Here is a 57671-nt window from a genome sequence, read left to right on the forward strand (position 1 = left end):
AGCGTGAGGGAAACGCCCGGTTACATTCCGAACCCGGAAGCTAAGCCTTACAGCGCCGATGGTACTGCAGGGGGGACCCTGTGGGAGAGTAGGACACCGCCGAACTCCCTTTAGAGCTCTGGCTCTTGGGCAACAAGCCCAAGAGCCAGAGCTTTTTTGCGTTGAGGTAGGGTCAGGGGGAAAAGTTGGCTCGTTTACCACCACAGGAGGCCCCCGGGTGGAGGTCCAGGAGACGCGTGTCCAGACGGACCGTGTCCTCACCATCCCGAACATCCTCAGCATGGCGCGTCTCGTCGGCGTACCCGTCTTCCTGTGGTTGATCCTCAGGCCCGAGTTCGGCGGGCCCAAGAGCGACGGCTGGGCCCTGCTGGTCCTGCTCTTCAGCGGTGTCAGCGACTACCTGGACGGCAAGCTCGCCCGGCGCTGGAACCAGATCAGCAACCTCGGCCGGCTGCTGGACCCCGCCGCGGACCGGCTCTACGTGCTGTCGACGCTGCTCGGGCTCACGTGGCGCGAGATCCTGCCGCTCTGGCTGACGGGCGTGCTGCTGCTGCGTGAGCTGGTTCTGCTGGTGATGGTGGGGATTCTGCGCCGGCACGGCTATCCGCCACCCCAGGTGAACTTCCTGGGCAAGGCCGCCACCTTCAATCTGATGTACGCGTTCCCGCTGCTCTTGCTCAGTGACGGAAGCGGCTGGATCTCGTCACTCGCTGCTATTTTCGGATGGGCGTTCGCCGGATGGGGTACAACGCTGTACTGGTGGGCAGGAGTGCTCTACGTGGTGCAGGTCCGTCGCCTGGTTCGTGCGGACACCACAGCCGACTGAGCCTCGGCGATTGTCCGGACGTAGTGGCCCCTCGATTGCTCTCGATGGCCCGCGGCGGAAAAGTGCGGGACAATCTGGACGGGTGAAGTCGGCTAGACCGTCATCTCTTAGAGGAGGACGCTTCCGACATGAAGGCCGTCGTGATGGCCGGTGGTGAAGGCACACGCCTTCGCCCCATGACCTCCAGCATGCCCAAGCCACTCCTTCCGGTCGTCAACCGACCGATCATGGAGCATGTGCTACGGCTGCTCAAAAGGCATGGGCTCACCGAGACCGTCGTCACTGTGCAGTTCCTGGCATCGCTGGTCAAGAACTACTTCGGGGACGGCGAGGAGCTCGGTATGGAGCTCACCTATGCCAACGAGGAGAAGCCACTCGGTACCGCCGGAAGCGTCAAGAACGCCGAAGAGGCGTTGAAGGACGATGCTTTCCTCGTCATCTCCGGCGATGCGCTGACCGACTTCGACCTCACCGAACTGATCAACTTCCACAAGGCAAAGGGCGCACTCGTCACGGTCTGTCTGACGCGTGTGCCCAATCCGCTGGAATTCGGTATCACCATCGTCGACGAAGAGGGCAAGGTCGAGCGCTTCCTCGAGAAGCCGACCTGGGGTCAGGTCTTCTCGGACACGGTGAACACGGGCATCTATGTCATGGAGCCCGAGGTATTCGACTACGTCGAGGCCGATGTTCCCGTCGACTGGTCCGGCGATGTCTTCCCGCAGCTGATGAAGGAAGGCAAGCCCATCTACGGCTATATCGCCGAGGGCTACTGGGAGGACGTCGGTACCCACGAGTCGTACGTGAAGGCGCAGGCCGACGTCCTGGAGGGCAAGGTCGACGTCGACATCGACGGCTTCGAGATATCCCCGGGCGTATGGGTGGCCGAGGGGGCCGAGGTGCATGCGGACGCCGATCTGCGTGGGCCGCTGTACATCGGTGACTACGCCAAGGTCGAGGCCGGCGCGGAACTTCGTGAGCACACCGTCGTCGGATCCAACGTCGTCGTGAAAAGCGGGGCCTTCCTGCACCGGGCGGTCGTCCACGACAACGTGTACGTCGGCCAGCACAGCAATCTGCGGGGCTGCGTCGTCGGGAAGAACACCGACATCATGCGGGCCGCGCGGATCGAGGACGGGGCGGTCATCGGCGACGAGTGCCTGATCGGTGAAGAATCGATCGTTCAGGGCAATGTCCGGGTCTATCCCTTCAAGACCATCGAGGCCGGCGCCTTCGTCAACACGTCGGTGATCTGGGAGTCCCGGGGGCAGGCCCATCTGTTCGGCGCCCGGGGCGTCTCCGGGATCCTGAACGTCGAGATCACACCGGAACTGGCCGTACGGCTGGCCGGCGCGTATGCCACCACCCTGAAGAAGGGGTCCACCGTCACGACGGCCCGCGACCACTCCCGTGGTGCCCGTGCGCTCAAGCGGGCGGTGATCTCCGCGCTCCAGGCCAGCGCCATCGACGTACGCGACCTGGAGAACGTGCCGTTGCCCGTGGCGCGCCAGCAGACCGGGCGGGGCAGTGCCGGCGGGATCATGATCCGGACCTCGCCCGGGGTCCCGGACTCCGTCGACATCATGTTCTTCGACGGGCAGGGCGCCGACCTCTCGCAGGCCAGCCAGCGCAAGCTGGACCGGATCTTCGCGCGGCAGGAGTACCGGCGCGCGTTCCCCGGCGAGATCGGCGACCTCTACTTCCCGGCCAGCGTCTTCGACTCGTACACCGGTTCGCTGCTGCGGAACGTCGACACGACCGGGGTCGCCGAATCGGGCCTCAAGGTCGTCGTGGACGCCTCCAACGGCAGCGCCGGGCTCGTGCTGCCGAGCCTGCTCGGCAAGCTCGGGGTGGACTCGCTGACCATCAACCCGGGGCTGAACGAGGCGAGGCCCACGGAGACCGCCGACCAGCGGCGGGCCGGGCTGGTACGGCTCGGCGAGATCGTGGCGTCGTCCGGTGCCGCGTTCGGTGTGCGGTTCGACCCGGTCGGTGAGCGGCTGTCCCTGGTGGACGAGAAGGGCCGCATCATCGAGGACGACCGTGCGCTCCTCGTGATGCTCGACCTGGTCGCGGCCGAGCGGCGCAGCGGCCGGGTGGCGCTGCCGGTCACCACGACCCGGATCGCCGAGCAGGTGGCGGCGTACCACGGCACGCAGGTCGAGTGGACGACCACCTCTCCCGACGACCTCACGCGCGTGGGGCGCGAGGAGGGCACCATCTTCGGCGGGGACGGCAAGGGCGGGTTCATCGTTCCGGAGTTCAGCAGCGTCTACGACGGTACGGCCGCGTTCGTACGCTTGATCGGTCTGGTGGCGCGGACGCAGCTCACGCTCAGCCAGATCGACGCCCGGATCCCGAAAGCGCACGTCCTCAAGCGAGACCTGGCCACGCCGTGGGCTGTCAAGGGCCTGGTCATGCGGCGTGTCGTCGAGGCGGCCGGTGACCGGTTCGTGGACACGACCGACGGGGTGCGGGTCGTCGAGACCGACGGGCGCTGGGTGATGGTGCTGCCCGACCCGGCCGAGGCGGTCACCCATCTGTGGGCCGAGGGGCCCGACGACGCGTCCGCGCAGGCTCTGTTGGACGAGTGGTCGGCGACGGTGGACAGCGCCGGACGGTAAAACCGCTGCACGCGTGCGTGCCGGACAGGTGTCCCCACGGGGGCCGGTCCGGCACGCCGGTGGGGCCGTTCGGAGGTACTGCTCGCGACGTGCGACGATGTGCGGCATGCCGCAGCAACCCCCCGTTCGGAGCAGCGCCGCCCGGCCGTCGCGTCCGGACGCCTCCATGTCGTTGATCACCAACGTCATGGACCACAGCCTCGACGACGGGTATGCCGAGGCGGCTGCCCGGAAGCGGGCCCAGGGGGAGAGCGGCGGCATGCCGAAGACCCTCCGGGCCCGGGTGGGCCTCGCCGGCGGTCTGGTGCTGGCGGCGCTGGTGGTGACCGTGGGAGCGGCTCAGGCGCGTGTGACGGCTCCTGTGGTGGCCAAGGAGCGCCAGGAGCTCATCGACAGGATCGACCGGGAGACCACGGCCGCGGACAAGCTGGAGACCAGCGTCGACAAGCTCCGGGACGACGTCAGCGCCCGCCAGCGCGCCGCGCTCAAGGAGAGCGGCGGCAGCGGGCAGGCGGACCTGGTGGACGTCCTGTCGGGCGCCACGGCGGTGCACGGCCCCGGCGTGAAGCTGGTGGTGAACGACGCCAAGGAGGCGTCCTCGGGCGGCGACGCCGGCAATCCCCGGGAGACCTCGGGGTTCTCCGACACCGGCCGGGTGCGGGACCATGACATGCAGCGCGTCGTGAACGGGCTGTGGGCCTCGGGCGCCGAGGCGGTCTCGATCAACGGGCAGCGGCTGACCGCGCTGTCGGCGATCAGGGCCGCGGGGGACGCGATACTTGTCGACAACAGGCCGCTGGTACCGCCGTACACGGTGCTGGCGGTGGGGGACGGGGAGAAGCTCGGCTCCAGGTTCCAGGACAGTCCCGACGGGCTGTATCTGCATGCCCTGGAGGAGAACTTCGACATCCGGGCGACCATCTCCACGGAGAGTGACGTCCGGTTGCCCGCCGCGCCCAGCGTGATCGTACGTACAGCACAGCCGTACACCGAGAAGACGGAGAAGGGCACATCGTGATCGCCGTACTTGGCCTCGTCGTGGGCGTCGTGGCCGGACTGTTGGTCCGGCCTGAGGTTCCGGCGGTCGTCGAGCCGTATCTGCCGATCGCCGTCGTCGCGGCGCTCGACGCCGTCTTCGGTGGTCTGCGGGCCATGCTGGACGGGATCTTCGACGACAAGGTCTTCGTGGTGTCGTTCCTGTCCAACGTGGTGGTGGCCGCGCTGATCGTCTTCCTTGGCGACAAGTTGGGCGTGGGCTCGCAGCTGTCCACGGGGGTCGTGGTGGTCCTCGGTATCCGCATCTTCTCCAACGCCGCCGCGATCCGGCGCCACGTCTTCCGGGCGTGAGCGGCATGGGCGAGCACGAGAAGGAGCCGGAGCACCGGCTGCGCAGAGAGCTTCCCGCCGAGGTGCCCGCGACGGCGCCGGAGGCCGGGTCCGGCGCCGGCCCGACGCCGGAGGCCGGGCTGACCGGCCGGGAGAGGCTGGTCCAGGGGCTGTGGCCGCCTCGCGTGAGCCGTGCCCAACTGATCGTCGCCGTGCTGTTGTTCGGGCTCGGATTCGGGCTCGCCGTGCAGGTGGCGTCGAACAGTGACAGCGACAGCGCGCTGCGCGGGGCCCGACAGGAAGATCTTGTTCGTATCCTCGATGAACTGGACGACCGTACTCAGCGTCTTGAGGACGAGAAGACAGGACTCGAGAAGCAGAGCCAGGAGTTGCAGAGCAGCTCCGACCAGGCGGCGGAGGCCCGCAAGCAGACGGCCGAGAAGGAGCGGCAACTCGGTATTCTCGCGGGCACCGTGGCCGCGCAGGGTCCTGGCATCACGATGACGGTCGACGACCCGAAGGGGACGGTGCAGGCGGACATGCTGCTCGACGCGATCCAGGAACTGCGTGCGGCAGGTGCGGAGGCGATCCAGGTCGACGGGGTCCGGGTGATCGCCAGCACCTACCTCACCGACTCCGGGAAGAGCGTGAGCGTCGACGGGAACAAGATCACCCAGCCCTTCGTTTTCAAGGTGATCGGCAAGCCGCAGGACCTCGAACCGGCTCTCAACATCCCCGGAGGCGTGGTGCAGACCCTCGAGAAGGAACAGGCGACTGTGACCGTCGAGCGATCCACCAAGATCGTCGTGGATGCCTTGCGACCGGCGAAGCAGCCTGACTACGCTCGGTCGTCCTCACAGTGAACCGGCGGTGCATGGGGGACGTCGGGCGAGGGCATGAGGATGCGGGGGGTCGGCGCACCGGGGAACCGGAGCGTGGTGGAAACTGTCTGGTGGATACGGACGTTGTGTGGTTGTCCGGGTCGGCCGGTTTATTCAGTCAGGGTTCGTCCTGCCCCACGGGCGGGTCTGTTTCGGTCAAGGGGAATCGCCCGTGAAGTTGTTTGCGAAGTTGTTCGGCAAGAGCGCGCGAGAGGGTAGCGACAACGCGACCGCGCGCCATCGGGCACAGCCCGACGCGGAGGGCCAGCGCCCGCTGTTCCGGGACCAGGTGGCTGGTCCGGGGGGTGACATTTCGGGAGGTCAGGGCGCGCCGTCAGTTGACCCGTCCCAGTCCGGCGGCATAGGTTTCGGGCAACCGTCAACCTCAGGTGCGGGTGGAGGGTTCACCTCCGGCCCGTACGCGTCCAACGCCCCGGCGGGGCAGCCGCGGCAGGAGGATCCGTCCATGTCGGCCCTGGTTTGTACGAGGTGCGGTAACCGCAACGCGGAGAACGCCCGCTTCTGTTCCAACTGCGGAGCCCCGCTGCGCGCGGGCGCCGTACCCGAGCGTGCGTCGGAGACGACGTCCACGATCTCGATCTCCGGCCTGGAGGCGTACGACGCCGAGGTCACCGGCCAGACCCAGATGCCGTCGCTCTCTCCCGAGGCGCAGGCCGCGGTCGACGCGCTGCCGCTCGGCTCCGCGTTGCTGGTGGTGCGCCGGGGTCCGAACTCGGGCAGCCGGTTCCTGCTGGACAGCGAGCTGACCACGGCCGGCCGGCACCCGCAGAGCGACATCTTCCTCGACGACGTGACGGTCTCGCGCCGGCACGTGGAGTTCCGCCGCCAGCCGGACGGCTCGTTCACGGTGGCCGACGTCGGCAGCCTCAACGGCACGTACGTCAACCGGGAGCGCATCGACCAGGTCGCTCTGTCGAACGGTGACGAGGTCCAGATCGGCAAGTACCGGCTGGTCTTCTACGCGAGCCGGCAGGGCATCTGACCCTCCGGAGCTCGCCTGGAGGACCCCAGGGAAGAAGGTCCATGCTGCACACACCGAGCGGCGGTACCGGTCACGGCACCGCCGCCACGGAAACCGGGCTGATGAGCATCGGCACGGTGCTGAACGTGCTGCGCGACGAGTTCCCCGAAGTCACCATCTCCAAGATCCGTTTTCTGGAGTCGGAGGGGCTCATCGAGCCGCGCCGCACCCCTTCCGGGTACCGGAAGTTCAGCGCCGGGGACGTGGAGCGTCTGGGACACGTCCTGCGGATGCAGCGGGACCACTATCTGCCGCTCAAGGTCATCCGGGAGTACCTGGAGGCGATGGAGCGGGGGGAAGCCGTGCAGCTGCCCGTCCTCGGCCGGCAGCGGGACGGCGAGGCCCTGCCGCTGGCTCCCGAGGCACCCACGGTGGCGCGGATCGGCCGGGACGAGCTGCTCGCGGCGGCGGACATCGACGAGAGCCGCCTCGCGGAGTGGGAGTCGTACGGGCTCATCGCTCCGCTGGAGGACGGCGTGTACGACGCCGAGACGGTCACCGTGGCCTCGCTCGTGGCCGAGCTGGGCCGGTTCGGGATCGAGCCGCGCCATCTGCGGGCGATGAAGGCCGCCGCCGACCGGGAGGCCGGCCTGGTGGACCAGGTGGTGGCTCCGCTCAAGCGCCACCGCAACCCGCAGACCAGGGCCCATGCGGAGGCCCGTACGAAGGAGCTGGCGGCGCTCACGGTGAAGCTGCACGCCGCGCTGATGCAGACGGCGCTGGGGGTGCGGCTGCCGTGAGTACCACGACAGGACCCGGACGGAGGCCGGATCGGGCGCGCGTTCCGGGCCCGACTACCCAAACGTCCCGGGCACGGCCTAGGGTTGCTGTGTGAACGAGCTCGATGTCGTAGGTGTCCGGGTGGAAATGCCCTCCAACCAACCGATCGTGCTCCTGCGCGAAGTGGGAGGCGACCGCTACCTCCCCATCTGGATCGGGCCGGGGGAGGCGACCGCGATCGCTTTCGCCCAGCAGGGCATGGCGCCCGCCAGGCCGCTGACGCACGACCTGTTCAAGGACGTGCTGGAGGCCGTCGGCCAGGAGCTCACCGAAGTGCGCATCACGGACCTGCGTGAGGGCGTCTTCTACGCGGAGCTGGTCTTCGCCAGCGGGGTCGAGGTGAGCGCCCGTCCGTCCGACGCCATAGCGCTGGCGCTGCGCACCGGAACGCCGATCTACGGCAGTGACACGGTGCTGGACGACGCGGGCATCGCGATCCCGGACGAGCAGGAGGACGAGGTGGAGAAGTTCCGCGAGTTCCTCGACCAGATCTCGCCCGAGGACTTCGGCACCAGCAGCCAGTGACGGGCCGGTTCGTGACACAAGGTCCGTGACGGGCCGGTTCGGGGCCGGTCGCAGCCGAAACTCATGGGCAATTGCCAGCGGCCATTGAGAGCGTCCTACGGCCTCCCGCCAGAGCATTCGGCTAGCCTTTCCCCGCGGTGGGGCACGGGAAACCACTCCTAGGGTGATTATCACTCGGCGTGCCGAGTGTGGCGATCGTTGACGCACCCCTGGTGACTGCCTACCGTCGAGAAGGCAGGTCAAGGACGGAGGTCGGCGTGAGAAGCAGCGGCGACGGTATGGCTGGGGGTGCCCCCGGACGCGGTTTCGGGGAGAGCGGTCCGTCCCCGCTTCACAGCAGCACCGCCGGTCACGCCCCACAGCGGCCGACCGCGGTGCAGAGCGGCGGAGGGGCGGCGTCCATGGCCACCGAGGAGATCGGCTACCGCGGGCCCACGGCCTGTGCGGCGGCCGGCATCACCTACCGGCAGCTCGACTACTGGGCCCGCACCGGCCTGGTCGAGCCCAGCGTGCGGCCCGCCTACGGGTCGGGCACCCAGCGTCTGTACAGCTTCCGGGACGTCGTCGTCCTGAAGATCGTCAAGCGGTTCCTGGACACCGGGGTCTCCCTCCAGAACATCCGCAGCGCCGTCCAGCACCTGAGGGAACGCGGTTTCTGCGACCTGGAGCGGATGACGCTGATGAGCGACGGTGCGACGGTCTACGAGTGCACCTCGCCCGACGAGGTGCACGCCCTGCTCCAGGGCGGTCAGGGCATCTTCGGGATCGCGGTCGGCGTGGTGTGGCGGGACGTGGAGAGCGCTCTCTCCCAGCTGCACGGTGAGCGCGTCGACACCGGGGAGACGCTCGTCGGCCACAACCCGGCCGACGAACTCGCCCGGCGGCGCAACCGGGCGGTCTGAGAGCAGGCGGTCCGAGAGTCACATGTGATGCCCCGGCACGGGAGACCGTGCCGGGGCATTGTCAGTGGCGTGGTGCAGCATCGGAGGTGTGAGAAACGCGCCCACGATCCTGCATCTCGACATGGATGCCTTCTTCGCCTCGGTGGAGCAGGCGTCCAAGCCGAGCCTGCGCGGGAAGGCCGTGGTCGTGGGCGGGCTCGGACCGCGCGGTGTGGTGGCCACCGCGTCGTACGAGGCCCGGGTGTTCGGGGTGCACTCCGCGATGCCGATGGGGCAGGCACGGCGGCTGGCGCCGAACGCCGCGTACCTGGTGCCGCGCTTCGGGCTGTACCGGTCGATCAGCGAGCAGGTGATGGGGCTGCTGCGCGGACTCTCGCCGCTGGTGGAGCCGCTCAGCCTGGACGAGGCGTTCGTGGATCTGGAGGCCGGTGAGGTGGCCCGGGACGCCGTGTCGGCGCGGCTGGTGGGGGAGAGGCTGCGCGCGGACATACGGACCGTCACCGGGCTCTCCGGGTCGGTCGGGCTCGCCGCCTCCAAGATGCTCGCGAAGATCGCCTCCGAGCAGGCCAAGCCCGACGGGCTGGTGCTGATCGAGCCGGGCACGGAGCGGGCGATGCTGGGGCCGATGACGGTGCGGACCCTGCCGGGGGTGGGGCCGGCGACGGGGGACCACCTGCGGCGGGCCGGGATCACCACGGTCGACGAGATCGCCGAGGCGGGGGAGGACGAGCTGGTACGGCTGCTGGGCAAGGCCCACGGGCACGCGCTGTACGCGATGGCGCTCGCACACGACGAGCGGCCCGTGGTGGCCGAGCGGGAGACGAAGTCGGTGTCGGTCGAGGACACCTACGACGTGGACATCCACGACCGGCTGCGGGTGGGGCTGGAGGTGCAGCGGCTGGCCGACCGGTGCGTGCGGCGGCTGCGCGGCGCCGGGCTCTCCGGGCGGACCATCGTGCTGAAGGTACGGCGGTACGACTTCTCGACGCTCACCCGGTCCGAGACGCTCAGGGGGCCGACCGACGACCCGGCGGTGGTGCGGGAGGCGGCGGCGCGGCTGCTGGACTCGGTGGACACGACGGGGGGTGTGCGGTTGCTGGGGGTGGGGGTGTCGGGGCTGGCCGACTACACGCAGGAGGACCTGTTCGCGCAGGCGGCGGCCGGGGCGGGGGCGGGGCAAGGGGCGGCGGAGTTCGCGGCGGAGGAGGCCGCCGTGGAGCCCGCTGCTGCGGAGGAGCAGGTGGCCGCCGAGCGGCGGTGGCCCGCGGGGCACGATGTGCGGCATGCCGAGTACGGGCACGGATGGGTGCAGGGGAGCGGGCTGGGACGGGTGACGGTGCGGTTCGAGACGCCGGGTGCGGCGGGGCCGGGGCGGGTACGGACGTTCCGGGTCGAGGACCCTGAGCTGGAGCCTGCGGAGCCGTTGCCGCTGGTGCCGGGCTGAGCGTGGGCCGGGGGTGGGGGCCGGGGGTGGGGACGCTTCCCGGCGCTTGCAGGGTGCCGCTGCGCCCACCCGTGCCGCCCTGCGGCACGCCTGCCCGCGCTAGGTAGCCCCGTCCTCCGTGCCCGCCAGTTTGCCGAAGTCGTGGTCCGGGCGGGCCTGGGGCGGGGGAGTCGTGTCCAGGCCGTAGTGGTGGTAGAGCTGGAGCTCCTGTTCCGGCGAGAGGTGGCGGCCCACGCCGAAGTCGGGGGCGTCCTTGATCAGGGCGCGGTCGAAGGGAACCTGCAGGGTGCCCTCGACCAGTTCGCTGGGCTCCAGGGGCACGAAGGCGTCCCGGGAGAACAGGCCGGTGCGTATGGCCGCCCACTCCGGCACGCCCGTCGCGTCGTCGAGGTACACCTCGTCGATCGTGCCGATCTTCGTGCCGTTGCGGTCGAACGCCTTGCGGCCGATCAGGTTGCGCGGATCGATGTCGGTCTGCACGGGCCCTCCACTTGGTCGCAACTCATCCGTAAGCACTACAAAAGAGCACATTGAAGGAGGCGGCCACTCGAAGAGCCTGGTGTTGCCCTCGCTGGTAGGCTGACAGCGGCTGACGACCCCGTGCGGGAGAGTCCTCCGGGAAACCGGAGGCGCCGAAGGAGCAAATCCTCCCCGGAATCTCTCAGGCTCACGTACCGCACGGACGAGGTCACTCTGGAAAGCAGGGCGGACGTCGACGGTGTCCGCTCTCACCGACGGTGAAAGCCGGTGGTCCGCGAGGGCGCACCGGTGAAGCTCTCAGGTTAGATGACAGAGGGGGAGGCCGTCGGGGTACCCGTGCCGGGGTACCCCCCGAAGGTCGCGTCAGACCAGGAGGCCTCCGCAATGACCGCCCAGCGCATCCCGCTCTCCGAGCTTGAGCAGGGGATTCCCTTCGAGCAGCGCCATATCGGCCCCGACCACGAGGCCCGGGCCAAGATGCTCGCCCAGGTCGGATACGGCTCGCTCGACGAGCTGACCGCCGCCGCCGTGTCGGACGTGATCAAGAACGCCGACCGGCTGGAGCTGCCCGGCGCCCGCACCGAGGCCGAGGTGCTGGCCGAGTTGCGGTCGCTGGCCGACCGCAACCAGGTGCTCGACTCGATGATCGGCCTCGGGTACTACGGGACCTTCACGCCGCCCGTCATCCTGCGCAACGTGATGGAGAACCCCGCCTGGTACACGGCCTACACGCCGTACCAGCCGGAGATCTCCCAGGGCCGCCTCGAAGCGCTGCTGAACTTCCAGACCGTGGTCGCCGACCTCACCGGGCTGCCCACCTCCGGTGCCTCGCTGCTCGACGAGGGCACGGCCGCCGCCGAGGCGATGGCCCTGTCCCTGCGCATGGGCAAGAACAAGAAGGGCGTCTTCGTCGTCGACGCGGACGCGCTGCCGCAGACCGTCGCCGTGATCCGGACCCGGGCCGAGCCGACGGGCGTGGAGGTCGTCGTCGCCGACCTGAGCGACGGCATCCCGGCTGACCTCGCCGGGCGGGAGATCAACGGGGTACTCGTCCAGTACCCCGGCGCCTCCGGTGCCGTACGCGACATCAAGGCCGTCGTCGAGCAGGCGCACGAGGCCGGCGCGCTCGTCACCGTCGCCGCCGACCTGCTCGCGCTGACCCTGCTGACCTCGCCGGGCGAGCTCGGGGCCGACATCGCCGTGGGCACCACCCAGCGGTTCGGTGTGCCGATGGGCTTCGGCGGGCCGCACGCCGGTTACATGGCGGTCCGCGAGAAGTTCGCGCGCAGCCTGCCCGGACGGCTCGTGGGCGTCTCCGTGGACGCCGACGGGAACAAGGCCTACCGGCTGGCGCTGCAGACCCGCGAGCAGCACATCCGGCGCGAGAAGGCCACCAGCAACATCTGCACCGCGCAGGTGCTGCTCGCCGTGATGGCCGGCATGTACGCCGTCTACCACGGGCCCGAGGGGCTCAGGGCCATCGCGCAGCGCACGCACCGCTACGCCACGATCCTCGCCGCGGGGCTCACGGCCGGCGGCGTCGAGATCGTGCACGGCGCCTACTTCGACACCCTCACCGCGCGCGTGCCCGGCAAGGCCGCCGAGATCGTCGCCGCGGCCCGCCGGGGCGGCGTCAACCTGCGGCTCGTCGACGCCGACCACGTCTCCCTGGCCTGCGACGAGACCACCACCCGCGCCCAGCTGAGCGCCGTCTGGACGGCCTTCGGCGTCGAGGGCGACGTGGAGGCCCTGGACGCGGTCACCGAGGACACGCTGCCCGAGGCGCTGCTGCGCACCGACGGCTACCTGACCCACCCCGTCTTCCGGCAGTACCGCTCCGAGACCGCGATGCTGCGCTACCTGCGCAGGCTCGCCGACCGGGACTACGCCCTGGACCGCGGCATGATCCCGCTGGGCTCCTGCACCATGAAGCTCAACGCGACCACCGAGATGGAACCGGTCACCTGGCCCGAGTTCGGCCAGCTGCACCCGTTCGCGCCCGCCGAGCAGGCGCAGGGCTACCTGACCCTCATCCGCGAGCTGGAGGAGCGGCTCGCCGAGGTCACCGGGTACGACAAGGTGTCGCTGCAGCCCAACGCCGGATCGCAGGGCGAGTTCGCCGGGCTGCTCGCCGTACGCGCGTACCACCGCGCCAACGGCGACGCGCAGCGGACCGTGTGCCTGATCCCGTCCTCCGCCCACGGGACCAATGCCGCGAGTGCCGTGATGGCCGGCATGAAGGTCGTCGTCGTGAAGACCGCCGAGGACGGCGAGATCGACGTCGCGGACCTGCGGGCGAAGATCGAACAGCACCGCGACGAGCTGGCCGTGCTGATGATCACCTACCCGTCCACGCACGGGGTGTTCGAGGAGCACGTCGCCGACATCTGCGCGCAGGTGCACGAGGCCGGCGGCCAGGTGTACGTCGACGGGGCCAACCTCAACGCCCTGGTCGGGGTCGCCAAGCCGGGTCACTTCGGCGGCGACGTCTCCCACCTCAACCTGCACAAGACCTTCTGCATCCCGCACGGCGGCGGCGGTCCCGGCGTCGGTCCGGTGGCCGTACGGGCCCACCTGGCGCCGTACCTGCCGAACCACCCGTTGCAGCCCGCCGCCGGGCCGGAGACGGGCGTCGGGCCGATCTCGGCGGCCCCGTGGGGCTCGGCGGGGATCCTGCCGATCTCGTGGGCGTACGTCCGGCTCATGGGCGGCGAGGGGCTGAAGCGGGCCACGCAGGTGGCCGTGCTCAGCGCCAACTACGTCGCCAAGCGGCTGGAGCCGCACTTCCCCGTGCTCTACACCGGGCCCGGCGGGCTGGTCGCGCACGAGTGCATCATCGACCTGCGACCGCTGACCAAGGCGACCGGGGTGAGCGTCGACGACGTCGCCAAGCGGCTCATCGACTACGGCTTCCACGCGCCGACGATGTCCTTCCCGGTGGCCGGCACGCTGATGATCGAGCCGACCGAGTCCGAGGACCTCGGCGAGCTGGACCGCTTCTGCGATGCGATGATCGCCATCCGCGCGGAGATCGACAAGGTCGGGGCGGGTGAGTGGTCCACCGACGACAACCCGCTGCGCGAGGCCCCGCACACCGCCGCCGCGCTCGGCGGGGAGTGGAAGCACGGCTACAGCCGTGAAGAGGCCGTCTTCCCGGCCGGGGTGTCCGCCGCCGACAAGTACTGGCCGCCGGTGCGCCGGATCGACCAGGCCTTCGGTGACCGGAACCTGGTCTGCTCCTGCCCGCCGCTGGACGCGTACGAGGACTGACCCACCGGGTGCGGCGGAGGCCCTGCTTCGGCAGGGCCTCTGGCTTTGCGTCTTACGCCGGGTACGCGTGCGTCTGGGTCGCCTTCACCGTCGTCCAGACCGTGGCGCCCGGGTGCAGGTCCAGTTCCGCGGCGGCGACCGTGGTCAGGTCTGCGGCGAGGGTGAGTTCGCCGGTCAGGTCGGCGCGGATCCGGTCGCCGTGGGTCTCCAGTCCCGCTACCTCGCAGCGCCAGAGGTTGCGGGCGCTGGCGCCGGTCGGGCGGTCCCGGAAGAGGGTGACGGCGCTCGGCGGGAACGCGACGAAGACCTCACCGGAGAGGACCTCCGTGGTGGTGATCGCGGGGCCCGTGTCCAGCTTGACGGTGTGGCCCTCGGCCCGGCCCCGGTAGAGGTTGAGGCCGACCAGGTGGGCGATGTAGTCGGTGCGGGGGCGGCGGGCGATGTCGGCGGGGGTGCCCTCCTGGACGATCCGGCCGTCCTCGATGACGATCAGGCGGTCGGCCAGCACCATCGCGTCCAGCGGGTCGTGCGTGACCAGGACCGCTACCGCCTCGAACTCGGCCAGGTGACGGCGGAGTTGGGACCGTACGTCGAGGCGGGTGCGGGCGTCGAGGGCGGCGAGGGGCTCGTCGAGGAGGAGGAGCCGGGGGCGGGTGGCGAGGGCGCGGGCCAGTGCGACGCGCTGGGCCTGGCCGCCGGAGAGGCGGCGGGGTTTGACGCCGGCGTGCTCGGCGAGGCCCATGCGGTCCAGCCAGGCGGCGGCCTGGGTGCGCGCCTCGGCCCTTGTCGCGCCCTGGCAGCGGGGGCCGAAGGCGACGTTGTCGAGGGCCGTGAGGTGGGGGAAGAGGAGGTAGTCCTGGAAGACGACGCCCACCGGGCGGGTTTCGGGGGGTGTGCGGTCCAACTCCGTGCCGTCCAGGTGGAGATGGCCGGAGGTGAGGGGGGTGAGGCCGGCCAGGGCGCGCAGGGCGGTGGTCTTGCCGGCGCCGTTGGGGCCGAGGAGGGCGACGACCTCGCCGGGGGCGGCGGTCAGGGTGATGTCGAGGTGGAAGGTGGGGCGGGTGACGACGAGGTGGGCGTGGAGGCCGTGCGTCGCCGGGTGCGGGTGCGGGTGCGGGTGCGTGGGGGGTGCCGCCGCCCGGCCTTCGGCCGGGACCGAGTTCCCACCCGCACCACCCGTGCGGGCATCAGTGTCGGCTGCGGGTGGCCCCTGCGGGGGCTGAGCGCCGTCGGCGGCCGCGGGTGGTTCGTGAGGGGGCTGGGCGTCCGTGGTGGGCGCGGGTGGTTCGTGACGGGGCTGGGCGCCGTCGGCTGGTGTGGGGTGTCGGTCTGTCATCGGGGTGTCGTCCACCGGGTCGTCCTCATGATGCCGTCATCCAACGATCGCGCAGGGCCGCCAGTACCGCGATCGACACCGTCAGCAGTACCAGGCTGAGTGCGATCGCCGCGTCGGGGTCGTTCTGCAGGGCGAGGTAGACGGCGAGGGGCATGGTCTGGGTGCGGCCGGGGAAGTTGCCGGCGAAGGTGATCGTCGCGCCGAACTCGCCGAGTGCGCGGGCCCAGGCCAGGACCGCGCCGGCCGCGATGCCGGGGGCGATGAGGGGGAGCGTGACCCGGCGGAACGCGGTGAAGCGGGAGGCGCCCAGGGTGGTGGCCGCCTCCTCGTAGCGGGGGTCGGCGGCGCGCAGCGTGCCCTCGACGCTGATCACCAGGAACGGCATGGCCACGAAGGACTCGGCGACCACCACGCCCGCGGTGGTGAAGGGGAGGGTGATGCCGAACCAGGAGTCCAGCCACTGGCCCACCACTCCGTTGCGGCCGAGGGCCAGGAGCAGGGCCACACCGCCGACCACCGGGGGCAGGACGAGGGGGAGGGTGACCAGCGCGCGGACGAACCCCCGGCCGGGGAACTCCGTGCGGGCCAGCAGCCACGCCAGCGGCACGCCCAGGACCAGGCTCACGGCCGTCGCCGCCGTCGCGCAGACCAGGGAGAGCTGGAGGGCCTGCCAGACCTCCGTGCTGGTGAGCAGGGAGGGGAGGCTGCGCCACGGGGCCCGGACCAGCAGGGCGACCAGCGGCAGGAGCAGGAAGACCAGAGCTACCGCTCCGGGGAGGAGGAGCGGTAGCGGCACGGCCGACCGGACGCGCCGACGCCGCGGACCGCCCGTGAGGGTGCCGGCCGCGGCGCCGGACTCGTCGGCCTTCGTCACGGCTTGAGGAACCCGGCCGCGTTCAGCACCTGCTGGCCCTCGGCGGACTGCACCAGGGCGATGAACGCCTTGGCCACCGTCGGGTTCGGGGCGTCCTTGAGAAGGGCGATCGGGTAGTCGTTGATGGCGTTGGCGGACTCGGGGAACTCCACGCCCTCGACCTTGCTGCCCGCGGCCTTCACGTCGGTCTGGTAGACGACCGCCGCGTCGGCCTCCTTGAGGACCACCTTGTTGAGGGCGGACTTCACGTCCTCCTCGTAGGAGACCGGGGTCAGCTTGAGCTTGCTGGCGTCCAGGGCCTTCTGCGCGGCGGCACCGCACGGCACCGTCTTGTCGCAGAGAACCACCTTCAGCGAGGACTTGGTGAGGTCCTTGAGGGAGGAGATCTTGTCGGGGTTGCCCGGCAGCGTGGCGATCTCCAGCTGGTTGCGGACGAAGGTGGTCGGCGTGGTCGCGTTGTCCTTCTTGTCCGTCACGATCGCCATGGTCTTGGGGCTCGCGGAGGCGAAGACGTCGGCCGGGGCACCGCTGGTGATCTGCGCGGCGAGGGTGTCACTGCCGCCGAAGCTGAAGTTGACCTTGGTGCCCGGGTGGGCCTTCTCGAAGTCGGCCTTCAGCGTCGTGAAGCTCTCCTGCAGCGAGGCCGCCGCGAACACGGTGATCGAGCCCGACAGCTTGGGCGTCGCCGCCGCCGACGTGTCCGACTTCGTCGTCGCCGACGAGTCGTCGGAGGAGGAACAGGCGCTCAGGGCCAGCAGGGCCGCGACCGAGGCACCGGCCACCTGGAGCGTCCGCCGGGTCCGGCGAACGGAACGGGTCATCACGAGTGAACTCCTCTGGATTCTGTGGACAATCTGTCGCGCCCTGCCGCGACCTGTCTATCAGCCGCCTGGCGATGATACTGCCGCAATTGCCAGGCGTAAGTCTTCTGTCACATCGCATGAGCTGCATACATTCGGATTGGGGCTGGCATGTGCGTTTGTACGGTGACGTGCCGCGGGTACCGTCATCCGGGAGGTGGCCGCACATGACGCTCGCCGAACTCGTCCTCACCGGAGACCTCGCACGACCGGCCCGGCTGACCGTGCCCGACCTCCTGCGCCGGCCCCAGCACCGGGCGCGGGTCAGCTTCGAGTGCGCCACCAGCGGCATCCAGCACCACACCTTCACCGGCCCACGGCTGTACGACGTCCTCACCGCCGCCGGACCCGGATTCGACCCCGCCCGCCGCAAGGACCGGCTGCGCTTCCTCATCGCCGTCTCCGGCGCCGACGGGCACCACGCGCTGCTCTCCTGGGCGGAGATCGACCCCGACTTCGGCCAGGCCCCCGTCCTGCTCGGTGTCACCATCGACGACACCCCGCTGGACCGGGCCGGTCCCCAACTGGTGCTTCCGCAGGACCGCTGCGGGGCCCGGCACATCAGCGGCATCAGGGAGATCCGGGTGGACGGGGGCTACGGCGGCTGGCGTCCAGTGCCCGCCACACCCGGTCACGCGTCAGCGGCAGCTCCGTGAACCGCACGCCGGTCGCGTCCCGCAGCGCGTTGGCCAGCGCCGGGGCGACCGGGTTGAACGGGCTCTCGCTCATCGACTTGGCGCCCAGCGGCCCGATGGCGTCGGTGGTCTCCATGAAGTGCACCTCGGTGCGCGGGACGTCGGCGTACTGCGGCAGCCGGTAGCGGCGGAAGGCGGCCGTCTCCACCTCGCCGCGCGCGTCGAGCCGTACGTGCTCGAAGAGGGTGGCGCCGAGCGCCTGGGCCACCCCGCCCTCCACCTGGCCGCGGCACTGCATCGGGTTCATCACCTTGCCCGCGTCGGCGGCGTGCACGCTGCGCAGGATGCGGATCTCGCCGGTGTCGGGGTCCACGGCCACCCTGAACCACTGCGCGTTGAAGGCGACCGAGCGCGGGGTGCCGCCGAAGTGGCCGTCGGCGGCGCACTCGACGCCGACCGCGCGGGCGGCGGCGGACAGCTCCTTGAGCGGGAGCCGCCCGCCCGGGTGCAGGACGGCCTCCTCCGCCAGCCGGCACTCGGCGCGCGCGATCCGCAGGTGGGCGGCGGCGAAGTCGAGAAGCAGGTCGGCGAGGGCGCGGGAGGCGCGCAGGGTGGCCTTGCCGGCGACCACGGTGCCGGTGGAGGCGAAGGCGCCGGTGTCGTGCCGTACGACGTCCGTGTCGGACTGGCGGACGGTGATCCGGTCGACGGTGGTGGCGAGTTCACCGGCCGCGATCTGCCGGTGGACGGTGGTGGTGCCGTTGCCGAACTCGGCCGTGCCGACCGCCAGATCGAAGCTTCCGTCGGGCAGCAGGGCGGCCCTGGCGTCGGCGATGTGGCCGCCCGGCGGGCCCGTCGCGATCATCGCCAGCGCCGAACCCTCGCCCACCAGCCAGCCGTCGGGGGCCGCGGCGGCGGGTTCCGCCCGGGCGCGGCGCACGATGGACACGCACTGGTCGAAGCCGTAGCTCGCGATGTGCAGGTCCTCCTCGTGGCCGCCGGGGGTGAGCATCGAGTCGCCCGGGCCGATGATGTTGCGGGCCTTGAAGTCGATCGGGTCCAGGCCGAGTCGCCGGGCCAGTTCGTCGAGGGCGGACTCGACCGCGAACAGCACCTGGCCCAGGCCGTAGCCGCGGAAGGCGCCCGCCGGGACGGTGTGGGTGTACACCGAGTACGCGTCGACCTTCTTGTGCGGGGCCCGGTACATCGCGGTCGACTCGCCCACGCTGTGGAACATCACGGCCGGGCCGTGGTTGCCGTACGCCCCGGTGTTGGCGACCACCCGGAGCTGGAGCGCGGTCAGCGTGCCGTCGCGGCGGGCGCCCGCCTTCACGTGGACGGTGAACGGGTGCCGGGTGGTGGCGCCGTGGAACTGCTCGGCGCGGGTGTACTCCAGCTTCACGGGGCGGCGCAGCCGCAGCACGGCGAGGGCCACGATGTCCTCGACCAGCATCTCCTGCTTGCCGCCGAAGCCGCCGCCGACCCGGCCCGCGACCACCCGGACCTGCTCCGGCGGCAGGTCGAAGAGCGCGCACAGGGCGCGGCGGGTGAGGAACGGGGTCTGCGAGCTGGTGCGCACGGTGAGGCGGCCGTCCTCGTCGAGCCAGGCGACCGCGCCGTGCGTCTCCAGGCTGGCGTGCTGGACGCGCTGGGTGCGGTAGGTCGCCTCGTGGACGGCGTCGGCCTCGGCGAACCCGGCTTCGACGTCACCGATCTCGCCGTGCGCCTCGCCGACGACGTTGGCGTGCGGGCGGGAGATGCGGGCGGCGGAGGGGTCCTTGTCGTGGACGACGGGGGCGCCGGGGCGCATCGCCTCCTCGGGGTCCAGGACGGCTGGTGCGATGTCATATACCACCGAGATCCGCCGGCAGCCCTCCTCCGCCGCCGCCTCGCTCTCCGCGACCACCGCCGCGACCCGCTGGCCGATGTGGCGGACCGTGTCGTCGAGGAGGCGGGTGTCGGCCGGGTCCTCCTCGGGGTGCTCGTGGCGGGCGGTGGAGTAGTGGCGTTCCGGGGCGTCGTGGTGGGTGAGGACGGCGTGCACGCCCGGCACCCGCAGCGCGGCCGAGGTGTCGATCGAGGTGATGCGGGCGTGGGCGTGCGGGGAGCGCAGCAGCTTCATGTGGAGCAGGCCGGGCACGTCGACGTCGAAGGTGTAGCGGGCGGTGCCGGTGACGACCTGGGGTCCGGCGGGGGCCGGCAGGTTGCGGCCGACGGACTCGCCGGCGGACGGCTCCTCGACGTGCTTCACCCCGCGTACGGCGTCCTCGATGGCGCGGTAGCCGGTGCAGCGGCACAGGTTGCCCTTGAACGCCCGGGGGAGATCGGTGAGTTGGTCGTCGGTGAGGGCGGCCGTGGTCATCAGGAAGCCCGCCGTGCAGAAGCCGCACTGGAAGCCCTGGGCGTCCAGGAACCTCCGCTGCACGGGGTGGAGTTCGCCGTCGGGGGAGGCGAGGCCCTCGACGGTGGTGACCGCGCGGCCGGCGGCGCGGAAGGCCGGGTAGAGGCAGCTGTGCACCGGTTCGCCGTCGACGTGGACCGTGCAGGCTCCGCAGTCGCCCGCGTCGCAGCCCTTCTTCACCCCGAACCAGCCGCGTTCGCGGAGATAGGTGCGCAGGCACTGGCCGGGCCGGGGTTCGTCGTCATGCGGCCGGCCGTTGACCTCGATCCTCATCGCTCCCCCGGTTCGCGCAGTTCGCGCAGTTCGCGGCGGATCTGCTCGGCGAAGTGAAATGTCATATGGCACCGCCACTCCGGCAGCCCGTGGATGTCGTCGAACCACTCCCCGTCCCCGACCCCCGCCCCGATCGCCGCCCGCAGCGCCTGCGCCGTCGGCAACAGCGGGAACCACAGCCGCACCGGCCGCACGGTCGACGCGGTGACCGTGAGCGCGAACGAGCCGTCGACGGGGTCCAGCGTGCCGATCACCAGGACGCCGGAGCGGCCCAGGCCGTAGAGGGAGGCCTGACGGAAGGCGGTACGGCGGCCGAGTGCGCGGGCCGGGACGGTGACCGCGCGCAGCAACTCGCCCTCGGCCAGGTCCTTGCGGCCCGCGCCGGTCACGAACTCGGCGACCGGGACCCGGCGTCGTACGCCGTCCTGGGCGATCAGCAGGCACTCCCCGTCGAGCGCGGCCGTGAGGGAGATCATCGGGCCGGCCGGGAGCGCGTTGCAGAGGTTGCCGCCGACCGTGGCCATGTTCCAGATCTTGAAGGAGGCGAGGAAGGCCCGGCAGCACTGCTCGACGAGAGGCGCGGCCGGCGTCGGCAGGGTCCGCGCGTACCGGGAGAGCTGGGCGACGGTGCAGGTGGCGGCGATCTCCAGGGCACCGTCCGGAGTGCGGTGCAGGGGGGTCCAGCCGGTACGGCTCAGGTCGACCAGGCGGCGCAGGTGCGGCTGGGGCTCGGAGAAGAGGTACGTCCCGCCGCCGAGCCAGGCGTCGCCAGGCCGCCAGGGGGCCGGATCCCGGGCGTCGCGGATCTCCACCACCGTGTTCAGGTCCATGCCGGTCAGTGAAGCAACGCGCGGGTGCCCCGCACGACTGGTGCGGGGCACGGAAAAAACGAGCCGGGCGGGGCCGGTCCTGGATGATTCACCAAGGAACGTTCCGTGCGGAAAGACTTGCATTTACGATGCTGTAACTCGCACTCACCTGGTGAATGCGAGGCTGGCACGAGGAGTCTGAGTACATGCACGTCGAACACCTCCTGACGGACCGCACCCTCGGGCTGCGTCCCCTGTGGGCGCAGGACGCCCTGCTGGCCCGGGAGATCAGCGGGGTGACGGTCACCGACCTGGAGGACCCGGCCCGTTTCGTGCGGCCCGGGGAGGTGGTGCTCAGCGGGCTGGTCTGGTGGGCGCCGGGAAAGGCGGAGCGGTTCGTGGCGGCCCTCAAGGAGGCCGGGGCCGCGGCGCTGTTCGCCGGGGAGGAGACCCACGGGGGCGTGCCCGGGGAACTGGTGGAGGCCTGCGTACGGCACGGCGTCCCGGTCGCCGGGGTACCGGCGCACATCATGTTCCGGGCCATCACGGACACCGTCTACCTGCGGCAGTGGGGCGAGCTGAGCCGCAGGCACGCGCTGCCGGAGAACGCCCGGGTCCGGCTGAGCAGGCTGCTCGCCCAGGAGGCCGGGCCCGCGGACCTGCTCGCGGCGGCCTTCGCGCATCTGGACCGGACCGCCGCCCACGTCTTCACGCCGTCGGGGCGGACCGTCGCGGCCACGGCCGCCGCCCCCGGTGTGCCGGCCCGGGAGGCCGCGCGACTGGTCGCGGACGGGCGCGGGATGACGGTGTCCGTCGCCGCCGACAGCGTCTCGCCGTACGAGCGCTGGCTGCTGTACCTGCCGGACCCGGACAGCGCGCCGGCCGGGATGCTGCACGAGGTGGCCGCCGCGCTGGGCCGCTGCCAGGAGACGGCCGTGCGGCGCCGGTCGGCCGAGCGGCAGGCGGCCGACGAACTGGGCGCGCTGCTGGCGGGGGCGGCGGCCGGGGTGGCGGAGGGGGCGCTGCAGGCCGCGGTGCGGGAGTGCGGGCTGCCCGCCGACGGACCGTACCGGGTGGTCGTCGCGGACACCGGGGCCCGGCGGCCGGGGCTCGCCGAGGGCGCGCTGGCGGAGGTCGCCGGGCATGTCGCGGCGCACGCGGCGGTGGGCCGGTTGCCGGACGGCGGAGCCTTCGCGGTGCTGCCCGACACCCCCGACACCGAGGAGCCGCTGGACGAGGTCTGGGCGTTGGTCGCCGGCTGCGATCCCGGTGTCCCGCTGCACGGCGGAACCGGGCCGGCGGCAACCGGGCCCGGCGGTCTCGCCGGGGCGCTGGCGCAGGCGCGGTACGCGCTCACCTCCGCCCGTGCCACCGGGCCCGACGCCTCCGTCCTCACCGACGCCACCGCGCTCACCGGTCTCGACGCGCTGCTCACCGGGGTGCCCGCCGACGTCCGGGCGGCCTACAGCCGTACGGTCCTCGGCCCGCTGACGAGCGGCGGACGCGCCGCCTCCGCCGTGCTGCTGAGCACCCTGGAGACCTTCCTGGCCTGCGACGGCTCCTGGGCGCGGACGGCGGAGGCGCTGCACCTGCACGTCAACACCGTGCACTACCGGATGCAGCGGGTGGAGCACTTCACCGGCCGGGACCTGTCCCGGCTGAGCGACCGGCTGGACCTGTGGGCCGCCCTGCTGTGCAGGTGACCCCGTCAGACGCGGTCGATGTGCACGTTCGTGGACTTCACCCGGGCGGTGGCCTCCATACCGACCTCCAGGCCGAGTTCCTCGACCGCCTCCCGGGTCAGCAGGGAGACCAGCCGGTGCGGGCCGGCCTGGATCTCGACCTGGGCGGCGACGTCGCCGAGCTTGATGGCGGTCACGATGCCGGGGAAGGCGTTGCGGACCGAGGTGTAGGAGGCGTCCTCCTCGGCGGTGCCGGCCTTGGCGAGTTCGACGGAGAACGCGGCGAGGTCCGTGCCGTCGATGAGCCGCCGGCCGCCCTCGTCCCGATGGGTGGTCACCCGGCCCGCGTCGGCCCAGCGGCGGGCGGTGTCCGGGCTGACGCCGAGCAGCCGTGCCGCCTGGCCGATCGTGTAGGAGGGCATGCGCTCACGATAGGGCCAGGTGGCGGGGTACGCGGACATGGGGTCGCCGGTCAGGTGAGGCCGGACGCCTCCAGGACCGCGCGTGCGTTCGTGTCGTCGATCTCGTGGCCGAGCCGGGCCAGCACCTCGGTGCCGCGGCGCAGGGTGCCGCGCTCCAGGGAGCGGCGGACACCCGTGTCCAGCTCGTGCCAGAGCAGGGGGTTGGCGTGCAGGACGCCCGGGTCGAACTCCAGCCGGTTGCCCAGGGTGTCGCGCAGCACCAGATGCGCGGCGACGTCCCCGTACTGGCCGACGTAGACGAGGGAGTCGGTGCGGACGGTACGGAGGCGGAGCGGGCCGCGGACGGCCAGCCAGCCGGGGCCCGCCGTGACGCGGGCCGGCAGCAGCATGACGAGGATCGCGGCGGACAGGGTCACCCAGAGCAGGGCGCGGGCCGGGGTGAGGGTGCCGGCGTCCCAGTCGACCACGAACGTCAGCCCGCCGAAGCCGAGGGCAGAGCCGACGGCCAGGTGTGCGCTGCCGCGCCAGGTGCGGTCACCGGCCGCCCGGATCCCGCGTCTTCTGTCCTCCATGGGGCCGACGGTAGGGGGCGGTGGGGGCGAGGGGGCGACCGCTGACAGGGTTCTTATGCGGACCGTGCGGTTATTGACGGGATTCTTACGCCGGGGTGCTGCCCTCAGCCCGTGTGGACGCGCGGCCGGCGGTCGCGGTCCGGCTCCGCCTCGCGCAGCACCTCCCGGGTGACCGGGGCGACCTCGCCCTGGCCGAAGAGGAAGAAGCGCAGGAAGTTGGCGAACGGGCCGCCCTCGGTCCACTCGAAGTAGATGTGCGGGATGCAGCCGGTCTCGTCGCGGACGTGCAGCAGCAGCGCGGCCAGGGCGTTGGGGATGGAGGCCGACTCCAGGGTCAGCACGCGGTAGCGGTTGTGCAGGACCTCGCCGCGGACGGTCAGGCTCGCCTCGAACTCGGAGGGGTCGGTGACCGTCACCTCGACGAAGACGAAGTCCTCCTGCTCGGGCATGTCGTTGTCGGCCCGGATCTGCTCGACCTTGTCGCGGTACTCGGCCTTGTCGCGCCGGTCCGGCTCGTTGGCGATGAACCGCATCTTGCGGCTGGCCATGTCACGGATGAACCGTTCCGCCATGTCGTCGAGGGCCACGCTGGTCACGCGCAGCTCGAAGGCGCGGGCGAGGCGGGAGAGCAGCGAGACGAGGATGATGCCGACGATGAAGCAGGCACCGATCTTCACACCGTCGGGCCGCTCGATGACGTTCACGACGGTCGTGTAGAGGAAGACCGCCGAGATGATCCCGAACCCGATCGTCCACTTGCGCTGCCCTGCCTTGCGGGCGGCGATGGTCACCGCGACGGCGGCGGAGCTGATCAGCACCAGCACGCCGGTGGCGTAGGCACCGCCCTGCGCGTCGACGTCGGCGTCGAAGATCCAGGTCACCAGGAAGGCGATCAGGGTGAAGACGATGACCATCGGGCGCACGGCGCGGGCCCAGTGCGGGGCCATGCCGTAGCGGGGCAGGTAGCGGGGCATCAGGTTGAGCAGGCCGGCCATCGCGGAGGCGCCGGCGAACCACAGGATGCAGATGGTGGAGACGTCGTAGACCGTGCCGAAGGCGTTGCCGAGGTACTCGTGCGCCAGGTAGGCGAGCGCGCGGCCGTTGGCGTTGCCGCCGGACTTGAACTCCTGCTCCGGGATCAGCAGCGTGGTGATGAAGCTGGTTGCGATCAGGAAGCAGCTCATGATCAGGGCCGCTGTGGTGAGCAGCTTCCTGGTGTCCCGGATCCGGCCGGTGGGCCGCTGTTCGGTGTCCTCCGGGTCGCCCTTGACGTGCGGCATGACGGCGACGCCGGTCTCGAAGCCGGACAGGCCCAGGGCGAGCTTCGGGAAGACGATCAGGGCGACGCCGATCATCACGAAGACGTTGCCGTGTTCCTGGGTGAGGGCGCTGGTCCAGTCGGTGATGACGTGCTCGGCGGTGATGACGTGGTAGAAGCCGACGATCACGACGACGACGTTCAGCGCCAGGTAGATGCCGACCAGGGCGACCGCGACACCGATCGCCTCCAGGAAGCCCTTGAGGAAGACCGCGCCGAGCAGGGCCACCAGGAACAGCGTGATGACCATCTGGTGGCCGTGCAGGGTGTTGGTCAGATGCGGGTTCTCCACCAGGTGGGTGGAGGCGTCCGCGGCCGACAGGGTGATGGTGATCAGGAAGTCGGTGGCGGCGAAGCCGAGCAGGGTCAGCACGAACAGCTTGCCCTGCCAGAAGGAGAGCAGCCGCTCCAGCATGGCGATGGAGCCCTCGCCGTGCGGGCTCTCCTCGGCGACGCGGCGGTAGACCGGCAGCGCGCCGGCCAGGGTGACTATGACGAGCACGATGGTCGCGATCGGCGACAGCAGGCCGGCCGCCAGGGCCGCGATGCCCGGCTGGTAGCCGAGGGTGGAGAAGTAGTCGACACCGGTCAGGCACATCACCCGCCACCAGCGCTGGCCCTCGTGCGCGGGTTCGGGCTGTGCGTGGGGGCCGGTGTGGCCGCCGCCCTTGCCCATGTCGGACAGCCCCTCCAGCATCCAGGCGCGCAGGCGACTGGGAGGGGGGTGTTCGGTCGTGGCCATGGGGTCGGCTCCTGGTGTCCGGCGCGGTGTGGTGCGGCGCAGTTCGATTCCGGCCATCACGCGGACGGCGGCACCAGCGTAAGCAGAGAGTGACGCGTGGGCCCACGGATCGGAGGGAGCCAGGCGTCAAGCTTGCGTTAAGAATGCCCTGACGGGCGGCGGTCGCGCATCAAGAAAGGGGGACCGGGAGGCAGTCGGGGGACGTTCGGCTGTACGGGGGACGGCGGGCGGGTGCCGGGATCCGGACACCGTGCGTTATCGCCGCGCGAGCGGAGACGTTGCCGCCCCCGCCGACCCGCGCATCACCGGAGAGTCCCGGCGCGGGCCGGACGACATCACCGGGTTCCGGCGCGGGCCGGGCACCATCACCTTCCCCGACCGCCTCCCGGGCCGCGGCCCGGAAGGCGGTCGACGCGTACGCCGTCCACGAGCGCGACGACCGGAAGGCGACCGGAAGATGACCGGAGGATCCGTGCGCTGCCCGCCGCCGGTAAGCGGACGGTGCCCGCGGCGCTCCGGGGCCGGCCCCTGCCCGCAGCGCGCTACGCGTCCGCCAGGCGCGCGTCCTCCAGGTCCAGGGACCGCTGGAGCCGCCTGCGGGTCGTGTCGCTGATCGTGTGCTCGTCGTACAGCCGCCGCAGCTCCGCCGCCTCCACCGCTATCAGGTCGCGCCGCAGCTGCCGGTAGACCAGGTCGGCCGACTCGACGGTGCTGTCGGTGAGGCGGTCGCGGGCGTCGTCGAGACGGGCGTGGAGACCGCGCCGGAGCCGGTCGAGCACCACGTCCGGTACGGCCTCCAGTTCGGACAGCTCCTCCAGGCGCCGGATGCCCGCGTCGGCCAGCCGGCAGCGGGCGGCGGCCTCCTCGCGCTCGGTGTGGTCCGGCTCCAGGGCGATGCCGGAGCGGCGCACCACCGAGGCCAGGGAGAAGCCCTGCACGACCAGGGTGACGACCACGACCGACGTGGTGAGGACCAGCACCAGCGGGCGTTCGGTCAGCGCCGAGCCGTCCTTCGCCGTCACCGGGATCGACAGCGCGGCTGCCAGCGGCACCACGCCCCGGGTGCCGGCCCAGGTCAGCACCACCGGAACCCGCCAGTTCGGCCGCTGTATGCCGCCCTTGCGCTGCACCACCGCCGACAGCGGCGCCAGCCACAGCAGCCGTACCGCGATCAGCGTGCCGGCCACCGCCAGCGCGTACAGCGGCCAGGCCCGGTCGCCGTCGGACAGCGCCCGCACCTGGGCGGGCAGCGCGAGCCCTATCAGGCTGAAGACCACGCTCTCCAGCAGGAAGACCACCGTGCCGTGGACGGCGTGCAGCTGGAGCCTTATCCGGGCGTCGGTGAGCCGCTCGCCCCGGCCGCCGAGGACCACGCCCGCCACGACCACCGACGTGACCCCGGAGGTGTGCGCCGCCTCCGCGAGGACGTACGCCGCGTACGGCGTGACCAGGGAGATCACCGTCTCCAGGACCGGGTCCTCGGTGCGTCGCCTGATCACCGTGACGACGGCGGCGACGAGTGCGCCGATCAGCGTGCCGCCGCCCGCGAGCAGCAGGAACTCGCCGCCCGCCGACCCCCAGTTCGCCGCCGCCGAGGCCACCGCGACACTCACCGCGACCCGGTAGAGGACCAGCGAGGTCGCGTCGTTGAAGAGGCTCTCCGCCTGGACCAGCATCTGCACCCTGGGCGGCAGGGCGAGCCGGCGGCCGAGCGCGGTCACCGCGACCGGGTCGGTGCTGGCCAGGATCGCGCCGAGCACCAGCGCCATCCGCCAGGACAGCGGGGTGACCAGGGAGGCGACGGCGCCGACGGCCGCCGCCGAGGCCAGCACCAGGCCGACCGCGAGCACGCTCACCGGCTTCCACACCGCGCGCAGCTCGCGCCAGGAGAGTTCCTCCGCGCTGGCGTAGAGCAGCGGCGGGAGGACGACGAGGCCGATGACCTCGGGGCTGATCCGGATCGTCGGGGTGCCCGGCAGCAGGGCCACGGCGAGGCCCGCGACCACGAGGAGGGAGGGGGCGGGAATCCGCCATCGGCGGGCGAAGGTCGCCACCACCGTGGCCAGTACCACGAGTGCCAGAACCGTACCCACGCCGCGCATGCCGTCCCCCTGGGGCCTGACGGAAGCCACTGTGACTCCCGGCCGACCAGACTTCCCGGCACACCGCGTTCACCCTATCCCGGCCCGGGGCCGTCAAGACAGTGTCAACGTCCCCGTCAGCGGCGCCAGAGACGCGTCAAGAGGCCGGACCCCGGGCCCCGCGGCGCGCTTGTCTTTGAGGTGATGAACGACGTACCGCGCGGACGACTGAAGGTCTACCTCGGGGCCGCCCCGGGGGTCGGCAAGACCTACCGCATGCTCGACGAGGCACGGCGCCGCGCGTCCCGGGGTGCGGACGTGGTGGTGGGGTTCGTGGAGTGCCACGGACGCCCCCTGACCGAGGCCATGACCGACGGCCTGACGGTCGTGGACCGGCTGCGCTGCGGCTACCGGGGCGGCGAGTTCGAGGAGATGGACGTCGCCGCCGTGCTCGCGCGCCGCCCGAAGGTGGCGATCGTCGACGAGTTCGCGCACACCAACATCCCCGGCGGCGGCCGGCACCCCAAGCGCTGGCAGGACATCGAGGACCTGCTCGCGGCCGGCACGGATGTGATCACCGCCGTCAACATCCAGCACCTCGCCTCGCTCAAGGACGTCGTCGAGAAGATCACCGGGGTGCCGCAGCACGAGACGGTGCCCGACGAGGTGGTCCGGCGGGCCGAGCAGATCGAGTTCGTCGACATCCCGCCGGAGGGCCTGCGCCGCCGGATGGCGCACGGCAACATCTACGCCCCGGAGAAGATCGACGCGGCCCTCGCCAACTACTTCCGCCCCGGCAACCTCACCGCCCTGCGCCAGCTGGCCCTGCTCTGGGTCGCCGACCGGGTCGACGAGGCCCTCCAGTCCTACCGCGCCGAACACGCCATCGGCGGGGTGTGGGAGACCCGCGAGCGGGTGGTGGTCGCGCTGACCGGCGGTCCGGAGGGCGACACCCTGGTACGACGGGCCGCACGCATCGCCGACCGGTCGGCGGGCGGCGACCTGCTCGCGGTGCACGTGGCCCGCAGCGACGGCCTGGCCGCCGGTGTCTCGCACGCCTCGCTGGCCCGGCAGCGCAGGCTGGTCGAGGACCTCGGCGGCAGCTACCACTCGGTGGTCGGCGATGACGTGGCCACCGCGCTGGTGGAGTTCGCGCGCGCCGAGAACGCCACCCAGCTGGTCCTCGGCACCAGCCGCCGGGGCCGCCTGGAACGCTTCCTGACCGGACCGGGGACCGGGGAGGTCGTCACCGCGCTCTCCGGCGACATCGACGTCCACCGGGTGACGCACGAGCGGGCCGGCCGCGGCACCCTGCTGCCGTCCCGCCGCCGCACCCTCTCCACCGGCAGGCTCATCGCCGGACCGGTCGCGGGGCTCGTCCTGCCCGTGCTGCTGACCGTCGTCCTCGCCCAGGTGCGCGGCACCGTCAACCTGACCAGCGAGGCCCTGCTGTTCCTGCTCGCGGTGGTCGGCGTGGCCTGCATAGGCGGGGTGACCTCCGCCGTGATCGCCTCCGTCACCGCGTCCCTGCTGCTCAACTACTGGTTCATCCCGCCGATCGGCCGGTTCACCCTCGACGACCCCAACGCCCTGCTCGCGCTGGGGGTGTTCGCCGTCGTGGCCGCCACCGTCGCCGCGGTCGTCGACCGCTCGCTGCGGCTGTCCAGACGCGCGGCCCGGGCCACCGCCGAGGCGGAGACCATGTCGTCGCTGGCCGGCAGCATCGTGCGCGGCGGCCAGACCATCCCGGCGCTGCTTGAACGCACCCGCGAGACCTTCGGCATGGACTCCGCCGAACTCGTCGACGAACCGCCGGACGGCGCCGACGCCACCGCCGTGCCCGCGGGCCCCGGCAACCACCTGGTCCTGCGCGGCCGGACACCCTCCTCGTCCGAGCGGCGGGTGCTCGCCGCGTTCGCCGCGCACGTCGGCTCGGCGGTGGAGCGGGCCCGGCTCGCCCAGGCCGCCGCCGAGGTCGAACCGGTGCGCGCCGCCGACCGGATGCGCACCGCGCTGCTGCGGGCCGTCGGCCACGACCTGCGCACCCCGCTCGCGGCCGGCTGGGCGGCGGTCACCTCGCTGCGCAGCCGGGAGGTGGAGTTCTCCCCGGAGGACCGCGACGAACTGCTCGCCACCGCCGAGGAGTCCATGGCCCGGCTGAGCCGCCTCGTCGACAACCTCCTCGACCTCAGCCGCCTGGAGGCCGGCGTCCTCACCCTCAACCTGCGGGCCACCGCCCTGGAGGAGGTGCTCCCGGCCGCCCTCGCCGACACCCCGGCGGCCGAGGTGCACGGCGAACCGGAGGACCTGCCGCCGCTCCTTGCCGACCCGCCGCTGCTGGAGCGCGTGATCGCCAACCTGGTCGGCAACGCGGCCCGCTACAGCCCGCCCGGCACACCCGTGCTGGTGACCGCGAGCGCGTTGGCCGGGCGCGCCGAGCTCCGGATCATCGACCGGGGCCCCGGGCTGCCCGCGACCGGCCGGGACCGGCTCTTCGAGCCCTTCCAGCGGCTCGGCGACACCGACAACACCACGGGCCTCGGCCTCGGACTCGCCCTCGCCCGCGGGCTCACCGAGGCCATGGACGGCACCCTGACCCCCGAGGACACCCCGGGCGGCGGACTGACCATGGTCGTCTCGCTGCCCCTGGCCGACCGGGCCCGACCCCTGCGCACACCACAGCGCGTCGGCGGTGTCACCTGAGCAGCACACAAGCAGACCGCGCAGCGAGTTCCGGGCCACCCGCCCGGGACCCGGGCCGGTGCCTCCGCCGCAGGCGCGGCCGGTCGGGGTGGCGCTCGCCGACCGGGGCGGCGCTGGACACGGCGGGTCGGTGGGCGTGGCCTGTCGCGTGGGCCCGCGGCAGCCCCGCGGTCCGGGTTCCGCCTGGGCGGCATACCCGCCCCGTTCCCGCCGCTTGACATGTTCTTGGCGGAATTTTGAACGGTGTGCGCCTGTCCGGCCGGAACCGGCGTCACGGCAGGTGCCGTTCAGGCTGGTGTGACGTCAACTCTGCTCGTACCAGCGGCATCCGGAGAGCGAACCGGCCACATGGTGATCTGCGGCGACGACGGCCTCGCGCACCGGCTCGCCGTCGAACTGGACGCCGTGTGCGGCGAGGTCGTCACCGTGGTCCTGCCGACCGCCGACGACGAGCACGGCGCCCGGCTCGCCGCCCTGCACCGCGACCCGGAGTCCGCGGTCCACCTGCACATCGCGGCCCGCCCGGACGAGGCCACCCTGCGCGCGGCCGGTGTGGCACGGGCCGCCGCGCTCGCCCTGACCTACCGCGACGACCAGGTCAACGTCACCGCGGCCCTGGTCGCCCGCGCGGTCAACCCCTCCGTGCGGCTGGTCGTGCGGATGTTCAACCGGGAGCGCGGCAGCCACCTGGAACGGCTCCTCGACCGGGCGGCGGGCCTGTGCGACGCCCCCGCGCCGGACACCTCCACCACCGTGCTCTCCGACGCCGACACCGCCGTCCCGGAACTGGTCGCGGCGGCGGCCCTGGGGCACGGCCACACCCTCCAGGTCGAGGGCAAGGTCTTCCGCGGTGCCGTACGGCCCGCGGGCACCCCGACGCACGCCGCCGACCTCGCCACCCTCGCCGTGCTCTCCGGCGCCCACGAGGACGACCCGGCCAGCCAGGACAGCGCCGAGACGCCCGGGGAGGACGGCACCCTGCTGCTGCCGGACGACCGGACGGCGTACCACCGGCAGTTCACGCACGGGCGGCTGATGCTGGAGGAGGTCGTCCACCTCGACGCGGCCGAACCGGCGCGCCGCGCCCGGCGGTTCCGGCCGGTGCGCTGGCTGCGGGCCCGGCTCGCCCACCTGCCGTGGCGGGTCCTCCGCTCCCGCCAACTGGCCGCCGTGTACGGCTCGTTGGCCGCTGTCGTGGTCGCGCTCTCCACCGCCACCGCGCTGTTCGCGGACGAGCATCCCTGGTGGAAGAACTTCTACCTGCCCCTGCTCGACATCTTCACCATGGGGGATCCGGCGACCGAGGAGTCGCCCGCCCGGCGCATCCTCCAGCTCCTCGCCGGCTTCGTCGGGCTCGCCGTGCTGCCGCTGGTGGTCGCCGCGACCATGAACGCCACCGAGGCGTTCCGCACCGCCTCCGTGAACCACCCGCCCGACGACGACGTCAGCGGCCACATCGTCCTGGTCGGCCTCGGCATGGTCGGCACCCGGGTGCTGGACCGGCTGCGCACCACCGGCCACCAGGTCGTCGCCATCGAGCGGGACCCGCGCGCCCGGGGCGTCGCGCTCGCCCGGGAACTCGGCGTCCCGCTGGTCCTGGAGGACGCCACCGCCCCCGGCGTCCTCGAACTCGCCCGGGTCCGCCAGTGCGGCTCCCTGCTCGTCCTCACCCGCGACGACGGCCAGAACCTCGACATCGTCATGACCGTCCGGGAGGCCAACCCCGGGGTACGAGTGGTCACCCGGCTCTACGACGACGCCTTCGCCGCGACCGTCCAGCGCACGCTGCGGGCGTCCTACCCGGACGCGCTCACCCGGAGCAGAAGCGTTTCGGCGCTGGCCGCTCCGTCGTTCGCCGCCGCCATGATGGGGCGCCACGTGCTGGGGGTGATGCCCGTGGAGCGGGGCTCGCTGCTGTTCACCTGCGTGGACGTGGCCGGGCATCCGGAGCTGGAGGGACGCTCGGTGCACCAGGCGTTCCGGCGGCGGGAGTGGCGGGTGCTGGCGGTCGGGCCGGTCGGCGGGGCCGCCGCGGGACAGCCGGCCTTCGACTGGCGGCCGGCGCAGGGACGGGTGCTGGCGGCCGGGGACCGGGTGGTGATGGCCACCACGCGGCGCGGCCTCGATGTGCTGATGACGGGGGTGCGGGCTACTCCAGGCCCGACGCCTTGAAGACGCCCAGCGCGTTCTCGCGCTCGACCTGTTCACCGAGGCGAGTCAGCGCGGTCGAGCCGCAGAGCAGGGTGCCGGCCGCCGCGGCCCTACGGGCACCGGCGTCGACGCGCAGCCACAGGTCGGGGTTGTCGACGAGGATCTGGGGGTCGATCTCCAGCCGGTCGCCGAAGGCGTCCCGGAGCAGCAGGCGGGGGGAGATGCCGTCCAGGCGGCGGACGGAGACCAGGCGGTCGGTGCGGACCCTGCGGGTGCGCAGCAGCCGGCGTGAGGTGAGCCAGCCGTCGCCGGCACGGACCCTGGCGGGGCAGAGGACGCCGAAGAGGAGCAGGGCGAGGGTGCACCAGAGGGTGCCGCGCCACCAGGTGAACGTCCCCGATCCCCAGTCGATGAGGAGGAGCAGGGCGAGGAGGGCGCCTGCGCAACGGGCCGATGCGTAGACGTCTTTGGACCAGCGGGGGTCCTCGGAGTGCGGCATGGGGTGACGGTAGGGAGCGGCGGCGGGCGGCGTCAGCAGGTGGGGCATGTCTTTGACGGGACTCTGACGGTGGTGGGGCGCTGCAGTCACCCCTGTCAAGAAGTCGTCAAAGTCGGACCCTCCCGCGCGAAGAACGCGCAAGGGACTGTCGGAGGTGGTCGGGGCGGGACAGAACCTGGTCGCGTCGCGCGCGGTGTCCCGTGCGCGAGACGTATGTCCCGTTCGCTAAGGAGCACCCCGATGTCCGTACTGACCGCCGAACCGGGGGCCGTGCCCGCCGGCGAGGAACCGCCCGATACCGGGGAACGGCACCGCCTCACCGCGGTGACCGGCCTCGCCGCGCTGTCGCTGGACGCGATGGCGTCGGTGGCGTACGGGCCGGAGGCCATCGTGCTGGTGCTGGCCGCCGCCGGTGCGCACGGGCTCGGCTTCACGCTGCCCGTCACGCTCGCGATCGCGGCCCTGCTCGCGGTGCTCGTCGCCTCGTACCGGCAGGTCATCGCGGCCTTCCCGGACGGCGGCGGGTCCTACGCCGTGGCCCGGACCCACCTCGGCGCACGGACCAGCCTGGTCGCCGCCGCCTCCCTGGTGCTCGACTACGTGCTGAACGTCGCCGTCGCCGTCACCGCCGGGGTCGCCGCCCTCACCTCCGCCTTCCCGGGGCTGTACCCGCACCGGCTGGTGCTGTGCCTGGCCGTGCTGGTGCTGGTCACCGGGGTGAACCTGCGGGGCATCGTGGAGTCGGCGAAGGCGTTCATCGTGCCGACGGTGGTGTTCGTCGGGTCGATCTTCGTGCTGATCGTGGCGGGGCTCCTCCGGTCCTCCCCGGCCAGTACCGTCACCGCCGCCGGGCATGCCTCGGTGCTCGCCGACAACGCCTCCGGCGTGGGCGCCCTGCTCCTGCTGAAAGCCTTCGCCTCCGGTTGCGCCGCCCTCACCGGCGTCGAGGCCATCGCCAACGCCGTGCCCTCCTTCCGGGTGCCCCGCGTCCGGCGGGCCCAGCACGCCGAGGTCGCCCTGGGCGCGGTGCTGGGCGCGATGCTCGTCGGGCTGTCCGTGCTGATCTCCCGGTTCCACCTCCAGCCGGTCGCCGGCGTGACCGTCCTGGCCCAGCTCGCCGACGCCTCGCTCGGCCACAACTGGGGCTTCTACGTCGTCCAGTTCGCCACGATGGTCCTGCTGGCGCTGTCCGCCAACACGTCCTTCGGCGGGCTGCCGGTGCTGCTGAAGCTGCTCGCCCGGGACAACTACCTGCCGCACGTCTTCGCGCTCAAGGCCGACCGGCAGGTCCACCGGCACGGTGTGCTCGCGCTGGCCGTGGTCTCGGCCGCGCTGCTGGTGTTCTCCGGCGGCGACACCAACACGCTGGTGCCGATGTTCGCCATCGGGGTCTTCGTCGGCTTCACCGTCGCCCAGGTCGGGATGGTGCGGCACTGGCGGCTGGAGCGGGGGACCCGCTGGCGCGGGAAGGCGCTGCTCAACGGGTTCGGGGCGGTCCTGACCGGGGTCGCCACCGTCGTCGTCACCGCCGGCAAGTTCACCGAGGGCGCCTGGCTCGTCGTGGTCATGCTGCCGCTGCTCGTCGGTGCCTTCGCCGCCGTGCACCGTGCCTACGGGCGGATCGGGGAGCGGCTCGGGCTCGGGCGGATCCCGGAGCCGCCGCACCGGGAGCGGTCGGTCGTGATCGTGCCGGTGTCGTCGCTGTCCCGGCTCACCTCCGAGGCGCTCTCGGCCGCCGCCTCCCTGGGCGACGAGGTGCGGGCCGTGACCGTCTGCCACCCCGACCCCGAGGACCGGGCCCAGCTGCACGCCCTGGAGCGCGCCTGGGCCGCGTGGGACCCCGGCGTGCCACTGGTCCGGCTCACCAGCGAGCGGCGCACCCTGGGCCGCCCCGTCGCCGCCTACGTCCGTGAGGTGAGCGCGGCCGAGCCGGCCACCCAGGTGACCGTGCTGATCCCGGAGACCGAGCCGGAGCGGCTCTGGCAGCGGCTGCTGCAGAACCAGCGCGGTGCCGTCGTCGCGCATGCCGTGCGCAAGGAGACCGACGCGGTGATCTGCCGGCTGCGCTTCCGCCTGTCCTGACGCCTCCGGGGCCCATGGGATCGGCGTTCCCCCAGTTCAGGCCGGTTTCGGCGGCCGAATGGCGCGTCCCGGTCGCGGGTTGGTCGCGACCGCGTAAGAGTCCCGTCAAAGGCGCGAACACCGCCGTAAGGGACCCGTCAACGGCGGCTGAATCCGGCCGGAAAGACGCTTTCCTCTAACAGTCCGAGTCCGTTCCGAACCTCATCCAGGAGTTCACGATGGCCGATCTGGCCTTCGTCGTCACCGTGCTCGCGGGTTTCGCGCTGGTGGCCCTCGTCGCCAAGGGGGTGACGAAGCTGTGACCGCCGAGAACATCGTCGGCCTCGTCGTGGCCGTCGCCCTGCTGGGCTATCTCGTCCTCGCCCTGATCTTCCCGGAGAGGTTCTGAGACACCCATGGGTCCCGTAACCGCCGCCGTGCTCCAGCTCGTCGCGCTCATAGGCGCGCTGGCGCTCTGCTACATCCCCTTCGGCAACTACATGGCCAAGGTCTACACCTCCGACCGGCACTGGCGCGTCGAGAAGTGGATCTACAAGGGCATCGGCGCCAACCCCGACACCGAGATGCGCTGGCCCGCCTATCTGCGCGGAGTCCTCGCCTTCTCCCTGATCGGCGTCCTCTTCCTCTACCTCCTCCAGCGGCTCCAGGGCATCCTGCCCGGCTCGCTGGACTTCTCCTCCGTCAACCCGGCGCAGTCGTTCAACACGGCCGTCTCCTTCGTGACCAACACGAACTGGCAGTCGTACTACGGCGAGCAGACCATGGGTCACGTCGTGCAGACCGCCGGTCTTGCCGTGCAGAACTTCGTCTCCGCAGCCGTCGGCATCGCCGTCGCCGTGGCGCTGGTGCGCGGGTTCGCGCGCTCGCGCACCGGTGAGATCGGCAACTTCTGGTCCGACCTGGTGCGTGGCACCGTGCGGATCCTGGTGCCGTTCGCCGTCGTCGCCGCGGTGATCCTGGTCGCCTGCGGTGCCATCCAGAACTTCTCCGGCATCCACGAGGTCGGGCAGTTCATGGGTGGGTCGCAGCAGTGGAACGGCGGGGCGGTCGCCTCGCAGGAGGCCATCAAGGAGCTGGGCACCAACGGCGGCGGTTACTTCAACGCCAACTCCGCCCACCCCTTCGAGAACCCGACGCCCTTCACCAACCTCTTCGAGATCTTCCTGATCCTCCTGATCCCGTTCGCGCTGACCCGCACCTTCGGCGTGATGGTCGGCTCGGTGAGGCAGGGCTACGCGATCCTCGCCACGATGTTCACCATCTGGCTGGGCTTCGTGGCCCTGATGATGTGGACCGAGTTCGCCCACCACGAGGGCGCGCTGCGGCTCGCGGGCGGTGCCTACGAGGGCAAGGAGGTCCGCTTCGGGATCGGCGGCTCGTCGATCTTCGCGGTGTCGACCACGCTCACCTCGACCGGTGCCGTGGACTCCTTCCACTCCTCGTTCACCGGCCTGGGCGGCGGCATCACCATGCTCAGCATGATGCTGGGCGAGATCGCCCCCGGCGGCACCGGCTCGGGCCTCTACGGCATCCTGATCATGGCGATCATCGCGGTGTTCATCGCCGGTCTGATGGTCGGCCGTACCCCCGAGTACCTGGGCAAGAAGATCGGCGCCCGCGAGATCAAGCTGTCGGCGATCTACATCCTGATCACCCCGGCGCTCGCGCTCGTCTTCACCGCGGCCTCCATGGCCCTGCCGACCCCGCCGCACTCCATGCTCAACCCGGGCGCGCACGGGTTCTCCGAGGTGCTCTACGCCTTCACCTCGGCGGCCAACAACAACGGCTCGGCCTTCGCCGGCCTGAACGCGAACACCGACTGGTTCAACACCATGACCGGACTCGCGATGCTGTTCGGCCGCTTCCTGCCGATGGTGTTCGTGCTGGCGCTGGCCGGCTCGCTCGCCGAGCAGAAGCCCGTCCCGGCCACGGCCGGCACCCTGCGCACCGAGAAGCCGCTCTTCACCGGCCTGCTCGTCGGCGCGATCCTGATCATCACCGGTCTGACCTACTTCCCGGCCCTGGCGCTGGGCCCGCTGGCCGAGGGGCTGGCGTCGTGACCACCCGAACGGAAGCCCACGAGGACACCATGTCCACACCCACCCTTGCGCCCCACCAGGACGCGCCGACCGGGCACAAGCCCGCCGAAGGACGCGTCGGCGCCGGCCTGTTCGACCCCAAGCAGCTGATCAGGTCCCTCCCCGAGGCCTGCCGCAAGCTCGACCCGCGGGTCATGGTCAAGTCGCCCGTGATGTTCGTGGTGTGGGTCGGCTCGATCCTGACCACGGTCTTCTCCTTCAAGGACCCGGGCGACTGGTTCGGCTGGACCATCAGCGCCTGGCTCTGGCTGACCGTGATCTTCGCCAACCTCGCGGAGGCGGTCGCCGAGGGCCGCGGCAAGGCCCAGGCGGACACCCTGCGCAAGGCCAAGACCGACACCGTCGCCCGCCGGCTGACCGGCTCCACCGAGGAGCAGGTCCCCGGTACCGAGCTGAAGATCGGTGACCTGGTCGTCTGCGAGGCCGGTGACGTCATCCCCGGTGACGGTGACGTCGTCGAGGGCGTCGCCTCGGTCGACGAGTCGGCGATCACCGGTGAGTCGGCCCCCGTCATCCGCGAGTCCGGCGGCGACCGCTCCGCCGTGACCGGCGGTACGAAGGTGCTCTCCGACCGGATCGTCATCAAGATCACGACGAAGCCGGGCGAGACCTTCATCGACCGGATGATCAGCCTCGTCGAGGGCGCGGCCCGGCAGAAGACGCCGAACGAGATCGCGCTGAACATCCTGCTCGCCTCGCTGACCATCGTCTTCCTGCTGGCCGTGGCCACCCTGCCGCCGTTCGCCGACTACGCGGGCACCCACCTGACGATGGTCGTGCTGGTCGCCCTCCTGGTCTGCCTCATCCCGACCACCATCGGCGCGCTGCTCTCCGCGATCGGCATCGCCGGCATGGACCGGCTGGTGCAGCGCAACGTGCTCGCCATGTCCGGGCGCGCGGTCGAGGCCGCCGGTGACGTCTCCACCCTGCTGCTCGACAAGACCGGCACCATCACCCTCGGCAACCGCCAGGCCTCCGAGTTCGTGCCGGTGCGCGGGGTCACCGAGGCCCAGGTCGCCGACGCCGCCCAGCTGTCGTCGCTGGCCGACGAGACACCCGAGGGACGCTCCGTCGTCGTCCTGGCGAAGGAGAAGTACGGACTGCGGGAGCGGCACCAGGGCGAGCTGGCGCAGGCCGAGTGGATCGCCTTCACCGCCCAGACCCGCATGTCGGGTGTGGACGTGGACGGCCGGAAGATCCGCAAGGGCGCGGCCGGTTCGGTCATCGCCTGGGTGCAGGCGGAGGGCGGCACTGTCGCGGACGACGCGGATACCCTCTCCAGTGCCATCTCGCAGGCAGGTGGAACGCCACTGCTCGTCGCCGTCAAGGACGACCGGGGCGCCCGGGTCCTGGGCGTCATCCACCTCAAGGACGTCGTCAAGGAGGGCATGCGCGAGCGGTTCGAGGAACTGCGCCGCATGGGCATCAAGACCGTCATGATCACGGGTGACAACCCGCTGACCGCCAAGGCGATCGCCGACGAGGCGGGCGTCGACGACTTCCTCGCCGAGGCCACCCCCGAGGACAAGATGGCCCTCATCAAGCGGGAGCAGGCCGGCGGCAAGCTGGTCGCGATGACCGGTGACGGCACGAACGACGCGCCGGCACTCGCCCAGGCCGACGTCGGCGTGGCGATGAACACCGGTACGTCGGCCGCCAAGGAGGCCGGCAACATGGTCGACCTCGACTCCAACCCGACCAAGCTCATCGAGATCGTCGAGATCGGCAAGCAGCTGCTGATCACACGCGGTGCGCTGACCACGTTCTCCATCGCCAACGACGTCGCGAAGTACTTCGCGATCATCCCGGCCATGTTCGCCGTGGTCTACCCGGGCCTGGACAAGCTCAACATCATGCACCTGTCCTCGCCCAGTTCCGCGATCCTGTCGGCCGTCATCTTCAACGCGCTCATCATCATCGCGCTGGTGCCGCTCTCCCTGAAGGGCGTGCAGTACCGGCCGGTCAGCGCGGACAGGATGCTCCGCCGCAACCTCGGGATCTACGGCCTCGGCGGCCTGATCGCCCCGTTCATCGGCATCAAGATCATCGACCTGCTCATCTCCCTCATTCCCGGGCTGTAATTTTTTGAAAGCGTGCTGATCGCCATGAACAACTCCGTAACCAACACCGCCCGGTTGCTCTGGGCGGGCCTGCGGGCCCTGCTGGTGCTGACCCTGGTGACCGGCGTCGTCTACCCGCTGGTCGTCACCGGCATCGCCCAGGCCGCGTTCCACAACAAGGCGAACGGCTCCGAGACCAAGGCGGACGGCAAGGTCGTCGGCTCGTCCCTGATCGGCCAACAGGGCTACAGCCTCGACTACTTCCAGGGGCGTCCGGCGAACGGCCTCGGTACCAACTCGGTCAACACCCGGTACAAGCTGATCCTTTCGGGTGCGACCAACCTCGCCGCCGACAACAAGGTCCTCATCAAGCAGGTGAAGGACGCCCAGGCCGCCGTCGTCAAGGCCAACTCGGTGCCCGGCTACACGGTCACGCCCTCCCAGGTACCGGCCGACGCCGTCACCTCCTCGGGCTCCGGGCTGGACCCGGACATCTCCCCGGCGTACGCGGAGCTCCAGGTCCACCGGGTCGCGGCGAAGAACGACCTCTCCGTCGCCCAGGTGGAGAAGCTGGTCAAGGACCACACCACGGGCCGCACCCTCGGCTTCATCGGGGAGCCCCGGGTGAACGTCCTCGAACTCAACATCGCGCTGAAGGACCTGACCAAGGGCAGTTGAGGGAACCGATGACCCGAGTGCTGGTCGTGGAAGACGACCCCCAGCTCGTACGGGCACTCGTGATCAACATGCAGGCCCGCCAGTACGGAGTGGACGCGGCGCCCGACGGCGCCACGGCCCTCCGGCTGGCCGCCGCGCGTCAGCCGGACGTGGTGATGCTCGACCTCGGACTGCCCGACATGGACGGGGTCGACGTCATCAAGGCGCTGCGCGGCTGGACCCGCGTACCGATCCTGGTGCTGTCCGCACGGCAGGCCTCCGACGAGAAGGTCGCCGCGCTGGACGCGGGCGCCGACGACTACATCACCAAACCGTTCAGCATGGACGAACTCCTCGCCCGGCTGCGGGCCGCGGTCCGCCGCACCGAGGACGTGCCGCTCGCCCCCGAGACCACCCGGGTGGAGACGGCCGACTTCACCATCGACCTGCTCGCCAAGAAGGCGGTGCGGGCCGGTCACGACGTACGGCTCACCCCCACCGAGTGGCATCTGCTGGAGATCCTGGTCACCAACCCCGGCCGGCTCGTCACGCAGAAGCACCTGCTGCGCGAGGTGTGGGGAGTCACCCAGAGCAGCAAGACCAACTACCTGCGGGTCTACATGGCCCAGCTCCGCCGCAAGCTGGAGGCGGACCCCTCCCACCCCAGGTACCTGATCACCGAGCCCGGCATGGGCTACCGCTTCGAAGGATGACATGGCACGCGGCAGGCTCCGGATCTACCTCGGCGCGGCACCCGGCGTGGGCAAGACCTACGCCATGCTCTCCGAGGCCCACCGCCGGATCGAGCGCGGCACCGACTGTGTCGTGGCGTTCGTCGAGCACCACGACCGGCCGCGCACCGAGGTGATGCTGCACGGCCTGGAGGAGATCGCGCGCAGGGAACTGGAGTACCGGGGCGCGGTGTTCACCGAGATGGACGTCGACGCCGTCCTCGCGCGCCGCCCCCAGGTCGCCCTCGTCGACGAACTCCCGCACACCAACATCCCGGGCTCCCGCAACGCCAAGCGCTGGCAGGACGTGGAGGAGCTGCTGGCCGCCGGGATCGACGTCGTCTCGACGGTCAACATCCAGCACCTGGAGTCCCTCGGCGACGTCGTGGAGTCCATCACGGGCGTACGGCAGCAGGAGACCGTGCCCGACGAGGTGGTACGGCGGGCCGACCAGATCGAGCTGGTCGACATGTCGCCCCAGGCGCTGCGTCGGCGCATGGCGCACGGCAACATCTACCAGCCGGACAAGGTCGACGCGGCCCTGTCCAACTACTTCCGCCCCGGCAACCTCACCGCCCTGCGCGAACTCGCCCTGCTCTGGGTGGCGGACCGGGTCGACGAGTACCTGAACGCGTACCGCAGCGAGCACCGGGTCTCGAAGATCTGGGGTTCGCGGGAGCGCATCGTGGTCGGCCTGACCGGCGGCCCGGAGGGGCGGACCCTCATCCGGCGGGCGGCACGGCTCGCCGAGAAGGGCGCGGGCGGCGAGGTGCTCGCCGTCTACATCTCCCGCAGCGACGGCCTCAACTCGGCCTCCCCGAAGGAACTCGCCGTCCAGCGCACCCTCGTCGAGGACCTCGGCGGCACCTACCACCACGTCGTCGGCGAGGACGTCCCGGCCGCGCTCCTCGACTTCGCGCGCGGGGTCAACGCCACCCAGATCGTCCTCGGCGTCTCCCGGCGCCGGAGCTGGCAGTACGTCCTCGGTCCCGGCGTCGGCGCCACGGTCGCCCGGGACTCAGGACCCGACCTCGACGTGCACCTCATCACCCACGGCGAGGCCGGCAAGGGGCGCCTCCCGCTGGGCCGTTCGGCGCGGCTCGGCCGGTCCCGGCTGATCTGGGGCTGGCTGACCGGGGTGCTCGGGCCGCTGCTGCTCACCTGGCTGCTGACCTCGGCGGCACCGGAGGTGGGCCTCGCCAACGACATGCTGCTGTTCCTCGCCCTGACGGTCGCCGCGGCCCTGCTCGGCGGGCTGCTCCCGGCGCTCACCTCGGCGATGGCCGGCTCGCTGCTGCTCAACTGGTTCTTCACCCCGCCCGTTCACACCCTCACCATCGCCGACCCGAAGAACATCGTCGCCATCGCGATCTTCGTTGGGGTCGCGGTGTCCGTGGCCTCGGTGGTGGACCTGGCCGCCCGGCGCACCCAGCAGGCGACCCGGCTGCGCGCCGAGTCGGAGATCCTGTCCTTCCTCGCGGGCAGCGTGCTGCGCGGCGAGACCAGCCTGGAGGCGCTCCTGGAACGGGTGCGGGAGACGTTCGGCATGGAGTCGGTGGCGCTGCTGGAACGCGCGGACGACGTGGCGCCGTGGACCTGCGCCGGCAGCGTCGGGCCGCAGCCCTGCCGGACGCCGGAGCGCGCGGACGTCGACGTGCCGGTCGGCGACCACATGACCCTCGCCCTGTCCGGCCGGGTGCTGCCGGCCTCCGACCGGCGGGTGCTGGCCGCGTTCGCCGCGCAGGCGGCCGTCGTGCTCGACCGGCAGCGGCTCCAGCAGGAGGCGGACCAGGCCAAGGAGCTGGCGGAGGGCAACCGCATCCGCACCGCCCTGCTGGCCGCCGTCAGCCACGACCTGCGCACCCCGCTGGCCGGCATAAAGGCCTCGGTGTCCTCCCTGCGCTCGGACGACGTCGACTGGTCCGAACAGGACCGGGCGGAGCTCCTGGAGGCCATAGAGGCGGGCGCCGACCGGCTCGACCATCTCGTCGGCAACCTCCTCGACATGTCCCGCCTGCAGACCGGCACGGTCACGCCCATCGTCCGCGAGGCCGACCTGGACGAGGTGGTGCCGATGGCGCTCGGCGGGGTCCCCGAGGACAGCGTCGAGCTGGACATCCCGGAGACGCTGCCCATGGTGTACGTCGACAAGGGGCTCCTGGAGCGGGTCGTCGCCAACGTGGTCGAGAACGCCGTCAAGTACAGCCCCGCGGAGACCCCCGTGCTGGTCAAGGCCAGTTCCATGGCCGACCGGGTCGAGGTGCGCGTCGTGGACCGCGGACCCGGCGTCCCCGACGAGGCCAAGGACCGCATCTTCGAGCCGTTCCAGCGGTACGGCGACTCACCACGCGGTGCGGGGGTCGGGCTGGGCCTCGCGGTGGCCCGGGGCTTCGCCGAGGCGACGGGCGGCACGCTGGCCGCCGAGGACACCCCCGGCGGCGGCCTCACCATGGTGCTGACCCTGCCGATCGCACCGGGCCGCGGACCGGGACGGCCGGACCGGCCCGCTGCTGTCACCTCATAGCGCTGCCACCCGGGCCGCTGCCCGGGCTGCTACGACAACTGCCGTGAGTCCAGCGGCAGATGCCAGCTGTTGCGGCGGTGCGCGGCGGCCAGCGCCTCCTCCAGCGGGGACGGCGGCACGGCCAGCACCGGGCAGTGCGCGTGGGACAGGCAGTAGCGGGCCACCCGGCCCGAGAAGGCCCGGTGCCAGCCGCGCCGCCCCGCGCCGACGACCAGCACGTCGTCCTCCCGGTCCGCCGTCTCCACCAGGGACAGCCCCGGGGTGCCGCGCACCACGAGGCCGTGCAGCGGGGTGCCGGGCCCGGCGTCGCCGAAGACCTCCGCCAGCACGTCGAGCAGCCGCTGCCGGGCCATCCGCTGCCACTCGTCGACCAGCAGCATCGAGGCCGGCGAGCGCCGCGTCGCCAGTTCGCCGCCCGGCGGCTCCCACACGAGCACCGGCCACAGTTCCGCGTCCCGGCGCCGGGCCTCCGCCGCGGCCCGGGACAGGGCCGTGACGCTGCCCAGCGAACCGCTCACGCCGACCACGACCCGAACGGGCGCGAGGGCGTCGTCACCGGACATCACTCCACCGATCTTCCGTAGAAGTCCCGGGCCGATCCCGGGGCGGACGGGTACCCCGATCCGGTTCCATGACACTCCGCCGAACGGGTGACGGCCAGTGCCCGGAGCACTTCTTGGCGCCCCTCTGACGGGCGCTGCGCATACCGCTGTTCATGCCGCTCCGCATGCTCTTGCGCTACCCCTGTGCATGCCGCTGTGACGGCCGCCACCTGCATCGAAGACCGCTCCGTCAGCGTCCCGTCAACGTCGCCCCGATCACCGTCAGCGTCCCGTCATGAGGCATCGGAGGGGTGCCGGGAGCGGGCATAGCGTCTTGGGCAAGCCCCGGCCGGCCTCCCCGCCCCGGGGCACCAGTTCCGTCCTGTGCCAGGAGGCATGCCATGCCAGAACGCGTGTGCGGTGACGACTCGGAGCCTTCCGATCGCTCCCCGGCCGGACCCCTGTTCGTACCGGTCCGGCCGGGACCCGCGGGATGCGCGGCCCGGTTCTTCCGCACCCCGCTCGGTGAGCGCACCGCCGTGGGTTTCACCTCGGCCCGTGCACTCGCCGCCACGCTCGGCCCCGACCAGGCCTGGATCCGGCTCGCCGCACCCGCGCTGCGTGCCCTGGCCGCACCGCTCGGCGTCACCACCGTGACCGTCGACCCGCAGCTGTCGGCGCCGGCCCCCGTACCGGTGGCGCCGTTCGCGCCCCGTCGCCGGGTCGCCGCGGACCGCCCGCAGAGCCTGACCGCCTGACCGCCTGACCGTCTGAACCGCCTGATTCGTCTGAGAGGGGAGCGGTCGATGACCACCCTGCACGAACCCGTCGTCACCACCACGCCCGCCGATCTGTCGGTGTGGCCCGCCTCCACCACCGAGCCCCGGCCCGGCGACCTCGCCGTCGGCGGGGTCCCGCTCGCCGAGGTCGCCGACCGCTTCGGCACCCCCGTCTACGTCCTCGACGAGAACGAGGTCCGCGAGCGCTGCCGCACCTACCGGCACGCCTTCCCCGACGCCGAAGTCCTCTACGCCGCCAAGGCGTTCCTGTGCCGGGCGATGGTCCACTGGACCGAGGAGGAGGGCCTCGGCCTGGACGTCTGCTCGGCCGGCGAGCTGGAACTGGCGGTCACCACCGGGTTCCCGCCGGAGCGGATCGTGCTGCACGGCAACGCCAAGTCGCCGCGCGACCTGGAGACCGCGCTGCGGCTGGGCGTCGGACGGATCGTCATCGACAGCCCCTCCGAGATCGCCCGGCTCGCCGCCGCCGTAGGACCCGACGGCCATCAGAAGGTCATGGTCCGGGTGGTGCCCGGGATCAGCGCGGGCGGCCACGAGAAGATCCGCACCGGCACCGACGACCAGAAGTTCGGGCTCTCCATCGCCGACGGATACGCCCAGCACGCCATCGCCCGGATACTGGACCAGCCCCAGCTCGAACTCACCGGACTGCACTGCCACCTGGGCTCCCAGATCACCAGCGTCAAGCCGTACCTCGCCGCCGTGCGCCGGATGGTCGGGCTCATGGCCCGGCTGTACGAACAGCACGGACTGGTGCTGCCCGAGCTGGACCTCGGCGGCGGCCACGGCATCGCCTACCGGCCCGGCGAGGAGGCCCTCGACCTCACCGCCCTGGCCCGCAGGGTGCGCGCCGAACTGACGGACGCGTGCGCGGCGGCCGGGCTCCCGGTGCCCCGCCTGATCATCGAGCCGGGCCGGGCCGTCGTGGGTCCGGCCGGGATCGCCGTGTACCGCGTCCTCGCCGTCAAGAAGACCGGCGACCACACCTTCGTCGCCGTCGACGGCGGCATGAGCGACAACCCGCGGCCCGCGCTCTACGGCGTCCGGTACGCGCCCCGGCTCATCGGCCGGTCGAGCGCGGCGCCCACCGCCCCGGTGACCGTCGTCGGCCGGCACTGCGAGGCGGGCGACGTCCTGGCCGCCGACGTCGAACTCCCCTCCGACCTGCGCCCCGGCGACCTGCTCGCGGTCCCGGTGGCCGGCGCCTACCACCTCTCCATGGCGTCCGGCTACAACCTGGTCGGCCGCCCGCCGGTCACCGCCGTCCGCGACGGCCACGCCCGGCTGCTGGTCCGGCGCGAGTCCCTGGACGACATCCGCCGCCGGGACGTCGGGCTCTGACCTCGCCCGCACCCCGACCCACCTCCGGGCGAGCGGCGGCCCGGCCCCCGCCCGGAGGTGCTCCATGTCCCGGCCCGGGAACGGCACGCACACCGGCCGGCCCGCCCGGGCCCGCCCACGGGCGCGCGGACCGGGCGCGGAGGACACTGTTGCCGACCGTCCCACCGGCCGTGACGAGGTACCGATGGCGTATGGCCTGGCACGCCGTGAACTGCGTCCGAGGGTTCCGCTGCGCCCGGGCGAGGGCGACAAGCACCGCCTGAGCAGCCTGGAAGGCCTGGCCGCGCTCTCCCTGGACGCGCTCAGCTCGGTGGCGTACGGTCCCGAGGCGATCGTGCTGGCCCTGGTGGTCGCGGGCACCGGGGCGCTCACCGCCACCCTGCCCATCACCCTCGCGATCACCTTCCTGCTCGCCGCTCTCGTCGTCTCGTACGGGCAGGTCATCGCCGTTCACCCGGACGGCGGTGGCGCCTACGCCGTCGCCAAGGCCGATCTCGGCGGCACGGCGAGCCTGCTGGCCGCCGCCAGCCTGGTCGTCGACTACGTCCTCACCGTCGCGGTCAGCCTCGCCGCCGGTGCCGACGCGCTCGCCTCGGCCTTTCCGGCCCTCGCCCACGACAAACTGCTCGTCTGCCTGGTCGGCCTGGCCCTGCTGGCGGCCGTGAACCTGCGGGGCGTCACCGAGAGCGCCCGGGTGCTGATGCTGCCCACCCTCCTGTTCATCGTGGCGATCCTCGGTGTGATCCTGCTCGGCCTGCTGCGCGCGCACCCGGTCGCCGTCGTCGGCACCGACCAGCCCGTGCACGCGACCGAGGCGCTGAGCGCGCTGCTGATCCTCAAGGCGTTCTCGTCCGGCTGCTCGGCCCTGACCGGCGTCGAGGCCATCGCCAACGCCGTACCGACCTTCCGCACCCCCGGCGTCAAGCGCGCCCAGCGCACCGAACTGATGCTCGGCGCGCTCCTCGGGACCATGCTGATCGGCCTGGCCGTCCTGATCCGCCGCGACCATGTCGCCCCGCGCGGCGGGGTCACCGTCCTCGCCCAGCTCACCGCGGGCGCCTACGGCACCGGCTGGCCCTACTACGCCACCAACCTGATCGTCACCCTCGTCCTGGGCCTCGCCGCCAACACCAGCTTCGGCGGGCTGCCGGTGCTGATGAGCCTGCTCGCCCGCGACCACCGGCTGCCCCACCTCTTCGGCCTGCGCGCCGAACGCCCGGTCTACCGCTACGGCGTGGTGGCTCTGGCGCTGCTGGCCGCCCTGCTCCTGGTGGCCACCGACGCCGACACCCACCGGCTGCTCCCGCTCTTCGCCATCGGCGTCTTCATCGGCTTCACCCTCAGCCAGACCGGCCTGGTCCGGCACTGGGCGACCCGGCGTCCGGCCGGCTGGAAGCGCCGCGCGCTGATCAACGGCACCGGCGCCGTGCTCACCACCCTCGCCGGGGTCATCCTGCTGTTCACCAAGTTCCTCTCCGGCGCCTGGGTGGTCGTGATCGCCGTACCGCTGATGATGCTGCTGTTCGCCCGCATCCAGCGCTACTACACCGAGGTGGGCGAGGAACTGGGCCTCGGCCGGATCCCGGAGCCGCCGGCCCGGCGCACCGCCAGTCTGGTGATCGTGCCGATCGGCGAGGTCAGCAAGCTCGCCCGGCACGCTCTCGGGGCCGCCCTCGCCCTCGGCGACGAGGTGGTCGCGGTCGCGGTGCACGCCGACCCGGCCAGGTCCCGGGCGCTGGAGGAGGCCTGGGCGCGCTGGAACCCCGGCGTGCGCCTCGACATCGTCGACAGCCCGCACCGCTCGCTGGTGCAGCCGATCGTCGACTACGTGCAGCGGGCGGCGGCGGACGGCCGCCAGGTGGCCGTACTCATCCCGGAGGTCGAGCCCCGGCACCGGCGCTACGAGATCCTGCAGAACCAGCGCGGCCTGCTCCTCGCCACCGTCCTGAGGGCCCGCACCGACGTCGTGGTGTGCATGCTGCCGTACCGGCTGAAGCTCTGACGGCCGCCTTGTCGGCTCCTTGAACGGACTCCTACAGTGCGCCCCGTAATGTTCGCCGACCCCGTCGAAACTTTCGACAGGGCCAGGGGAGGGGCACACCCATGCGCACGTACGGCAACCCGGTCATCCCCGGCTTCCATCCCGACCCGAGCGTGTGCCGGGTCGGGGACGACTACTACCTCGTCTGTTCCAGCTTCGAGTACTTCCCCGGCGTCCCGCTCTTCCACAGCCGGGACCTGGTGCACTGGCGGCAGCTCGGCAACGTCCTCGACCGGCCGGAGCAGTTGGGCCTCCCCGACGACACCCCGGCCTCGGGCGGGGTGTACGCCCCGACCATCCGGCACCACGACGGGCTCTTCCACGTCATCACGACCAACGTGAGTGCCGGCGGGACCTTCCTCGTCACCGCCGAGCGGCCCGAAGGGCCCTGGTCCGACCCGGTGTGGATCGACGTCCCCGGCATCGACCCGGACCTCGCCTGGGACACGAACGGCGACTGCTGGTGCGCCGTGGCCGGGGTCGCGGTGGCCAGGATCGACACCCGGACCGGCAAGGTCCTGGAGGGGCCGCTGCCGATGTGGTCCGGGACGGGGCTGCGGGACCCGGAGGCACCGCACCTGTACCGGGTCGGGGAATGGTGGTACCTGCTGGTCGCCGAGGGCGGCACCGCGCTCGGGCACGGGGTGTCCGTGGCCCGCGCCCGCTCGCCGCGCGGCCCCTGGGAGCCGGCGCCCGGCAATCCGCTGGTCTCGCACCGGGGCACCCGGGAGCCGATCCAGTGCACCGGCCACGCCGACCTGGTCCAGGCCGCCGACGGCAGGTGGTGGGCGGTGCTGCTCGGCACCCGGCCGCGCGGCTGGTTCCCCGAGTTCCACGTCCTCGGCCGGGAGACCTTCCTGGCCCCGGTGGAGTGGGCGGACGGCTGGCCGCGCATGGGCCCGGTGCGGGAGCGGCACGAAGCCCCGGCCGCCTGGCACCCGGTCGAACAGCCGCCCGCACGCGACGACTTCACGGCCCCCGCCCTCGCGCCGCACTGGATCTCCCCGCGCAGCCGGCCGGACGGGTCCTGGTCGCTGACCGAGCGCCCCGGACGGCTGACGCTCACGGCCACCGGGGACAGCCTCGACCGCGCCGGGCACACCTTCGTCGGCCGGCGCCAGCAGCACGCCGACTGCCGGGCCGCCGCCCTGCTCGAACCGGGCCCGGGCCGCGCGGGCCTGACGGTCCGCATCGACGAGGCCCACCACTACGACCTCGAAGTGAGCGGGGGAGTGGCGAGCGTGGTCGTGCGGATCGGGCCGGTACGGCAGCGGATCGCCGAAACCCCGGTGCCGGCAGGTCCTTCGACCCTCGTCGTGGAGATCCGCACGGCCCGGGTGCCGGCGCCCACCGGCACCGCACCGGGCCAGGACCACGGGTCCGGTGTGCGCCCCGGCGGGCCCGACGCCGTGACCCTTTCGATCGAAACGTCCGACGGTGTCGTCCGACTGGCCGAACTCGACGGCCGTTATCTCTCCACCGAGGTGGCGGGCGGGTTCACCGGCCGGGTCATCGGCATGTACGTCACCGAGGGGCGGGCCGCCTTCGACTGGTTCGCGTACACGCCGATGAGCTGATGCGCGACACCTTGACGCTCCTGATGCGCCTTTCTAGAGTCGCCGTTCGGAACGTTCGATGAAAACACCGAATGTTTCGAAAACGGCGGCCCCAGAGCACTACGAACCAGGACGGCGTCGGTCGTCCCGTACCCCAAGGAGCGCATCATGGGCGACCCGGCACTGTCCCGTCGCGGTTTCCTGGCGGCCGGCGCGGCCGTCGGTCTGGGCATGACCGCCCTCAGCGGCTGCGGCGGCTCGGACTCGGGGACGTCGGGGGGAATCACCACCGTCGAGTGGTGGAACATCTCCACGACCGAGCCGGCGAAGGGCGTCTGGGCGGCCCTCGCCAAGAAGTTCGAGGCGCAGAACCCCAAGGTCAAGCTGAAGATCGTCCAGCTGGAGAACGACGCCTACAAAACGAAGATGACGGCGCTGACCGCCTCCGGGAAGCTCCCCGACATCTTCCACACCTGGGGCGGCGGCGTCCTCCAGCAGCAGGTCGACGCCGGACTCGTCAAGGACCTCACCGACCCCACCAAGTCCTGGGCCGACGGCCTGCTCCCGGTGGCCAAGCAGCCGTACATCCTCGACAACAAGACGTACGGCATCCCCTTCGACATCGGCATGGTCGGGTTCTGGTACAACAAGGCGCTCTTCAAGAAGGCCGGGATCAGCACGCCCCCGACCACCTGGAGCGGCTTCCTGGACGCCGTGAAGAAGCTGAAGGCCGCCGGTGTCACCCCGCTCGCCCTGGCCGGCAAGGAGAGCTGGACGGGCATGTACTACTGGGCGTACCTCGCGATGCGCACCGCCGGCATCGACGCCCTCAAGAAGGCGGACGGCGACAAGGACTTCACCGGTGCCGGGTTCGTCGAGGCCGGACAGCACCTGAAGGACCTCGTCGACCTCCAGCCCTTCCAGAAGGGGTTCCTGGGCGCCGCCTACTCCACCCCGACCGGCCAGGCCGCCACCGTCGGCAACGCCAAGGCCGCGATGGAGCTGATGGGCCAGTGGGCCCCGAACGTCGAGGCCGACGCGGGCAAGGGCATCGGCGCCGACCTCGGCTTCTTCCCCTTCCCGGCCGTCGAGGGCGGCAAGGGCGCCCTCACCGAGGTGTTCGGAGGCGGCGGCGGACACGCGCTGCGGGCCGACGCCCCGCAGGCCGCCCTCGACTTCCTGAAGTTCTTCGCCTCCGAGACGACGGACGCGGAACTGGTGAAGAAGACCGGAGTGCTCCCCGTCGTCCCCGCCGCCGAGAGCGCCCTGACCGACGCCAACCTCAAGCTCGTACAGGCCCAGTTGAAGGCGGCCACCGGCTTCCAGCTCTACCTCGACCAGGCCTACGCGCCCGCCGTCGGCCAGCAGGTCAACGACAGCGTCGCCAGCCTGATAGCCGGGTCCAAGTCGCCCCAGGACGTCGCCCAGGCGATCACCAAGACCGCGAAGGAAGAGCAGTAGGCCGCCCGATGACCTCGACCTACCTGCCCGGCACCCGGCCGGGACCGGACACCGCGCCCCGGCCGCTCCCGGCCCAGGGCCGGGCCCGCTCCCGGCGCCGGCTGCTGCACTGGCTCACCGCGATGGGCTTCCAGCTGCCCGCCCTGGTCCTGTTCGGCGCTCTGGTCCTGCTGCCGATCCTGTTCGCCGTGTACGCCTCGTTCTTCCGCTGGGGCGGCTTCGGCATGCCCTCCGACTACACCGGCGCCGACAACTTCACCCGGCTCTTCCAGGACGACGTCTTCCTCGGCGACCTGTGGCGCTGCCTGCTCCTGGTCGTGCTGTCGCTGGCGCTGCAACTGCCGTTCGCGCTCGCCATGGCGGTCCTGCTCAACCAGCGGATCCGCGGCCGGGCCGTCTACCGGATGCTGTTCTTCGCGCCGTACGTGCTCTCCGAGGCGATCACCGGCGTGTTGTTCGGCATGATCTTCGCCCCCGGCGACGGGCTCGCCGACCACGTGCTGAGCGACCTCGGCCTCGGCGCGCTCGGCGGGAAGTGGTTCGCCGACCCCTCCACCGTCATGGCCACCCTCTTCCTGGTCATGACCTGGAAGTACTTCGGCTTCCACATGATGCTCTACCTGGCCGGACTCCAGTCCATACCGGCCGAGTTGACGGAGGCCGCGACCGTCGACGGCGCCTCGCCCTGGCAGCGCTTCCGGCACGTCACCCTGCCGCTGCTCGCGCCCACCCTGCGGATCAGCGTCTTCCTGTCGGTGATCGGCTCCATCCAGCTCTTCGACCTGGTATGGGTGGTCACCGCGGGCGGCCCCGACCACCACTCGGAGACCATGGCCGTGACCATGTTCCAGTACGGCTTCAAGCGCTACCAGGTGGGCTACGCCAGCGCGATCAGCGTCGCCATGTTCGGCGTCAGCCTCGTCTTCGCCCTCGCCTACCAGCGGTTCGTGCTCCGCCGCGATCTGGCGGGCGCCACCACGAACATGCGGGGGGACGGCGCATGAGCGACAGCCGCAAGACCGTACGCACACTTCCGCTGCACCTGGTCCTCGTGGTGGTCGGCGCCCTGATGGTCGTACCCCTGCTGTACGCCCTGCTCTCCGGGTTCAAGACGACCGGCGAACTGTCCAGCAACCCGGTCGGGCTGCCCGAGTCCTGGATCACCTCCAACTACGGCGGGATCCTCGGCTCCGGCGCGTTCTGGCGGATGGTCGGCAACAGCACGCTGATCGCCGTCGCCACCACCGTCCTCGTGGTCGCGGTCTCGGCGCTCGCCGCCTTCTCCTTCGCGCGGTTCGCGTTCCGCGGACGGGAAGTGCTGTTCACCGTGTTCACGATGGGCCTGATGTTCCCCTTCGCGGTGGCCGCCCTGCCCCTCTTCCTGCTGCTGCGCTCCATGGGCCTGCTGGACAACCCGCTGGGCGTGATCCTTCCGCAGGCCGCGTTCGGGCTGCCGATGACCATCATCATCCTGCGCGGCTTCTTCCGGGAGATCCCCGGCGAGCTGGAGGAGGCCGCCACCCTCGACGGCTGCGGGCCGTTCGCGTTCTTCTGGCGGATCCTGCTGCCCATGGCCCGGCCCGCGCTCGGCACCGTCTCCGTGCTCGCGGTCGTCACCAGCTGGAACAACTTCTTCCTGCCGCTGCTGGTCTTCACCGATCCGAAGTGGTGGACGATCCCGGTCGGCGTGCAGCAGTTCCAGGGCCAGTACGCCACCGACACCGCCCGGGTCTTCGCCTACCTGGTCCTCGCCATGGTCCCCGCCCTGGCCTTCTACTCGGTCGCCGAGCGCCAGCTGGTCGGCGGCCTCACCGCCGGCGCCACCAAGGGCTGAACACCCCTTCCACGGACAGGAGTCGCACGATGTCCCGTACCCGGCTCAGCCGTACCCGCCTCAGACTCACCGGCGCCCTCGCGGCCGTACTCGTGGCCGCCGGGGTGGCCACCGGCCCCGCCGCCCAGGCCCACGACCGGCCGCCCACCCTCGCCGAACTGGCCCAGCGCCACGGGCGCTACTTCGGCAGCGCCACCGACAACCCCGAACTCACCGACACCGCCTACACGAAGCTGCTCGGCACCGAGTTCGACATGATCACACCCGGCAACGGCATGAAGTGGTACGCCACCGAACCCCAACAGGGCGTCTTCGACTGGACCGACGGCGACCAGATCGTGAACCTGGCCCGGAAGAACCACCAGCGGGTCCGCGCCCACACCCTGGTCTGGCACAGCCAGCTGCCCGACTGGCTCACCTCACGCGACTGGACGGCCCCCGAACTGCGGGCGGTCCTGAAGAACCACATCCAGACCGAGGTACGGCACTACCGGGGCAAGGTCTACTCCTGGGACGTCGTCAACGAGGCCTTCAACGAGGACGGCAGCTACCGCGAGACCCTCTGGTACAAGACGCTCGGCCCCGGCTACATCGCGGACGCGCTGCGCTGGGCCCACCAGGCCGACCCGCACGCCAGGCTCTACCTGAACGACTACAACATCGAGGGCCTCGGCGCGAAGAGCGACGCCTACTACGCGCTCGCCCGGCAGCTGAAGGCACAGCACGTGCCGCTGGACGGCATCGGCCTCCAGGCCCACCTCGCCCTCCAGTACGGCTATCCGACCACCCTGGAGGAGAACCTCCGCCGCTTCTCCGGCCTCGGCCTGGACACCGCGCTCACCGAGGTGGACGTACGGATGCAACTGCCGGCCACCGCCGAGAAGCTGGCCGAACAGGCGACCTGGTACTCGGATCTGACCAAGGCGTGTCTCGCGGTGCGCAGGTGCGTGGGGATCACCGTCTGGGACTACACGGACAAGTATTCGTGGATCCCGGCGTTCTTCCCGGGTGAGGGCGCGGCCCTGCCCTGGGACGAGCAACTCGCGCCCAAACCGGCCTACTTCGCGCTGCGCACAACGCTCGGCTACACCGGGTGACCGTCCCCGGACGCACGTCGGGGCCGGTGCGCACCATGTGTGTGCGTCCGGCCCCTGCTGGTCACCGGGCGGAGCGGCGGGGCCGCCCGGGGTGGTGCGGTGGGTCTGTGAGCGGGTCTGTCAGGCGGCGGTCACCACGTGGCCGGCACCGAGCGGGCGGTGCGGCGCGATGATCTGGCCGTCGGGCAGGAGCTCACCGGTGTCCTCGAAGAGCAGAACGCCGTTGCACAGCAGGCTCCACCCCTGCTCCGGGTGGTGCGCCGTGAGGCGGGCGGACTCCCGGTCGGCGGATTCGGCTGTCGGACACGGCGGCTGGTGCTGGCACATGGATAGGGTCTCTCGCTCGGTCTTGGTCATGTCGTCCCCCGTGGTGATGTGACGGTCGGAAACCAGTCTTGCCTTCCTGGCGTTGCTCCGCAGGGATTTCGCTGCACCGCCTCTCACAGGTTGGAGACGCGTCACCCGGGCGGACGGTTCACTTCCAGAGGGTTGCCGATTCGGATGGTTTCGCATGGCCGGATGGGGCTAGTCCGGACGGTGCACCGGTACCCCGCCCCCTGTCCTGCGGTGGCGGGGTACCGGTGCGGGCGGGTTCAGGCGGGCGTGATGAGCAGGGGGGCCGGGGCGATCCGGTCGGTCAGCACCGGGAGCAACTCGGCGACCAGGTGCGGCCGGTGGGCCGCGATACCGGGCGGGGCGGGCGCCAGCGGCACCAGCAGGTCGGTGGCGGCCGGGTGTCCCTCGGCGCCGTCCGCCGTGCAGTCGCCGTGCAGCCACAGAGCGAGCATGTAGAGCCCCGGGAGGGACAACAGACGCGGCTGGTACGTCTGTTGCAGTGCCTCGGCCTGGTGCAGGGCGCGCTCGGTGGAAGCGATGTAGGGGCCCTCGAAGAAGTGCGAGAAGGCCCAGCCGTCCGGGGTGAGCATCGTCTCGGCCGCGGCCACCGCCCGGTCGCCGCAGCGGATCAGGAAGCGCCAGCCGGCCAGCCGGGTGGCGGACACGCCCTCCGGGGTGATCCGGTCCATCACGTGCACGGGCAGCGGGAGGTCGGGGGTCGCGGGTCCCTGGGCGGTGCGCAGGGAGGGGGTGCGGGCCTCGCGGACCGCGGTGGGGGAACCGAGGGCGGTGAGGACGGAACGCAGTGCGGGCGCGGGGGCAGGAGGGACGTGCAGCGGCATGGTGGGTCGCCTCTCATTCGACAGGCGCGGCGGCGCGAGGGCAGGGGCGGACGGCGCTGTCAGCTCACAGGAAGTCAGAGAGGCGGGGGCCCGGTGGGGTGACGAGGGGTGCGGGCGTTGCCTGCCGCACGTCGCTCGGGCGGCAGGAACCAGACCGTGGGCGCCAGCCTTCTGCCTTGTTCGCGGAGTTTATACGACGCCTGTTCAGGTGGTGTTTCACCGGGATGTTTAACAGAAGAGAGCAAGGCGCAATTCGGCCGTTGATTCGTGTGGAATCCTCCCGTTTTCCAGCCCGTCGGAACACCGCTGACCTCGGATTACGAGGCCGTCGCGGTCGGCCGGATGTCATCGGCGTTTTTCACGAGGGGTACGGGGAACCCGAAGTTGCGTGCGGCGTCATGCCTCGTGAATGTGCCGCGGGACACATTCCAACAGAGTAGCGGGTGACGATGGAGCGCGCGACGTTATCGATCGCCTCCGCTGGGCATCATCCCACCTGGACTCGGGACACCGCGGCGGCCGGAAGCCCGGCCCGCCCATTCGAGGAGGGACGCTTCGATGGGGGAGAAGGTCGTGGCGGGCCGGTTCGACCTGTCCGATCGCCGGCACTACCGCGAAAAGCTCCAGGACTGCCTGACGGGGCTGGAGCGGCTGCTGGTGGAGAAGCGGTTCGACCGCCCCAAGAACCTCATGGGCGTCGAGATCGAATTGAATCTGGCGGGTTCCGACGGCATGCCGAGAATGTTGAACGGACAGGTTCTCGAACGTATCGCGAGCCGTGATTTCCAAACAGAACTCGCCATGTTCAACCTGGAAGTGAACATAGCCCCACACCGGCTCGACGGCCGGGTTTTCGACCGGCTCGCCGAGGAACTCCGCACCTCCCTGGCGTACGCCGACCGCAAGGCGGCCGAGGTGGACGCCGGGATCGTGATGACCGGCATCCTGCCCACCCTGGAGCGGGACGACCTGGTCTCCGCGAACCTCTCCGAGGTGGACCGGTACACCCTGCTCAACGACCAGATCGTGGCCGCCAGGGGTGAGGACTTCCTGCTCGACATCGAGGGCGTCGAGCACCTCGTGTGCACGTCGAAGTCGATCGTCCCGGAGGCCGCCTGCACCTCCGTGCAACTGCACCTCCAGGTCACCCCGGCCCGCTTCGCCGACGTGTGGAACGCGGCGCAGGCGGCGGTCGCCGCGCAGATCGCGGTGGGCGCGAACTCCCCGTTCCTGTTCGGCCGCGAACTCTGGCGGGAGTCCCGTCCCCCGCTGTTCCTCCAGGCCACCGACACCCGCCCGCCCGAGCTCCAGGCGCAGGGCGTACGGCCGCGCACCTGGTTCGGGGAACGCTGGATCAGCTCCGCCTTCGAGCTGTTCGAGGAGAACCTGCGCTTCTTCCCGGCGCTCCTGCCGATCTGCGACGAGGAGGACCCGCTGGCCGTCCTCGACGCGGGCGGAGTGCCGAAGCTCGCGGAACTCGTCCTGCACAACGGCACGGTGTACCGCTGGAACCGGCCGGTCTACGGCATCGCCGACGGCGTCCCCCACCTGCGCGTCGAGAACCGCGTGCTGCCGGCCGGCCCCACCGTCACCGACGTCGTCGCCAACGCGGCGTTCTACTACGGCCTGGTCCGCGCCCTCGCGGAGGAGTCCCGCCCGGTCTGGACCCGGCTGCCGTTCGCCGCGGCCGAGGCGAACTTCGACGCGGCGTGCCGCCACGGCATCGACGCGCGCCTGGTCTGGCCGAGGCGCGCGCGGTACGGCGGCGGCACCGCGGAGGTGGACGCGGTCACCCTGGTCCGCGACGAGCTGCTGCCGCTGGCCCACGCGGGGCTGGACGCGTGGGGAGTGGAGCCCGCCGACCGGGACTTCTACCTGGGCGTGATCGAGGAGCGCTGCCGGCGGCGGGTCAACGGCGCGTCCTGGCAGGCGGCGACGTTCCACCGGGCACGGGAGCAGGGGCTGCCGAGGGACGCGGCGCTGGCCGCGATGACGCGGCGGTATGCGGAGCTGATGAACGAGGGGGATCCGGTGCATATGTGGCCGGTGGGGTTATTGGAGCCGGTGCCGTTGGGGTGAGGCCGACGGGGCTGCGTTGTGGGGGGTGCGGTGCGTTGCCGGGTGCGGCGGCGTGGGGGTTGGTCGCGCCCGCGCGGCGGAGCCGCACATAGACACAGCCCCGCGCCCCTTTCGGGGCGCTGTTGTGGGGG

At 71.6% G+C, this 57671-nt stretch carries 45 protein-coding genes, 1 rRNA gene and 1 riboswitch; of the genes, 32 read left to right on the plus strand and 14 right to left on the minus strand.

Features of this window, described 5'->3' with window-relative positions; translation table 11 throughout:
* The 11 genes from rrf to AB0D74_RS14625 all read left to right on the plus strand — a co-directional run.
* A 5S ribosomal RNA gene (rrf, locus tag AB0D74_RS14575) occupies positions 1-105 on the plus strand; the annotation flags it as partial.
* Positions 106-217: 112 nt separating this feature from the next.
* Entirely contained in the window at positions 218-826 is a 609-nt protein-coding gene (locus AB0D74_RS14580; protein WP_362585139.1) for a CDP-alcohol phosphatidyltransferase family protein, read from the plus strand.
* A 128-nt stretch (positions 827-954) separates the two neighbouring features.
* The gene (locus tag AB0D74_RS14585) at positions 955-3450 is read left to right on the plus strand and encodes a mannose-1-phosphate guanyltransferase (protein ID WP_362585142.1); all 2496 of its coding nucleotides are present in this window, start codon (positions 955-957) and stop codon (positions 3448-3450) included.
* Positions 3451-3556: 106 nt separating this feature from the next.
* Entirely contained in the window at positions 3557-4468 is a 912-nt protein-coding gene (locus AB0D74_RS14590; RefSeq protein ID WP_362585145.1) for a DUF881 domain-containing protein, read from the plus strand.
* Positions 4465-4797 carry a small basic family protein gene (locus tag AB0D74_RS14595; RefSeq protein WP_046727248.1) on the plus strand — a complete coding sequence of 111 codons (333 nt, stop codon included), beginning with the start codon at positions 4465-4467 and terminating at the stop codon, positions 4795-4797. The genes AB0D74_RS14590 and AB0D74_RS14595 overlap by 4 nt, the downstream gene beginning before the upstream one ends.
* 5 nt (positions 4798-4802) lie before the next feature.
* Positions 4803-5639 (plus strand): DUF881 domain-containing protein, encoded by an 837-nt coding sequence (locus tag AB0D74_RS14600; protein WP_362585148.1) that lies wholly within the window; start codon positions 4803-4805, stop codon positions 5637-5639.
* 190 nt (positions 5640-5829) lie between these two features.
* Positions 5830-6660: an FHA domain-containing protein gene (locus AB0D74_RS14605; protein ID WP_362585151.1), complete on the plus strand. Its 831-nt coding sequence runs from the start codon at positions 5830-5832 to the stop codon at positions 6658-6660.
* Positions 6661-6701: 41 nt separating this feature from the next.
* Positions 6702-7439, plus strand: a complete 738-nt coding sequence (locus AB0D74_RS14610; protein ID WP_362585154.1) for a MerR family transcriptional regulator — start codon at positions 6702-6704, stop codon at positions 7437-7439.
* A gap of 91 nt (positions 7440-7530) precedes the next feature.
* A complete protein-coding gene (locus AB0D74_RS14615; protein ID WP_026253112.1) occupies positions 7531-8004 on the plus strand; it encodes a bifunctional nuclease family protein in 474 nt (157 codons plus the stop codon).
* A gap of 257 nt (positions 8005-8261) precedes the next feature.
* Positions 8262-8906, plus strand: a complete 645-nt coding sequence (locus tag AB0D74_RS14620) for a MerR family transcriptional regulator (RefSeq protein ID WP_362585157.1) — start codon at positions 8262-8264, stop codon at positions 8904-8906.
* 88 nt (positions 8907-8994) lie between these two features.
* The gene (locus tag AB0D74_RS14625) at positions 8995-10350 is read left to right on the plus strand and encodes a DNA polymerase IV (RefSeq protein WP_362585160.1); all 1356 of its coding nucleotides are present in this window, start codon (positions 8995-8997) and stop codon (positions 10348-10350) included.
* Positions 10351-10449: 99 nt separating this feature from the next.
* Here the strand turns inward: AB0D74_RS14625 and AB0D74_RS14630 are convergent, their stop codons facing one another.
* A complete protein-coding gene (locus tag AB0D74_RS14630; RefSeq protein WP_362585163.1) occupies positions 10450-10830 on the minus strand; it encodes a PRC-barrel domain-containing protein in 381 nt (126 codons plus the stop codon).
* 113 nt (positions 10831-10943) lie between these two features.
* Positions 10944-11037, plus strand: a riboswitch (glycine riboswitch).
* Positions 11038-11214: 177 nt separating this feature from the next.
* Here AB0D74_RS14630 and gcvP point away from each other — a divergent pair.
* Positions 11215-14100, plus strand: coding sequence for an aminomethyl-transferring glycine dehydrogenase (gcvP, locus tag AB0D74_RS14635; protein WP_362585166.1), 2886 nt, complete (start codon positions 11215-11217; stop codon positions 14098-14100).
* A 52-nt stretch (positions 14101-14152) separates the two neighbouring features.
* On the opposite strand, the gene AB0D74_RS14640 is transcribed toward gcvP, so the two are convergent.
* The 3 genes from AB0D74_RS14640 to modA are packed head-to-tail and all read right to left on the minus strand — an operon-like array spanning position 14153 to position 17131.
* The gene (locus AB0D74_RS14640) at positions 14153-15436 is read right to left on the minus strand and encodes an ABC transporter ATP-binding protein (protein WP_362585169.1); all 1284 of its coding nucleotides are present in this window, start codon (positions 15434-15436) and stop codon (positions 14153-14155) included.
* Positions 15437-15461: 25 nt separating this feature from the next.
* A complete protein-coding gene (modB, locus tag AB0D74_RS14645) occupies positions 15462-16310 on the minus strand; it encodes a molybdate ABC transporter permease subunit (protein WP_362585172.1) in 849 nt (282 codons plus the stop codon).
* A complete protein-coding gene (gene modA, locus AB0D74_RS14650) occupies positions 16307-17131 on the minus strand; it encodes a molybdate ABC transporter substrate-binding protein (protein WP_362585175.1) in 825 nt (274 codons plus the stop codon). Before modA ends, modB begins: the two co-directional genes overlap by 4 nt.
* A gap of 206 nt (positions 17132-17337) precedes the next feature.
* On the opposite strand from modA, the gene AB0D74_RS14655 reads away from it, so the two are divergent.
* A complete protein-coding gene (locus AB0D74_RS14655) occupies positions 17338-17826 on the plus strand; it encodes a molybdopterin-dependent oxidoreductase (protein WP_362585178.1) in 489 nt (162 codons plus the stop codon).
* Here AB0D74_RS14655 and AB0D74_RS14660 read toward each other — a convergent pair.
* Both AB0D74_RS14660 and AB0D74_RS14665 read right to left on the minus strand, forming a co-directional pair.
* Positions 17741-20479 carry a molybdopterin-dependent oxidoreductase gene (locus AB0D74_RS14660; protein WP_362585181.1) on the minus strand — a complete coding sequence of 913 codons (2739 nt, stop codon included), beginning with the start codon at positions 20477-20479 and terminating at the stop codon, positions 17741-17743. The genes AB0D74_RS14655 and AB0D74_RS14660 overlap by 86 nt on opposite strands.
* Positions 20476-21309, minus strand: a complete 834-nt coding sequence (locus tag AB0D74_RS14665) for an FAD binding domain-containing protein (RefSeq protein ID WP_362585184.1) — start codon at positions 21307-21309, stop codon at positions 20476-20478. The genes AB0D74_RS14660 and AB0D74_RS14665 overlap by 4 nt, the downstream gene beginning before the upstream one ends.
* Positions 21310-21494: 185 nt before the next feature.
* On the opposite strand from AB0D74_RS14665, the gene AB0D74_RS14670 reads away from it, so the two are divergent.
* The gene (locus AB0D74_RS14670; RefSeq protein ID WP_362585186.1) at positions 21495-22991 is read left to right on the plus strand and encodes a helix-turn-helix domain-containing protein; all 1497 of its coding nucleotides are present in this window, start codon (positions 21495-21497) and stop codon (positions 22989-22991) included.
* 5 nt (positions 22992-22996) lie between these two features.
* On the opposite strand, the gene AB0D74_RS14675 is transcribed toward AB0D74_RS14670, so the two are convergent.
* The 4 genes from AB0D74_RS14675 to AB0D74_RS14690 form a co-directional block, all read right to left on the minus strand.
* Positions 22997-23392, minus strand: a complete 396-nt coding sequence (locus AB0D74_RS14675; RefSeq protein ID WP_362585188.1) for a helix-turn-helix transcriptional regulator — start codon at positions 23390-23392, stop codon at positions 22997-22999.
* 50 nt (positions 23393-23442) lie between these two features.
* Positions 23443-23964, minus strand: coding sequence for a hypothetical protein (locus AB0D74_RS14680; RefSeq protein ID WP_362585191.1), 522 nt, complete (start codon positions 23962-23964; stop codon positions 23443-23445).
* Positions 23965-24068: 104 nt separating this feature from the next.
* Positions 24069-26024 (minus strand): amino acid transporter, encoded by a 1956-nt coding sequence (locus AB0D74_RS14685; RefSeq protein WP_362585194.1) that lies wholly within the window; start codon positions 26022-26024, stop codon positions 24069-24071.
* A 542-nt stretch (positions 26025-26566) separates the two neighbouring features.
* Positions 26567-28126, minus strand: coding sequence for a Na+/H+ antiporter (locus tag AB0D74_RS14690; RefSeq protein WP_362585995.1), 1560 nt, complete (start codon positions 28124-28126; stop codon positions 26567-26569).
* A 183-nt stretch (positions 28127-28309) separates the two neighbouring features.
* Here AB0D74_RS14690 and AB0D74_RS14695 point away from each other — a divergent pair, with 183 nt between their 5' ends.
* Together AB0D74_RS14695 and AB0D74_RS14700 are read left to right on the plus strand one after the other, a co-directional pair.
* Entirely contained in the window at positions 28310-30808 is a 2499-nt protein-coding gene (locus AB0D74_RS14695; RefSeq protein ID WP_362585197.1) for an ATP-binding protein, read from the plus strand.
* 348 nt (positions 30809-31156) lie between these two features.
* Positions 31157-32980, plus strand: a complete 1824-nt coding sequence (locus AB0D74_RS14700) for an NAD(P)-binding protein (RefSeq protein ID WP_362585200.1) — start codon at positions 31157-31159, stop codon at positions 32978-32980.
* On the opposite strand, the gene AB0D74_RS14705 is transcribed toward AB0D74_RS14700, so the two are convergent.
* Positions 32958-33458 (minus strand): hypothetical protein, encoded by a 501-nt coding sequence (locus AB0D74_RS14705; protein WP_362585203.1) that lies wholly within the window; start codon positions 33456-33458, stop codon positions 32958-32960. The genes AB0D74_RS14700 and AB0D74_RS14705 overlap by 23 nt on opposite strands.
* Positions 33459-33698: 240 nt before the next feature.
* Here AB0D74_RS14705 and AB0D74_RS14710 point away from each other — a divergent pair, with 240 nt between their 5' ends.
* The 7 genes from AB0D74_RS14710 (at position 33699) to AB0D74_RS14740 (ending at position 43611) form a co-directional block, all read left to right on the plus strand.
* Positions 33699-35540, plus strand: coding sequence for an APC family permease (locus tag AB0D74_RS14710; protein WP_362585206.1), 1842 nt, complete (start codon positions 33699-33701; stop codon positions 35538-35540).
* Positions 35541-35838: 298 nt separating this feature from the next.
* Positions 35839-35928 carry a K(+)-transporting ATPase subunit F gene (kdpF, locus tag AB0D74_RS14715; protein ID WP_016434100.1) on the plus strand — a complete coding sequence of 30 codons (90 nt, stop codon included), beginning with the start codon at positions 35839-35841 and terminating at the stop codon, positions 35926-35928.
* 7 nt (positions 35929-35935) lie between these two features.
* Positions 35936-37600, plus strand: coding sequence for a potassium-transporting ATPase subunit KdpA (kdpA, locus tag AB0D74_RS14720; protein ID WP_362585209.1), 1665 nt, complete (start codon positions 35936-35938; stop codon positions 37598-37600).
* A 29-nt stretch (positions 37601-37629) separates the two neighbouring features.
* Positions 37630-39720: a potassium-transporting ATPase subunit KdpB gene (gene kdpB / locus AB0D74_RS14725; protein ID WP_362585998.1), complete on the plus strand. Its 2091-nt coding sequence runs from the start codon at positions 37630-37632 to the stop codon at positions 39718-39720.
* Positions 39721-39744: 24 nt separating this feature from the next.
* Positions 39745-40377, plus strand: coding sequence for a potassium-transporting ATPase subunit C (locus AB0D74_RS14730; RefSeq protein WP_362585212.1), 633 nt, complete (start codon positions 39745-39747; stop codon positions 40375-40377).
* Positions 40378-40385: 8 nt separating this feature from the next.
* Positions 40386-41069 carry a response regulator transcription factor gene (locus tag AB0D74_RS14735; RefSeq protein WP_351494670.1) on the plus strand — a complete coding sequence of 228 codons (684 nt, stop codon included), beginning with the start codon at positions 40386-40388 and terminating at the stop codon, positions 41067-41069.
* A 1-nt stretch (position 41070) separates the two neighbouring features.
* Complete coding sequence (locus AB0D74_RS14740) at positions 41071-43611, plus strand: ATP-binding protein (RefSeq protein ID WP_362585217.1); 2541 nt, start codon at positions 41071-41073, stop codon at positions 43609-43611.
* 29 nt (positions 43612-43640) lie between these two features.
* Here the strand turns inward: AB0D74_RS14740 and AB0D74_RS14745 are convergent, their stop codons facing one another.
* On the minus strand, positions 43641-44174 hold the full coding sequence (locus AB0D74_RS14745) for a universal stress protein (RefSeq protein ID WP_362585220.1): 534 nt from the start codon (positions 44172-44174) through the stop codon (positions 43641-43643).
* A 380-nt stretch (positions 44175-44554) separates the two neighbouring features.
* Here AB0D74_RS14745 and AB0D74_RS14750 point away from each other — a divergent pair, with 380 nt between their 5' ends.
* The 8 genes from AB0D74_RS14750 to AB0D74_RS14785 all read left to right on the plus strand — a co-directional run bounded on the left by AB0D74_RS14750 (position 44555) and on the right by AB0D74_RS14785 (position 54283).
* Positions 44555-44911 (plus strand): SAV_915 family protein, encoded by a 357-nt coding sequence (locus AB0D74_RS14750; RefSeq protein ID WP_362585223.1) that lies wholly within the window; start codon positions 44555-44557, stop codon positions 44909-44911.
* A gap of 48 nt (positions 44912-44959) precedes the next feature.
* Positions 44960-46294, plus strand: coding sequence for a diaminopimelate decarboxylase (lysA, locus tag AB0D74_RS14755; protein WP_362585226.1), 1335 nt, complete (start codon positions 44960-44962; stop codon positions 46292-46294).
* A gap of 184 nt (positions 46295-46478) precedes the next feature.
* Positions 46479-48296, plus strand: coding sequence for an APC family permease (locus AB0D74_RS14760; protein WP_362586001.1), 1818 nt, complete (start codon positions 46479-46481; stop codon positions 48294-48296).
* Positions 48297-48397: 101 nt separating this feature from the next.
* Complete coding sequence (locus AB0D74_RS14765) at positions 48398-49912, plus strand: glycoside hydrolase family 43 protein (protein ID WP_362585229.1); 1515 nt, start codon at positions 48398-48400, stop codon at positions 49910-49912.
* 147 nt (positions 49913-50059) lie between these two features.
* On the plus strand, positions 50060-51352 hold the full coding sequence (locus AB0D74_RS14770; RefSeq protein WP_362585232.1) for an extracellular solute-binding protein: 1293 nt from the start codon (positions 50060-50062) through the stop codon (positions 51350-51352).
* Between the two features lie 8 nt (positions 51353-51360).
* Positions 51361-52356, plus strand: a complete 996-nt coding sequence (locus AB0D74_RS14775) for a sugar ABC transporter permease (RefSeq protein WP_362585235.1) — start codon at positions 51361-51363, stop codon at positions 52354-52356.
* Positions 52353-53186, plus strand: a complete 834-nt coding sequence (locus AB0D74_RS14780; RefSeq protein WP_362585238.1) for a carbohydrate ABC transporter permease — start codon at positions 52353-52355, stop codon at positions 53184-53186. The genes AB0D74_RS14775 and AB0D74_RS14780 overlap by 4 nt, the downstream gene beginning before the upstream one ends.
* Positions 53187-53215: 29 nt before the next feature.
* Complete coding sequence (locus AB0D74_RS14785; RefSeq protein WP_362585241.1) at positions 53216-54283, plus strand: endo-1,4-beta-xylanase; 1068 nt, start codon at positions 53216-53218, stop codon at positions 54281-54283.
* A gap of 120 nt (positions 54284-54403) precedes the next feature.
* Here the strand turns inward: AB0D74_RS14785 and AB0D74_RS14790 are convergent, their stop codons facing one another.
* Positions 54404-54610, minus strand: a complete 207-nt coding sequence (locus AB0D74_RS14790; RefSeq protein ID WP_362586004.1) for a DUF5999 family protein — start codon at positions 54608-54610, stop codon at positions 54404-54406.
* Between the two features lie 266 nt (positions 54611-54876).
* Complete coding sequence (locus tag AB0D74_RS14795; protein ID WP_362585244.1) at positions 54877-55461, minus strand: hypothetical protein; 585 nt, start codon at positions 55459-55461, stop codon at positions 54877-54879.
* A 558-nt stretch (positions 55462-56019) separates the two neighbouring features.
* Here AB0D74_RS14795 and AB0D74_RS14800 point away from each other — a divergent pair.
* On the plus strand, positions 56020-57540 hold the full coding sequence (locus AB0D74_RS14800) for a glutamate--cysteine ligase (RefSeq protein WP_362585247.1): 1521 nt from the start codon (positions 56020-56022) through the stop codon (positions 57538-57540).
* Positions 57541-57671 lie beyond the last annotated feature (131 nt).

Source organism: Streptomyces sp. NPDC048278 (assembly GCF_040652195.1).
In the GTDB taxonomy this organism is placed as follows: Bacteria; Actinomycetota; Actinomycetes; order Streptomycetales; family Streptomycetaceae; genus Streptomyces.

What these genes read in the sequence shown, in the direction of transcription:
- AB0D74_RS14585 (WP_362585142.1), top strand. Translation starts at nt 955, where the DNA reads ATGAAGGCCGTCGTGATGGCCGGTGGTGAAGGCACACGCCTTCGCCCC.
- AB0D74_RS14590 (WP_362585145.1), top strand. Translation starts at nt 3,557, where the DNA reads ATGCCGCAGCAACCCCCCGTTCGGAGCAGCGCCGCCCGGCCGTCGCGT.
- AB0D74_RS14600 (WP_362585148.1), top strand. Translation starts at nt 4,803, where the DNA reads ATGGGCGAGCACGAGAAGGAGCCGGAGCACCGGCTGCGCAGAGAGCTT.
- AB0D74_RS14610 (WP_362585154.1), top strand. Translation starts at nt 6,702, where the DNA reads ATGCTGCACACACCGAGCGGCGGTACCGGTCACGGCACCGCCGCCACG.
- gcvP (WP_362585166.1), top strand. Translation starts at nt 11,215, where the DNA reads ATGACCGCCCAGCGCATCCCGCTCTCCGAGCTTGAGCAGGGGATTCCC.
- AB0D74_RS14640 (WP_362585169.1), bottom strand. Translation starts at nt 15,436, where the DNA reads ATGACAGACCGACACCCCACACCAGCCGACGGCGCCCAGCCCCGTCAC.
- modA (WP_362585175.1), bottom strand. Translation starts at nt 17,131, where the DNA reads ATGACCCGTTCCGTTCGCCGGACCCGGCGGACGCTCCAGGTGGCCGGT.
- AB0D74_RS14655 (WP_362585178.1), top strand. Translation starts at nt 17,338, where the DNA reads ATGACGCTCGCCGAACTCGTCCTCACCGGAGACCTCGCACGACCGGCC.
- AB0D74_RS14660 (WP_362585181.1), bottom strand. Translation starts at nt 20,479, where the DNA reads ATGAGGATCGAGGTCAACGGCCGGCCGCATGACGACGAACCCCGGCCC.
- AB0D74_RS14665 (WP_362585184.1), bottom strand. Translation starts at nt 21,309, where the DNA reads ATGGACCTGAACACGGTGGTGGAGATCCGCGACGCCCGGGATCCGGCC.
- AB0D74_RS14670 (WP_362585186.1), top strand. Translation starts at nt 21,495, where the DNA reads ATGCACGTCGAACACCTCCTGACGGACCGCACCCTCGGGCTGCGTCCC.
- AB0D74_RS14675 (WP_362585188.1), bottom strand. Translation starts at nt 23,392, where the DNA reads ATGCCCTCCTACACGATCGGCCAGGCGGCACGGCTGCTCGGCGTCAGC.
- AB0D74_RS14680 (WP_362585191.1), bottom strand. Translation starts at nt 23,964, where the DNA reads ATGGAGGACAGAAGACGCGGGATCCGGGCGGCCGGTGACCGCACCTGG.
- AB0D74_RS14685 (WP_362585194.1), bottom strand. Translation starts at nt 26,024, where the DNA reads ATGGCCACGACCGAACACCCCCCTCCCAGTCGCCTGCGCGCCTGGATG.
- AB0D74_RS14690 (WP_362585995.1), bottom strand. Translation starts at nt 28,126, where the DNA reads ATGCGCGGCGTGGGTACGGTTCTGGCACTCGTGGTACTGGCCACGGTG.
- AB0D74_RS14695 (WP_362585197.1), top strand. Translation starts at nt 28,310, where the DNA reads ATGAACGACGTACCGCGCGGACGACTGAAGGTCTACCTCGGGGCCGCC.
- AB0D74_RS14700 (WP_362585200.1), top strand. Translation starts at nt 31,157, where the DNA reads ATGGTGATCTGCGGCGACGACGGCCTCGCGCACCGGCTCGCCGTCGAA.
- AB0D74_RS14705 (WP_362585203.1), bottom strand. Translation starts at nt 33,458, where the DNA reads ATGCCGCACTCCGAGGACCCCCGCTGGTCCAAAGACGTCTACGCATCG.
- AB0D74_RS14710 (WP_362585206.1), top strand. Translation starts at nt 33,699, where the DNA reads ATGTCCGTACTGACCGCCGAACCGGGGGCCGTGCCCGCCGGCGAGGAA.
- kdpA (WP_362585209.1), top strand. Translation starts at nt 35,936, where the DNA reads ATGGGTCCCGTAACCGCCGCCGTGCTCCAGCTCGTCGCGCTCATAGGC.
- kdpB (WP_362585998.1), top strand. Translation starts at nt 37,630, where the DNA reads ATGTCCACACCCACCCTTGCGCCCCACCAGGACGCGCCGACCGGGCAC.
- AB0D74_RS14730 (WP_362585212.1), top strand. Translation starts at nt 39,745, where the DNA reads ATGAACAACTCCGTAACCAACACCGCCCGGTTGCTCTGGGCGGGCCTG.
- AB0D74_RS14735 (WP_351494670.1), top strand. Translation starts at nt 40,386, where the DNA reads ATGACCCGAGTGCTGGTCGTGGAAGACGACCCCCAGCTCGTACGGGCA.
- AB0D74_RS14740 (WP_362585217.1), top strand. Translation starts at nt 41,071, where the DNA reads ATGGCACGCGGCAGGCTCCGGATCTACCTCGGCGCGGCACCCGGCGTG.
- AB0D74_RS14745 (WP_362585220.1), bottom strand. Translation starts at nt 44,174, where the DNA reads ATGTCCGGTGACGACGCCCTCGCGCCCGTTCGGGTCGTGGTCGGCGTG.
- AB0D74_RS14750 (WP_362585223.1), top strand. Translation starts at nt 44,555, where the DNA reads ATGCCAGAACGCGTGTGCGGTGACGACTCGGAGCCTTCCGATCGCTCC.
- lysA (WP_362585226.1), top strand. Translation starts at nt 44,960, where the DNA reads ATGACCACCCTGCACGAACCCGTCGTCACCACCACGCCCGCCGATCTG.
- AB0D74_RS14760 (WP_362586001.1), top strand. Translation starts at nt 46,479, where the DNA reads ATGGCGTATGGCCTGGCACGCCGTGAACTGCGTCCGAGGGTTCCGCTG.
- AB0D74_RS14765 (WP_362585229.1), top strand. Translation starts at nt 48,398, where the DNA reads ATGCGCACGTACGGCAACCCGGTCATCCCCGGCTTCCATCCCGACCCG.
- AB0D74_RS14770 (WP_362585232.1), top strand. Translation starts at nt 50,060, where the DNA reads ATGGGCGACCCGGCACTGTCCCGTCGCGGTTTCCTGGCGGCCGGCGCG.
- AB0D74_RS14775 (WP_362585235.1), top strand. Translation starts at nt 51,361, where the DNA reads ATGACCTCGACCTACCTGCCCGGCACCCGGCCGGGACCGGACACCGCG.
- AB0D74_RS14780 (WP_362585238.1), top strand. Translation starts at nt 52,353, where the DNA reads ATGAGCGACAGCCGCAAGACCGTACGCACACTTCCGCTGCACCTGGTC.
- AB0D74_RS14785 (WP_362585241.1), top strand. Translation starts at nt 53,216, where the DNA reads ATGTCCCGTACCCGGCTCAGCCGTACCCGCCTCAGACTCACCGGCGCC.
- AB0D74_RS14790 (WP_362586004.1), bottom strand. Translation starts at nt 54,610, where the DNA reads ATGTGCCAGCACCAGCCGCCGTGTCCGACAGCCGAATCCGCCGACCGG.
- AB0D74_RS14795 (WP_362585244.1), bottom strand. Translation starts at nt 55,461, where the DNA reads ATGCCGCTGCACGTCCCTCCTGCCCCCGCGCCCGCACTGCGTTCCGTC.
- AB0D74_RS14800 (WP_362585247.1), top strand. Translation starts at nt 56,020, where the DNA reads ATGGGGGAGAAGGTCGTGGCGGGCCGGTTCGACCTGTCCGATCGCCGG.